Annotated in this window: 22 protein-coding genes (1 of these 22 running past the window's edge); 8 read left to right on the top strand and 14 right to left on the bottom strand. The window is 69.6% G+C overall.

Annotation, left to right across the window (positions count from 1 at the left end; translation table 11 throughout):
* Positions 1-318 carry the 5' portion of a nicotinate phosphoribosyltransferase gene (gene pncB, locus ACF8O7_RS26970; RefSeq protein ID WP_016454370.1) on the bottom strand. The gene continues 903 nt to the left of window position 1, outside the view, so the window shows 318 of its 1,221 coding nt (coding positions 1-318); its start codon is at positions 316-318; its stop codon lies beyond the left edge, outside the window.
* A gap of 115 nt (positions 319-433) precedes the next feature.
* Entirely contained in the window at positions 434-895 is a 462-nt protein-coding gene (locus tag ACF8O7_RS26965) for a thioesterase family protein (RefSeq protein ID WP_017404735.1), read from the bottom strand.
* 323 nt (positions 896-1,218) lie between these two features.
* Here ACF8O7_RS26965 and ACF8O7_RS26960 point away from each other — a divergent pair, with 323 nt between their 5' ends.
* The 3 genes from ACF8O7_RS26960 to ACF8O7_RS26950 all read left to right on the top strand — a co-directional run bounded on the left by ACF8O7_RS26960 (position 1,219) and on the right by ACF8O7_RS26950 (position 3,980).
* The gene (locus tag ACF8O7_RS26960; RefSeq protein ID WP_016450488.1) at positions 1,219-1,767 is read left to right on the top strand and encodes a phasin family protein; all 549 of its coding nucleotides are present in this window, start codon (positions 1,219-1,221) and stop codon (positions 1,765-1,767) included.
* Between the two features lie 276 nt (positions 1,768-2,043).
* Positions 2,044-3,090, top strand: coding sequence for a Fe(3+) ABC transporter substrate-binding protein (locus ACF8O7_RS26955; RefSeq protein WP_012206542.1), 1,047 nt, complete (start codon positions 2,044-2,046; stop codon positions 3,088-3,090).
* Positions 3,091-3,221: 131 nt separating this feature from the next.
* Positions 3,222-3,980 (top strand): 3-hydroxyacyl-CoA dehydrogenase, encoded by a 759-nt coding sequence (locus tag ACF8O7_RS26950; RefSeq protein WP_016450486.1) that lies wholly within the window; start codon positions 3,222-3,224, stop codon positions 3,978-3,980.
* 153 nt (positions 3,981-4,133) lie between these two features.
* On the opposite strand, the gene ACF8O7_RS26945 is transcribed toward ACF8O7_RS26950, so the two are convergent.
* Positions 4,134-4,988, bottom strand: coding sequence for a hypothetical protein (locus tag ACF8O7_RS26945; RefSeq protein ID WP_016454380.1), 855 nt, complete (start codon positions 4,986-4,988; stop codon positions 4,134-4,136).
* 21 nt (positions 4,989-5,009) lie between these two features.
* Positions 5,010-6,725 carry a cyclic peptide export ABC transporter gene (locus ACF8O7_RS26940; protein WP_126312763.1) on the bottom strand — a complete coding sequence of 572 codons (1,716 nt, stop codon included), beginning with the start codon at positions 6,723-6,725 and terminating at the stop codon, positions 5,010-5,012.
* 247 nt (positions 6,726-6,972) lie between these two features.
* Here ACF8O7_RS26940 and ACF8O7_RS26935 point away from each other — a divergent pair, with 247 nt between their 5' ends.
* The 5 genes from ACF8O7_RS26935 to ACF8O7_RS26915 all read left to right on the top strand — a co-directional run bounded on the left by ACF8O7_RS26935 (position 6,973) and on the right by ACF8O7_RS26915 (position 12,374).
* Complete coding sequence (locus ACF8O7_RS26935; RefSeq protein WP_126312762.1) at positions 6,973-7,938, top strand: alpha/beta hydrolase; 966 nt, start codon at positions 6,973-6,975, stop codon at positions 7,936-7,938.
* 152 nt (positions 7,939-8,090) lie between these two features.
* Positions 8,091-9,203, top strand: coding sequence for a GNAT family N-acetyltransferase (locus ACF8O7_RS26930; RefSeq protein WP_126312761.1), 1,113 nt, complete (start codon positions 8,091-8,093; stop codon positions 9,201-9,203).
* Between the two features lie 11 nt (positions 9,204-9,214).
* Positions 9,215-10,513 carry a lysine N(6)-hydroxylase/L-ornithine N(5)-oxygenase family protein gene (locus tag ACF8O7_RS26925; protein ID WP_126312760.1) on the top strand — a complete coding sequence of 433 codons (1,299 nt, stop codon included), beginning with the start codon at positions 9,215-9,217 and terminating at the stop codon, positions 10,511-10,513.
* Positions 10,514-10,727: 214 nt separating this feature from the next.
* Positions 10,728-11,327, top strand: coding sequence for an RNA polymerase sigma factor (locus ACF8O7_RS26920; protein WP_016450480.1), 600 nt, complete (start codon positions 10,728-10,730; stop codon positions 11,325-11,327).
* A 12-nt stretch (positions 11,328-11,339) separates the two neighbouring features.
* Complete coding sequence (locus ACF8O7_RS26915; RefSeq protein WP_126312759.1) at positions 11,340-12,374, top strand: FecR family protein; 1,035 nt, start codon at positions 11,340-11,342, stop codon at positions 12,372-12,374.
* 76 nt (positions 12,375-12,450) lie between these two features.
* On the opposite strand, the gene ACF8O7_RS26910 is transcribed toward ACF8O7_RS26915, so the two are convergent.
* The 10 genes from ACF8O7_RS26910 to ACF8O7_RS26865 form a co-directional block, all read right to left on the bottom strand.
* The gene (locus ACF8O7_RS26910) at positions 12,451-14,850 is read right to left on the bottom strand and encodes a TonB-dependent siderophore receptor (protein WP_126312758.1); all 2,400 of its coding nucleotides are present in this window, start codon (positions 14,848-14,850) and stop codon (positions 12,451-12,453) included.
* 184 nt (positions 14,851-15,034) lie between these two features.
* A complete protein-coding gene (locus ACF8O7_RS26905) occupies positions 15,035-33,562 on the bottom strand; it encodes a non-ribosomal peptide synthase/polyketide synthase (protein WP_392444829.1) in 18,528 nt (6,175 codons plus the stop codon).
* Positions 33,562-43,527 carry a non-ribosomal peptide synthetase gene (locus tag ACF8O7_RS26900; RefSeq protein ID WP_193616006.1) on the bottom strand — a complete coding sequence of 3,322 codons (9,966 nt, stop codon included), beginning with the start codon at positions 43,525-43,527 and terminating at the stop codon, positions 33,562-33,564. The genes ACF8O7_RS26905 and ACF8O7_RS26900 overlap by 1 nt, the downstream gene beginning before the upstream one ends.
* Before the next feature lie 10 nt (positions 43,528-43,537).
* Positions 43,538-48,223, bottom strand: a complete 4,686-nt coding sequence (locus ACF8O7_RS26895) for an SDR family NAD(P)-dependent oxidoreductase (protein ID WP_392444826.1) — start codon at positions 48,221-48,223, stop codon at positions 43,538-43,540.
* On the bottom strand, positions 48,223-53,574 hold the full coding sequence (locus ACF8O7_RS26890; RefSeq protein WP_392444823.1) for an amino acid adenylation domain-containing protein: 5,352 nt from the start codon (positions 53,572-53,574) through the stop codon (positions 48,223-48,225). The genes ACF8O7_RS26895 and ACF8O7_RS26890 overlap by 1 nt, the downstream gene beginning before the upstream one ends.
* A 20-nt stretch (positions 53,575-53,594) precedes the next feature.
* Positions 53,595-54,584: a TauD/TfdA family dioxygenase gene (locus ACF8O7_RS26885; RefSeq protein ID WP_016450666.1), complete on the bottom strand. Its 990-nt coding sequence runs from the start codon at positions 54,582-54,584 to the stop codon at positions 53,595-53,597.
* Positions 54,581-55,270, bottom strand: coding sequence for a 4'-phosphopantetheinyl transferase superfamily protein (locus ACF8O7_RS26880; RefSeq protein WP_126312753.1), 690 nt, complete (start codon positions 55,268-55,270; stop codon positions 54,581-54,583). Before ACF8O7_RS26880 ends, ACF8O7_RS26885 begins: the two co-directional genes overlap by 4 nt.
* Complete coding sequence (locus ACF8O7_RS26875; RefSeq protein WP_034363656.1) at positions 55,248-55,991, bottom strand: thioesterase II family protein; 744 nt, start codon at positions 55,989-55,991, stop codon at positions 55,248-55,250. Before ACF8O7_RS26875 ends, ACF8O7_RS26880 begins: the two co-directional genes overlap by 23 nt.
* A 5-nt stretch (positions 55,992-55,996) precedes the next feature.
* A complete protein-coding gene (locus ACF8O7_RS26870; RefSeq protein ID WP_043790278.1) occupies positions 55,997-56,278 on the bottom strand; it encodes an MbtH family NRPS accessory protein in 282 nt (93 codons plus the stop codon).
* 151 nt (positions 56,279-56,429) lie between these two features.
* Positions 56,430-56,954 carry a sigma-70 family RNA polymerase sigma factor gene (locus tag ACF8O7_RS26865; RefSeq protein WP_043790277.1) on the bottom strand — a complete coding sequence of 175 codons (525 nt, stop codon included), beginning with the start codon at positions 56,952-56,954 and terminating at the stop codon, positions 56,430-56,432.
* Positions 56,955-57,671 lie beyond the last annotated feature (717 nt).

Here is a 57,671-nt window from a genome sequence, read left to right as displayed (position 1 = left end):
GGTGATGTCGATCTCGCCATTGGGCAGCGCCTGCACCGTGATGCATTTCTCGTTGAGGTGGAACAGGCCCAGGAAATCGACGAAGTCGCTCTTGATGAAGCGCAGCGAGCTCAGATAGGCCAGCTCCGCGTCCTGGAAACGCAGGCTGCACAGCGAGCGGATCTCGGAGCGGATCTCGTTCACATAGGGTGCGAGCTGCACGCCGGGGTTGCGGCACTTGAAGCGGTACTCGACCTGTGCTCCGGGAAACTGGTGCAGCACCACCTGCATCATCGTGAATTTGTACAGGTCGGTATCGAGCAGGCTGGTGATGATCATGGACAGAGCCGGGCGGTAAGCGCCCCAGCGGTCAGATGGCAGACAGCTTTCGAGTGTAGGCCATACACACGCTGCCGCGCTGCGAGCGCACGCCTTGCATGCGCCCCGGACGCCATCAGCCGCGCAGCAGCGGCTCCAGCACCTGTCGCAGCGCCTGCGGAATCTGGGCAGGCCGGCGCGTATGCCGGTCCACATAGACATGCACGAAATGCCCGGCCGCCGCCGTCAATGGCTCGCCCTGCGCGAACAGCCCCACCTCGTAGCGCACGCTGGAGCCACCGATGCGGGCCACCCGGATACCGGCCTCCACCTCCTGCGGGAAGGCCAGCGGCGCAAAGTAATTGCATTGCGTCTCTATGACCAGGCCTATCGTCTCGCCCGCGTGGATATCCAGCGCGCCCTGCTCGATCAGATGGGCATTCACCGCCGTATCGAACCAGCTGTAATACACGACGTTGTTGACGTGCCCGTAGACATCGTTGTCCGACCAGCGCGTGCTGATGCGTCGGAATGCCGCATAGGCCGAACGGGGCTGCGGCGCGGGGCGGCTCGGGGGCGATTCATTCATGGCGGCCATTGTGCCGCCGGCCGAATGCGCCCTGTCCCCAGCCACTGTCGCCATCACGACGCGCACTGCTGCCAATCACTCGCCAAGCGAGTAAGCATGCAAACCGAAAAATGTCGTCAAACCGACATAAAACCAATTCAAAATCAAAGACTTACAAAAAACCCACAGCTTTGCCGATTTTTTTGCTGCACCGCAGCATCAGGTACTTGATTCCTTTTTTGCAATCCCTACAATAAGACCCATGCTGCACTGCAACATGACACTCAGTCAGGTCAGCGCAGGCAATTCCCCGTAACCCGAGACCCCTGTGGTCCGTTTTTCTGGAGACTGACATGAGCTTGACCCCTGACCAAATCCTGAGCGCACAAAAGGCCAACCTGGAAACCCTGTTCGGCCTGACGAGCAAGGCCTTCGAAGGCGTTGAAAAGCTGGTGGAACTGAATGTGACCGCCTCGCGCGCCGCACTGAACGAAGCCGCCCAGCACACCCAGGCCGTCCTGAGCGTGAAGGATGCGCAGGAGCTGCTGTCGCTGCAGGCCAACCTGTTCCAGCCCCTGGCTGAAAAGACCGCTGCCTACAGCCGCCACCTGTACGACATCGCCAGCGGCACCGGTGCCGAGCTGGCCAAGGCCTTCGAAAGCCAGGCGTCCGATCTGCAGAAGAACTTCAGCGCCCTGGTGGACACCACCGCCAAGAACGCACCCGCAGGTTCCGAAACCGCCGTGGCCGTGATGAAGAGCGCCGTGTCGGCTGCCAACAATGCCTTCGAGTCGGTGCAAAAGGCCGTCAAGCAGGCTTCGGACCTGGCGGAAGCCAACTTCACGGCCGTGACCAACACCGCCAGCGAAGCCGTCCAGTCGGCCCAGACCCGCAAGCGTTGATCACGCCGTCTTACAACAGGACTGCGTGCAAGAATCAGTGATTACCCTCATAATTGCATGCATCCCGGGTCGCAAGACCTGACCAGTTGTCTCCTTGGATCCTCTCGAAACCCCCGTTTCTGGATCCTTTCAAAACCCAGTCCTTGGACTGGGTTTTTTTTATTCCCGTCCTCGATACCCCGGGCTGCCATAGCCCTCCAGAACCACCCCCTTTATTAAGAACAATTCGCGTTTAGCCTATCATCGCGCTTTGCCAACAAAGAGAGGCCTGTCTTCATGTCGAAATCCCTGAAAGCCCTGTTTGCCGCTTGCGCCCTGGTGGCTGCCGGCACAGCCATTGCCGACTCCCAGGTCGTCAACCTCTACTCCGCGCGCCACTACTCCACGGACGAGGAGCTGTACAACGGCTTCACCAAGGCCACCGGCATCAAGATCAACCGCGTGGACGGCGACGACGCCGGCATCATTGCGCGCCTGAAGGCCGAGGGCCAGGCCTCGCCGGCCGACGTGATCCTGCTGGTCGATGCCGCGCGCCTGTACCGCGGCGAGGTCGATGGGCTGTTCCAGCCCATCCACTCCAAGCTGCTGGAAGACGCCATTCCCTCCAACCTGCGCGCCCAGCCCACGGCCGATGGCATCAGCTGGTTCGGCCTGTCCACACGCGCCCGCGTCATCGTCTACAACAAGGCCAAGGTCCAGCCCGCCGACGTGCAGAACTACGAATCGCTGGCCGACCCCAAGTTCAAGGGCCAGCTGTGCATCCGCTCGGGCTCGCATCCCTACAACCTGAGCCTGTTCGGCACCGTGGTCGAACACATGGGCGACCAGAAGGCCGAAGGCTGGATCCAGGGCATGAAGGCCAACCTGGCCCGCCCGCCCAAGGGTGGCGACACCGACCAGATCAAGGCCGTGGCCTCGGGCGAATGCACCATCGGCGTGACCAACAGCTACTACCTGGCGCGCATGATGCGTTCGGGCAAGCCTGAGGACCAGGCCGTGGTCGGCAAGATCGGCGTGGTCTTCCCCAACCAGTCCAGCTGGGGCACGCACCTGAACATCGCGGGCGGCGCCGTGGCACGCCATGCCAAGAACAAGGACAACGCCGTCAAGTTCCTGGAGTACCTGGCCAGCCCTGCGGCCCAGAACTACTTTGCCAACGGCAACAACGAGTGGCCAGCAGCCAAGGGCGTGGAACTGGACAACCCCGCACTCAAGGAAATGACCGGCGGCAAGCCCTTCAAGAGCGAGACCATCCCGATCACGGCCGTGGGCAAGAACATGACCAAGGTCCAGCAAATGCTGGACCGTGCCGGGTTCCAGTAATCCCCATCGCGCCCATCACCAGCCCGGCACTGCCGGGCTTTTTCTTGGGCGCGACATGGCTGCGGCCGGGGCTGCATGCATAATTTGAGAGTTACGTTTACGTCAACGTCAGATAACCAAGGAGACATTCCATGCAGATCAAGGACCGGGTATTCATCGTCACGGGCGGCGCCTCCGGGCTGGGCGAAGGCACGGCGCGCATGCTGGCGGCCGAGGGCGGCAAGGTGGTGATAGCCGACATGCAGGCGGACAAGGGCGAGGCCGTGGCGCACGAGATCGGCGGCGTCTTCGTCAAATGCGACGTGAGCCAGGAGGCCGATGGCCAGGCCGTGGTGGACAAGGCCGTGAGCCTGGGCAAGCTGGCAGGCCTGGTGAACTGCGCAGGCATTGCGCCAGCCGAGAAGACCGTGGGCAAGAACGGCGCGCACAACCTGGCGCTGTTTTCCAAGACCATCACGGTCAACCTGATCGGCAGCTTCAACATGATCCGCCTGGCCGCCGCCGCCATGTCGGCCAACGAGCCCGAGAGCACGGGCGAGCGCGGCGTGCTGATCTCCACGGCCAGCGTGGCGGCCTACGACGGCCAGATCGGCCAGGCGGCCTATGCGGCGTCCAAGGGCGGCGTGGTCGGCATGACGCTGCCCATTGCGCGCGACTTGGCGCGCAACGGCATCCGCAATATGACGATTGCCCCCGGCATCTTCGGCACGCCCATGCTGTTCGGCATGCCGCAGGAAGTGCAGGATGCGCTGGCCGCCGGCGTGCCCTTCCCCAGCCGCCTGGGCACGCCCCAGGACTATGCCAAGCTGGTGCGCCACATCCTGGACAACGACATGCTCAATGGCGAGGTGATCCGGCTGGATGGGGCCATTCGGCTGGCGCCGAAGTAAGCACCCCCTGAGCGGCTGCGCCGCTTCCCCCTCTCTTTCTCGCTTCGCGAGGGAGGGGGACGACACCCTCGCGGCGGGGCGGCGCGGCCGGCATAGGCCCTTGCTCGGTGTCCCTCGCTTTGGGCCGTGCCGGTTTTTGAGATATGCGCGTTGTCACACCGTGGTGTCTGCAGGCGTGTCTGCAGGCGCTCTGGCCATCATCTCCAGCCCCTTGCGCAATGCAGGGAACAGGCTGTGCTGGAAGTTGTTCCAGCGCAGCTCAAGAATCGTGTCTTGGGGATCGATGTCGGTGCCCAGCACGTCGGCGATGACTTCGCCGGAGTCGATGCCGTTGTCCACGTAGTGAAAGGATGCGCCGGTCTTGAACAGGGGCGGGACCGGGCGCTGTTCCATGGTCTTCCAGTCCACGATCTTGTAGCCTTGTGCGCCATGCAGCGCGTCCAGCGTGGCGCAGGCGCCCCGGCGTTCATAGGGTGACTCCAGGCGCGTGATGCCGGGGTGGATGTTGGCGATCCTGCGGTGGAACAGGGCCCCGGGCCGCACGAGCCGGTCCAGGATGACGAGCAGGCCATCCAGCACCACCCGCTCGGCACCCAGCTGCACCAGCCTGTCCTGCAACTGCGCCTCGAACATCTGCTTGCCCACGGCGCGCTGCGGATCGTTCAGCGGCAGGCGCCGGTAGGAAGACGGCACGGCCATGAGCAGGTCATTGACCCTGCGCCCCTGGATGCGCAGATCCGGCGGATAGAACCAGCGGCCGCCAGGCTGGTAGCTGAAGCCGTAGTCGCCGATTTTTTCGCGGTCGCGCGGCGAGGCCTCGTCGTCGTCGTGGATCACGGCCTCCAGGCTGTAGATATCGCCCAGCGGGCTGGTGTCCAGCAACTCGCCCAGGTATTCGAGCGGCGACTTCATGTAGCGCGTTGCGCCCTTGTAGGCGATGTGCTGGCCGGCCTGGTCGGCGGCGGCGTTTCTCAGGGACCAGATGTAGACGAGTTTTGTCTTTGCCATGTTCGTGGATTCAGCAGGAATTCAGATGTCGGCCAGCACGCCTTGACTGGCGGGACTGGCCGATGCAGCCGCCACCGGCTGCGCCCCGTCTTGCGGCAGGACCATGCGGCCGGCCTCCATGCGCACGATACGGTCGGCCAGGTGGAAGTAGCGATCGTCATGGGAGATCACCACCAGCAGGTGGCCCCTGGCGCGCAGCTCGGGCAGCAGCTCGGTGTAGAACAGGTGGCGGAAGCTCGGGTCCTGGTCGGCCGCCCATTCGTCGAAGACCAGCACGGGCCGGCCCTCCAGATAGGCGTGGACCAGGGCCAGCCGTTTTCGCTGCCCGGTGGACAGGTCGATGGTGCTGAAGCTGCCGTTGCGCACGCTGACCTTGTGGGCGATCTCCAGCCGCTGCAGGTAGGGCAGCGCGGCCTCGGGCAGCGCGGCGGCCTGGCCTTCCTCGCCACCGGCCACCAGGTCCTCGAACAGGTAGAAGTCCGAGAACACCGTGGTGAACAGCTGGCGGTAGTCATCGCGCGTCTGTGCCGTGACGGGCTGGCCGTCATGCAGGATCTCGCCCTGCTGGGGCGCATACAGGCCCAGCAGCAGCTTGATCAGCGTGGTCTTGCCCGAGCCGTTGTCACCCACCACAAAGACCAGTTCGCCCTTGCCCAGCTTCAGGTCGATGGGGCCGATCTCGAAGGCCTTGCCGCCTTCGGGCGCATCGAAGGCATAGCGCACGCCCCGCAGCTCCAGGCCGTGGTCCAGGCGGACCTCGCCGGGCAGGCTGTCCAGGTGCAGGTGCGACTCGGGGCTGGCAAAGCGCGCCGACAGGTCGGCAATGCGCTGCAGCGCCACCTTGGCACGGCCCAGGTTGGGCAGCGCGCCTGCGATCTGGTCCATGGGGCCCTTGAGGAACAGCAGCACCAGCACGAAGCCGCTGAGCACCACGGGCTCGGTGGTGCGCAGCGCGGCCCAGCCCAGGATGAGGGCGATCAACAGAAAGAACAGCGCGGAACCGAAGGCCGTGGCCAGCACATAGGTGTTGATGGCGCGGCTGTTGATGCGGCGGATGGCATCCACGGTGGAGCCGATCTGCCCGTCGAAGATGCGGCCCCGGCGCGCGCGGTGCATGCGCAGCTCCTTGGCGCCTTCGCTGATGGCGCGGTAGGCCTTGTGCAGCACTTCCTCGTGATCGCGCGCCTTCCAGAACCCCGCCACGCCGCGCGACTGGGCCAGCGCCTGCAGGCTCACGCCCAGCACCAGCGCCACCACCAGCATGGCAAACAGCGGCGGCGACAGCAGGGCCAGATAGGCCAGGCAGCCCAGCGCAATGGCCAGGGCGATCACGTTGGAGGCCAGCACGAAGGCCACGTCGCTGATCATGTCCACGTCCTGCGTGAGCACGGGCATGAGGCGGTGCGTGCGGTAGCGCTCCAGCGCGTCGATGGGCGCGGCCAGGATCTTGCTGGCCAGTTCCTTGCGCAGCCGGGCCACCAGGCGCTGCCCCACGAAATTGCCCGACATGTCCGACGCGGCCCGGCACACCAGCACGGTGGCGCACAGGGCGATGAAGGTCAGCAGCAGCCCGCCCGCCAGCCCACCGGGACGATTGAGCACCTGGTTGATGGTCGCCAGCAGCGCCACCGTGGCCCCACCCGCGCAAATGCCCGTGACCACGGACAGGGCCATCCACGGCAGGAAGGGCCTGAGCAGGCGCAGTACCTCGGATGGCGGTCGGCTGGCGTTTTCCATAAGGGATTCCTCTGGCGCCCGTGGGCGCATGGCCTTGCAATACCGGCGCGGCCCGGCGTTTTCCTGGGGATGCGGCGCACGGCGCACGCTGCCCACTCCCTGCAAGACGTGCGAGCGCGGGAAATGTTCATCGTCCCGGCGATGAACAAATTCCGCCGCCCAGCGTCATCACGGGGAAGGGGCAGCGCGGGCGCCATGCCCTGCACCGGCCCGCCCTGCCTTGTCTGCCGCACACCCGAAGGACGCCATGGCTCTCCACCCCGACCTGCAAGCATTTCTTGAACTCGCCAACGCCCAGGCATCCAGCCGCCCGCGCATGAGCCAGATGACGGCAGCGCAGGCGCGCGCCGCCTACGACAACGCCACGCTGGCGCTGGACCTGCCGGGCGACGATCTGCCCACCGAGGACCTGGATCTGCCCACGCGCGACGGCGCGCGTATCCGTGCCCGGCTCTACCGCGCAGCCCCTGAATACACAGCCGCGCCCTGCCTGCTGTTCCTTCACGGCGGCGGCTACGTGCTGGGCGGGCTCGACTCGCATGACAGCCTGTGCCGCAGCCTGGCGCTGGGCACGCCCTGCAATGTGCTGGCCATCGACTACCGGCTGGCGCCAGAGCACCGCTTTCCCACCGCCTTCCTCGACGCACAGGACGCCCTGGCCTGGCTGCTGGAGCACGGCGGCCGCCATGGCCTGGACGCGCAGCGCCTGGCCATTGGCGGCGACAGCGTCGGGGGCACGCTGGCCACGGCCCTGTGCATCGCCGCACGCGACGCGGGCATGCCCCAGCCCTTGCTGCAGTTGCTGCTCTACCCCTGCACGGCAGCGCAGCAGGACAGTGACTCGCATGCGCGACTGGCCACCGGCCATCTGCTGGAAGATGACACCCTGGCCTGGATGTTCGGCCAATACCTGCGCAGCGATGCGGACCGGCAGGACTGGCGCTTTGCCCCGCTGCAGGCATCCGACCTGGGCCGGCTGGCCCCCACGCTGATGGTGCTGGCCGAGTACGACCCGCTGATCGACGAAGGAAAGCGCTATGCCGAGCGGCTGCAGGCCGCCGGCGTGGCCGTGGACCTGCAGATCTACGCCGGCATGGTCCATGACTTTGCGCGGCTGGGCGCCCTCACCGAAGAGACCGAGGTGCTGCGCGGCCGGATCTGCAAGGCACTGGCCCATGCCTTCCAGGCGGCCCGGATCCCGGCCCTGGCATGAACGGCCCTGGCATGAACATTTGCCGCGCCTGCACGTCATCCCGGTCATGAGGCTGCCCTGCGTCCCCTGCGTCCCCTGCGTCCCTTGCGTCCCTTGTGCCCTTGCCCCCATCCGTGTCCCGCACGCGGGGCACTCCACCTGAAAGAGTCCACGTGCGTCCAGCCGAAGCCACCGCTACACCGTCACCGGACGCCTCCGGCGCCAGCTACCTCGCCCATGCAGGCGCCGAGACGATCAGCGTCTTCGGCCATGGACAGCGGCTGCGCCTGGAGCGTTCGGGGTCCGTGGATGCCGGCAGGCCCGGCAAGCACAGTCTCTGGAACCTGTCACCCGCGGCCGCGCCAGGCCTGCTGCGGCTGCAATGGCTGGGCCCCTGCTCGGGCATGCCCGAAGCGGATGAACTGCTGGCCGCACTGCAGGCCGGTTTCGGCCTGCGCCCGGATGCCCGGGAAATCGAGCTGTCCCTGCCCCGCCTGCCACCGGGCCTGCGCGACAGCATCGCCACAGTGCAGCCGGGCCAGGCCCCGTGCGTGGCAAGAAGCGTGCTGTGGCAGCAGCCCCTGTGGCTGCCCCGCCCGCGCCCACCCTATGCCCTGCACTACACGCTCACCGAAGGCCGGCGCCACCCCGTGCGCCTGCACAAGCCGCGCGGCGAGGTCTACCGCCGCTTCATCCCCTGGCTGGGCCGCACGCTGAGCTTTCGCACCGTGGAGCCCGAGGCAGACCTGCCCCTCATCCACCGCTGGATGAACGACCCGGTCGTCGCGCATTTCTGGGAGGAAAGCGGCGACCTTGCCCACCACCGCGCCTATCTGCAGCGCATGGCCGGCGACCCGCATGCGCTCGGCCTCATCGGCTGCTTCGACGGCGAGCCCTTCGGCTACTTCGAGGCCTACTGGGCCAAGGAAGACCGCATCGCCCCCTTCTATGACGCGGGCGACCATGACCGGGGCTGGCATGCGCTGGTGGGGGAGGCGCGGTTCCGCGGCCAGCCCTACCTGACGGCCTGGCTGCCCTCGCTGTCGCACTACCTCTTTCTGGACGACTGCCGCACGCAGCGCATCGTCGTGGAGCCGCGCGCCGACAACCGCAAGATGCGCAAAAGCCTGCCGCGCTGCGGCTATGCGCTGGTCAAGGAATTCGACTTCCCGCACAAGCGCGCCGTGCTGGGAGTGCTGCTCAGGGAACGCTTTTTCGCAGACGCCTTGTGGATACCGCAGACCGACGCAGCCGCGCCGGACGCACTGGACGCATCGACCCAATGAAAGGACCTTCCATGCAAACCCACCCGCTGATCGGCATCGGCTTCGGCCCCTCCAACATTGCCCTGGCCATCGCCCTCAAGGAGCGCGAAACCACCGCGCGGGCCATGCACCCCGTCTTCATCGAAAAGCAGCCGCGCTTCGCCTGGCACAAGGACATGCTGCTGGAGCAGGCCCACATGCAGGTGTCCTTCCTCAAGGACCTGGCCACGCTGCGCAATCCCACCAGCCGCTTCACCTTCATCAACTACCTGCACGAGAAGGGCCGGCTGCAGGACTTCATCAACCTCAAGACCTTCTTTCCCAGCCGCCACGAGTTCAACGACTACCTGGCCTGGGCCGCCTCCAAGTTCGAGGACCGCTGCGTCTACGGCCAGGAAGTCATCGAGGTGCTGCCTGAAAAACGCGACGGCAAGGTGGAGCTGCTGCGCGTGCGCTCGCGCGATGCGGCCGGCAACGTGCATGAGCGCCTGGGCCAGAACCTGGTCATGAGCATCGGCGGCACGCCCAGCATTCCCGAACAGTTCAAGCCCCTGCGCGGCGATGCGCGCGTCTTCCACTCCAGCGCCTACCTGCGCAGCATTGCCGAGCATGCCAGGCCGCTGCGCATCGCCGTCGTGGGCGCGGGCCAGAGCGCCGCCGAAATCTTCATGGACCTGCACGGCCGCTACGCCAAGGCCGAGATCGACCTGGTCATGCGCGCCCGCTCCATCCGCCCCTCGGACGACAGCCCCTTCGTCAACGAAATCTTCAACGCCGACTTCGTGGACCATGTCTACAGCCGCCCGCACGACGAGCGCGGCGCTCTGCTGCGCGAGTTCTGGCACACCAACTACGCCTGTCCCGACCTGGAGCTGATCGAGAGCATCTTCAAGGTGTTCTATGAACAGAAGGTCGTCGGCGACACGCGCCACCGCTTCCTGCGCCGCCACGAGGTGCAGGATGCGCGCGCCGCCAGCGACGGCATCCACCTGGGCCTGCGCGATCTCAACAGCGGCATCGACCATGCATCGCGCTACGACGTGGTGGTGCTGGCCACCGGCTATGCGCGCGAGCACCACAAGACCCTGCTGGACCCGCTGGCCCCCTACCTGGGTGACTTCTCCGTGAGCCGCGACTACCAGGTGCACACCACGCCGGACTTTCGCCCCGCCATCTTCCTGCAGGGCGCCTGCGAGGGCTCCCACGGCCTCAGCGACACCCTGCTGTCGGTCACCTCGGTGCGCACCGGCGAAATCGGCGACGCCCTGCTGGCAGCGCAAGCCCAAAAACCCGATGTTGCGCGCACAGAACAGCTGGCGCTGCAGGACTGAAAGATCGCACCGGGCATGATGGCGCACGAATCTCCCATGCCATAATTTGAATGCAAACCATTTGCATTTGAATTCGAATCACCTGCGCCGCTGAATCCCATACCCGCTGCTGCACCGCCCCGGCCCTGGCCGGGGTTGCGGCATCCGGTAGGCCCATCTCTGTACGGACCCAGGGGTTCCAACCCATCGCCCTTGCGGAAAGGCAGGTATCCGGATGCGTGACCTGATCCAGGAACTCGTGGCTCACTATGGCGATCTGCGCCGCCAGCTCACGCGCGATCTCCGGGATCCGCACTATGCGGCCGACATCGCGCAATCGAGCTTCGAGCGGGTCTATGTGCACGCCCTGGGCCTGCGCAGCGGCAAGAAGGCCGAGGCGCTGCCCGATGCCGACATCGAATCCCCGCGCGCCCTGCTGTTTCGCGTGGCACGCAACCTGTGCATAGACGATGCGCGCAAGCGCAAGACCTCCCAGGACTGGACGCGCCAGCAAATGGCGGTGCAGCACAGCGCGCCCTCCAGCGAAACCCTGGCCGCCCAGCGCCAGATCCTGGACCGCGTCGTCCAGGCGCTGGAAGGCCTGCCGCCGCGCCGGCGCGAAGTCTTCATCCTCTTTCGCGCCCATGGCTACACGCGCGCGGAAATCGCCGATCAGCTCAACATCACCGAAATGGCCGTCGCCAAGCACATGGTGCGCGCCACGCTGGACTGCTCGCGCGTGCTGGCCCAGCTGCGCTCCGAGCTGATCGAGGACCATGCGCTGGGCAGCGCCATGGATTTCGACAACAGTACACTGACCGACGACGCATCCTGACCCCCCCTTTCCATGGCAAGTGCACCTAGCGAGCGCATGGTCGAGCATGCGCTGACGCTGATCGTTCAAAGCGAAATCGCTCCCGACCCGGTGGCCCACCAGGCACGCCTGACCCTGGGCGCATGGCGCGGGAAATCAGCCCGGCACGATGCCGCCGCACGCGAGGCGCACCTGCGCTGGAACATGCTCGGCGGCCTGTCCGGCGGCCTGCGCGAGCAATTCCAGGAAACCGCCCTGCTGGCGGACAGCGCCTCGCGCTCCACCCAGACCGTCCGGCGCCGCAAGCTGCTGCTGTCGATTGCAGGGCTGCTGGGCACCGGCGCGCTGGCCGGCCGGGGCGCCTACTGGTACTGGCAGCAGCCCCTGCACACCTCGGCCTATGCCACGCGCAACTCGCAGATGCTCAAGGTCACGCTGGCCGACGGCAAGGCGCCGCTGCAGGCCAGCCGCATCGAGCTGGCGCCCCAGAGCGCCATTGCCGTGACGCTCTACCGCCAGCGCCGCAGCGTATCCATGTCGCGCGGGGAAGCGCGATTCGAAGTGGCCTCGGACCCCGACCGCCCCTTCGAGGTCATCACGCGGGAGGCGCGCATCGAGGTCGTGGGCACGGTGTTCACCGTGCGCGACCGTGGCGGCACGGTCACGGTGGGCGTGGAGCATGGCCATGTCAGGGTCCGCGTGCTGGGCAGGGATGCGCAGGATCCGACGACCGAGGCGGCGGCCACGCTGGACCTGCTGCCAGGCCAGGTGGTGGACATCCGCAATGGCCAGCCCGAGGCCGTGCGCCAGGCCGATGCCGCCACGCTGTCCGCCTGGCGCGAAGGCTGGCTGGTCTTCGAGAACACCCCGCTGGCCGAGGCCCTGGCCACCGTCAACGCCTACCGCACCCAGCCCATCGAAGCCGCCGATGCGCGCGTGGCCGCGCTGCGCCTGACGGGGCGCTTTCGCGCCAACGACTCGGCCGGCCTGCTGGCCGTGCTGCCCTCCATCCTGCCGCTGAGGGTGCGCGCGCAGGCCGATGGCAGCGTGCAGCTGCAGGCGCTCTGAACGGCGCCTTCGGTTCCCCGACAAAGAAAAGGCCACGGCCGGATCGCTCCAGCCGTGGCCCATGGCCCATGCCCGCTTACCAGCGATAGGTGGCCGTGCCGATCACCTTGCGGGGCTCGCCGTAGAAGCAGCCGTAGGAGCAGCTGGCGATATAGGTCTTGTCGGTCAGGTTGGTGAGGTTCAGGGCGAAGCGCCAGGGTCCGGTGGTATAGCTGACCATGGCATCCACCAGGGTGAACGCCGGCAGCGAGACGGGAACGCCATAGGCCAGGCCGCGTGTCTGGCCCAGGTACCTGGCGCCCATGCCCACCTTGAGGCCGGCAAGCCCGAAGTCGCCAAAGCTGTAGTCGCCCCACAGCGATATCTGGTTGTAGGGCACGCCGATGGAGCGCTTGCCCAGCTCGTCCGGCTGCAGGGGGCTTGCCTGCGTGGTGCGCGCATCCGTGTAGGCATAGGCGGCAATGATGTTCACATTGCGGCCTATGGAGCTTCGCGCCTCCAGCTCGAAGCCGCGTGAGCGGACTTCACCGGCCTGTATGTTGAACGCTCTGCTGGCGTCCTGGGGATCGGGCACGAGCAGGTTCTGGCGGGTGAGCTGGAAGACCGCTGCCGAAACCATGGCCCTGGAGCCGCTGGGCTGGTAGCGGACACCGGCCTCGTACTGCTGTCCCGTCGTCGGCTTGAACCGCGATCCGAGGCGGTCCTGGCCCTGGGTGGGCTCGAAGGACTCGCTGTAGCTGAAGAAGGGGGCAAGGCCATTGGCGGCGAGATAGACCACGCCCAGCCGGCCCGTGAAGGCCGAGCTTTTCTCATTGGCCGCGCTCACGTCCCCGGTGAAGAAGTTCGTCTCGTTGAAGCGGACCTTGTCATAGCGGCCGCCCAGCAGAACCACCCACTTGTCATCGATCTTGATCTGGTCCTGCGCATAGATGCCGAGGCGCTTGTAGTCGTTCTTCCAGGACGAGCGGTAGTAGGGGGAGACAGGGCCCACCGGCTTGCCGTAGACCGGGTTGAAGACATCGAGGTCGGCGGCCTGCTGTTCATAGCGCTCGGTCTCGTGCTTTGGCAGGGCGTAGTCGAAGCCCACCAGCATGGTGTGCTTGATGCGGCCCTGGTCCAGCTGGTACTGCAGCGAGGTATCGGTCACGAAGGCCGACGAGCGGTCCCAGCGCGGCTGGTAGTAGCGCTCCACCACCGAGCGCTGGTCGGCGGACAGGCCCCAGCCGTCCGTGCTGAAGTAGCTGCTCTTTGCGTTGTAGTAGCGCATGCTGTTCCTGAGCTTGAGCTTCTCGGAAAAGGCATGTTCGAAGAGATAGCCGATGGAGTAACGGTCCAGATCGAATTTGTCCCGTCCCGCCTCTCCGATGAAGCGGTTGCGGGGAATCTGTCCATTGATGTTGGGCAGCAGGGTGCCGTAGGCGGGCAGCCCGTAGACGTAGGTGGTGCGGTCCTTCTGGACCTCGGCCAACAGTGTCAGCGAGGTGTTCGCATCGGGCTGCCACTTGAGCGATGGGGCGACATAGGTTCTGTCATCGGGGACTCGGTCGATGAAGCTGTCGCTGTCGCGCTTGAGCGCCACCAGCCGGTAGGACCATTTGCCCTCGTCGTCCAGGGCACCCGCAAAATCACCCGAGACCTGCCTGCGCCCGAAGCTTCCGGCATCGATGTTCAATTCCCGGATTTTTTCCGCGGTGGGCCGCTTGCTCACGGTGTTGACCACGCCGCCCGGGGAGACCGAGCCAAAGATCACCGAAGAGGCACCCTTGAGCAGCTCGATGCGCTCCAGGCCGTAGGGCTCCTGCCGTCCGTCGTAGATGTTGGCCGTGAACAGGCTGCCGTCCCGGTACATGCCCGTGGTGCGGAATCCGCGCAGGTACAGGCTGTCCGAGGTCCGGTCCAGGCCCTCGGCGCGGGTGACGCCGGCCGCGTAGCCCAGCGCATCCTGCAGGCTTTGCGACTTCAGCGTCTCGATCTCCTGGGCACCGATGACCGTGATGGACTGCGGTGTCTCCAGGATGGGCGTATCGGTCTTGGTGCCCGTTGAACTGCGCCGGGCGACATAGCCCTGCACGGGGCCGGCTGCGGTTTCGCTGTCCGTGACGTTGATGGTCGGCAAGGTCGCGCCGGAGACCGCGGGACGGCGGATGGCGAAGCCTCCGTTGTTCATCCTGATGGCTTCCAGGGACGTGCCGGCCAGCAGCTCCCGCAAGGCCTGCTCCGATGTCAGGCGGCCGTTGACGGCGCGGGAACTGAGCCCGGCAACCAGCTCGCCTGCGGCAAACATCTGGGTTCCCGTCTGGCGGGACAGCTCGTTGATGGCCGAAGCCAGGGCCTGGGCCGGCACATGGATATCGAACACTTGGGCAGCCTCCTGCCCTGTGGCCTGGGCCACCGCCTCGGTGCTCCAGAACGAGACGGAACCAAAGGCCGTGGCAAGGGCCAGGCTCAGCAGATGTTGACGGGGCAAGGAAGGCATGGTCGAAGAATTTCCAAAGGCATTGAATGAGACTGGTTACCAACCGGGCACGGACCTCCGCCCGGGTTGTTGTGCATTCCAAAGACGTTCTGCGCGCAAAAATGGAGACAAGGTGTAACCCGGTTTTCACGAAAAAGACCCGGGACGGGGCGGGCCGGGGGGGCACCCCGGCCGCCGTTGCCCCTCAGTCCAGCGCGTACTCCAGCGCCAAGGCGTCGAGGATTTCGGCCGTCAGCCCCTCGTTCCTCATGATGGCGTAGTGGTCGGCGCGGATCACCGCACCCTCTGCCCTTTCGGCCCTTTCGACCTCCTCGGCCCCCTCCTGGCGCAGCTGGTGCGCGAGCCGCAGCCGGTGCCCGGCCGCGGTTTCATCGCTCCACCAAAGGCTTGCCGCCGCTTGCACGGGCGCCAGGGCCTGCGCCTGCAGCGCCAGGTGCTTCAGGTGCAGGGTGGTCAGAAAGGCCTGGGCCAGGTCGGCGCCGTCCATGCAGGCATGGCCGCTGGGCCCCCCCGGTCCCTGCCTTGCAGCTTCGCGGCCCAGCGCGGCAGCCAGCAGATCGGCGCGGGGCGGCACCGATGCATCGATGTCCGCAAGGTCCTCGATGCGTGCCAAGGGCAGCATCTGCGAGACGAAGAGCCGGAAGTCATCCCACCACGACGGGGACCCGGCCGCATCGCCAGCAGGCACGAACGGGTCCACCAGCCCCAGGAAACCCACCGTCTGTCCCTGGCCTTCGAGCCGGGCGGCGATCAGGGCCGCCAGGCTGCCGCCCAGGGACCAGCCGAGCAGGTGGTAGGGGCCGGCGGGCTGTACCTGCCTCACCATCGCGCAGTAGTCGTCGGCCATCTGCTCCAGCGAGCGGTCGCGGTAGCCGGGATCGCCCAGGCTGCGGCAGGGTATGGCGTGGACGGTGCGCCGGTCCTGCAAGGCCCGCGCCAGCGGCTGGTAGTCAAACACCGTGCCGAACCCGGCATGCACGCAAAACAGCGGTGGCGCGGCTTCACACACGGCGTTGAGCGCCACGACGCCCCCAGCTCCACCGGCGCCGGCTGAGCGAAGCTCCAGCAGGCCGGCAATGGTGGGCCGCTGCAGCAGGTCGCGCAGCTTGAAGTCCAGCCGCGGATCGCCCAGCTTGCGCACCTTGGCGTGCATCCTGAGACTGAGCAGGGAGTCCCCGCCCAACTCGAAGAAGTTGTCGGTCTCGCCCACGCGTTCCACGCCAAGCACCTCCTGCCAGATGCGGGCCAGCGCCATGGCCGACGCTGTGGACGGTGGCACGTGTACCCGCGCGGCATCTGCCTGCGGCAGCGGCAGCGCACCACGGTCGAGCTTGCCGCTGACCAATCTTGGCAGGGCGGGCAGGACCAGCGTATGGGCCGGCAGCATGTAGTCGGGCAGGTGCTCGCCTGTCTGCTGGCGGATGCGCTGGACCAGGGACTGCGCGGCCGTGCCCTCCTCGCCCACCACATAGGCCACCAGCTGCTTGCCTGTACCGGCATCCTGGACCAGCACGGCGGCATCGACCACGCCGGGCACGGCCCGGACGGCCTTCTCGACCTCGCCCAGCTCGATGCGGAAGCCCCGGATCTTGACCTGGTGGTCGGCCCGGCCGATGTACTCGATGTTGCCGTCCGGCATCTCGCGCACCAGGTCCCCCGTGCGGTACAGGCGGCCGCCACCGCCGTCGAAGGGGTCGGCGACGAAGCGCTCGGCCGTCAGGCCGTGGCGCGACAGATAGCCGCGCGCCAGGCCGTAGCCGCCGATGTACAGCTCGCCCACGACGCCGTGCGGCACCCGGTGCAGGTCGGCATCCAGGATGTGCACCGTGCGCTCGCCCACGGGCCGGCCGATGGGGGCGTAGGCGCAGTCGAAGGTCTCGCTGGCCTCGGCCTTCCAGATCAGCGGCGTCACCACCGTCTCGGTGGGGCCGTAGCCGTTGATGAGCAGGCGCGGGCGCAGGCTCTGGCGCACCTTGTCGTAGGCGGCCTTGGGCATGGCCTCGCCACCGAAGACATACAACTCCACCGGCGGCGGCTCTTGCGACTGTTCTGCGGCCCAGTCCGCGATCTGCGCCAGATAGGCCGGCGGGAACGCGGCATTGGAGATGCCGTGGTGGCGCAGGGCCTCGCAGGCCTGCTCCGCCGTCCACATCTGCGGCTCGCGCAGCACCAGGCCGGCGCCGATGCTCAGCGCCGTCAGCCAGCGCTCATGCGCGCCGTCGAACGAGAAGGACATGAAATGCAGCTCGCGCGAGTTCGCCCGCATGCCGTAGATCCCGGCCGTGGCCGCGCAGTGCATGGCCAGCGGCCCGTGCTCGACCACGACTCCCTTGGGCTGCCCGGTCGAGCCCGAGGTGTAGATCACATAGGCCAGGTCGCGCTCGTGCACGGCATGGGCCGGCGCCGCGTTGCAGGCCTGGGTGAAGTCCACCTCCTCGGCCACCACCAGATGGGCCACGGCCGGCGTGCCCAGCTTGTGCAGCGCCGCCCTGTGGGCGATCAGGTGGGAGGCACCGCTGTCTGCCAGCATGAACCTCTGGCGTTCGGCCGGCGACGCCGGGTCCAGGGGCAGGTAGGCCGCGCCCGCCTTGAGCACGGACAGCAGGCAGATCACCATTTCCAGCGAACGCTCCATGGCGATGCCGACGATGGCGCCGCGCCCCACGCCGGCCTGCACCAGGCGGTTGGCGAAATGGTTGCTGCGCGCCTGCAGCTCGCCATGGCTGATGGTCTGCTCGCCCATGACCAGCGCCACCGCGCCCGGGTCCCGGTGCGCCTGCAGCGCCATGCCGGCATGCACGGGCAGGAATGGCGTGCGGCAGGCATCCGTGCCCGTGCCCGTGCCTGTGCCCGCCGGCCCATCGCGTCCGGGCTCGGGCAGCAAGGCGATGTCCCGCAGGCAGTGCACGCCCTCGCCCGCCATGGACGCCAGCACCTGCCCCAGTTGCCGCAGCAGGGCCTGCACGGTGTCATCGCCGAAGCTGCTCCGCTGGTAGATCATCTTGAGCGACAGCACATCGCCCAGCCGCACCTCCAGGTCCATGGGATAGGAGGTCACGTCGATGGCATGCGTCACCGCAAACCGCAGATGCGGGTCGTCGTGCGCGGACAGCACGGCATCCATGGGGTAGTTCTCGAACACCAGGATGCTGTCGAACAGGCCGCGCTGGCCCTTGCCCGCCCAGCGCTGGATGTCCGAAAGCGACGTCTGCTCATGCTCGCGCGAGGCCAGGTTCTGTGCCTGCAGCGTGCGCAGCCAGGGGCCCAGCTCCAGCGCGCCGTCGCAGGCCACGACCACCGGCAAGGTGTTGATGAACAGCCCCTGCATTCTTTCCACGCCGGCCAGCTCGGGCGGGCGGCCAGCCACCGTGGCCCCGAAGGCCACCGTGGCCTGGCCCGTGTACCGCGCCAGCACCAGCGACCATGCGGCCTGCACCAGGGTGTTGGCCGTCACGCGCTCGCGCTGGGCAAACTCCACCAGCTGCTGCGTGGCACCGGCATCCAGCGCGGCGCCGGCCTCGTGGTGCCCCTGACGGGCTGCAGGCAAGGCACCAGGCCGGACAGCAGGCCGGGCAAGCGCATCCACCAGCAAGGTGGGCTCGTGCAGCGGCTGCACCAGGCGCCTCCAGTAGGCCTCGCTGGCCCCGTGGTCCAGGCCTTGCAGCCATGCGATGTAGTCGCGGTAGCTGGTGTCCATGGGCTCCACGGCAATGCCCTTGTAGTCGCGCAGCACCTCGCCCAGCAGGCTCGATGAACTCCATCCGTCCGTGAGCAGGTGGTGGGCGGTCCAGATGCAGTGGTGGCTGCCATCGGACACCCGGACCAGGGCCAGCCGCATCAGCGGCGGCTTGCTGAGGTCGAAGGCCGCGAACTGCCCGGCGGCCAGGGCATCCAGGGCCCCCGCCACATCCTCGCTGTGCCGGCAGTCATGCTCGGTGATGTCCAGCAGGACCTGCCGGGCCACCCATTGCAGCGGCAGGGACGCATCGGCCAGGAAGCCGCTGCGCAGCACGGCATGGCGGTCCAGCACCGCCTGCCAGGCCTTTCGGAAGCGCGCGGCATCCAGGCCATGCGCGTCGATGCGCAGCTGGGTGACATAGGACAGCCCCGAGGGATCGGACAGGCTGTGGAACAGCATGCCCGACTGCATGGGAGACAGCGGATAGAGGTCCGCCAGATTGCCCGCAGGCAGGTCCAGGCCGTCCAGTTGCGCCTGCGTGACCCGGGCCAGCGGGAAGTCCGAGGGCGTCACCCCCTGCGCGCCGCTCAGGCAGTGGTCGATCAGGCCTTCCAGCTCCTGCCGGTAGCGCCCCATCCAGGCCTGCACATCGGCGGTGTCGTGGCGGGCCGTACTGAAGGCGGCCGTCATCACCAGCTCGCCGTCGTAGACGCGGCCATTGATGGTGAACTCGTGCGACAGCGGCGCCGAGGCGTCGGCCGGCATGCCGCTGCCCTCGGCAGCCGGCAGCCATTGGGCCGCGCTGTCAAAGCTTGCATCGAACTGCCCCAGGTAGTTGAAGACCAGGCTGGCCTGGGGCAAGGCCCGCATGGCCTGCCTTTGCTGCTCCGTGCCCAGGTACTTGAGCACGCCATGGCCCAGGCCGTGCAGCGGCACCTCGCGCAGGCTTTGCTTGACGCGCTTGATCGCGTCGCCCGGGCCTGTGCCCGCATCGAGCGCCACCGGGAAGACGCTGGTGAACCAGCCCACGGTGCGCGAGACGTCCACGCCGGCCGACAGCTCCTCGCGGCCATGGCCCTCCAGGTCCACGAGGATGCGCTGCTGCCCGCTCCACGCGCACAGGGCGCGCCCCAGGGCGGCCAGCAGGATGTCGTTGATCTGCGTCCTGTAGGCGGCCGGCACGCGACTGATCAGGGCCTCGGTGCGCTCGCGGTCCAGCCGCAGCTCGACGCTGGACTGCCATGCCAGGGTGTTGGCCCCCCCGGGGCGGGCACAGGGCAGGCTGGCCGGCACCTGGGCCAGCGCCTGCCAGAAGGCCGGCTCGCCGCCGCATTGCGCGGCATGGGCCTGCAGCGCCTGCGACCAGCGCTGGTAGCTGGCGGTCTTGTGGACCCTGGCGGGCTCCAGGCCCTGCAGCCGGCTGGCATAGGCCGAACGCAGGTCTTCGAGCAGGATGCGCCAGGAGACCCCATCGACGACCAGGTGGTGGGCCACCAGCAGCAGGCGCCAGCTGCCGTCGCCCACCTCGATGCACAGCCCGCGCAGCAGCGGCCCGTGGACGATGTCCAGGCTGCGCTGCGCCTGTTCGCACAAGGCCTCGATCGCGCCGGCATCCCGTGCCTGGCGCACCCACAGCAGTGCCTGCAGATCGGCCTCGGACGGGCTTGCGTAGGCCTGCTCCCAGGTGCCCTGCGCCGTGGGGCGAAAGCGCAGGCGCAGGCTGTCGTGCCGGGCCAGCAGATCGGCCAGGGCCTGGCGCAGCGGCGCAGGCTGCAGCGGCTGCGTGCTGCGCAGCAGCAGGGCCTGGTTCCAGTGGGATCGCTGCGGCACGTCCGTTTCGAAGAACTCCGCCTGAATGGGCAGCAGGGGAACGCTCCCCTGGACCGGGGTCTCCTGCTCCACGGCCTCGTCCTGCACGGGCTCGGCCACACGCGCCAGCTCGGCAATGCTTTGCCGCTCGAACAGCTGCCGTGGCGACAGCTTCCAGCCGAAGCGGCGCAGGCGCGAGACGATCTGCAGGCTGAGGATGGAATCGCCGCCCAGCGCGAAGAAGTTGTCGCTGCGCCCCACCCGCTCCAGGCCCAGCACCTCGGCCCAGACACGGGCCAGCAGCGTCTCCAGTTCGCCCTCGGGCGCCTGGCTGGCGGCTGGCATGCCGAACGCGGGCAGGGCCTGCCGGTCCAGCTTGCCGTTGGCGTTCTGCGGCAACTGGTCCAGCACCATGATGGCGCCCGGCACCATGTAGTCGGGCAGTACCGTGGCCAGGCGCTCGCGCATCTCCTGCCCGTCCAGGGTCCGCCCGCTGCGGGCAGACACATAGGCCAGCAGCCGCGTGCCCGCCGGTCCCTCGCCGGCCACGACCACGGCCTCGCGCACATCGTCCAGCGCCAGCAGTTGCGACTGCACCTCGCCCAGCTCGATGCGCAGGCCGCGGATCTTGACCTGGTGGTCCACCCGCCCCAGGTACTCCAGCTGGCCCTGCGCATTCCAGCGCACCAGGTCGCCCGTGCGATAGAGTCTTGCGCCATCGCGGCCGAAGGGGTCGGCGACAAAGCGCTCCGCGCTGAGCCCTGCCCGGTTCAGGTAGCCGCGCGACAGCAGGGGGCCGCCTATGCACAGCTCACCGGCCACGCCCAGGGGCACGGGGCGCATCCGGTCGTCCACCACCCACATGTGCCGGCCCGCCAGGGGCCGGCCTATGGGAAGGTCCTGGGGCGCCGCGCCGGCGCCTTCCACCAGGCCGGTGCAGTCGAAGAGGGAGGCCGTGACGGTGGCCTCGGTCGGGCCATAGGCATTGAGCAGCCTCACATGGCCCAGCCCGGCATCGCGCCAGGCCTTCAGGCCGGCGCCCGGCATGGCCTCGCCGCCCACATGCACCTGCCTGAGCCGCCCGTACCCGCGCAGGCCCTGGCGCGCGAAATCCTGGACCAGCAGCAGCCAGTAGGCGGTGGTCAGATCGGCCACGCTGATCTGCCTGGCCATGAGTTCCCTGTGGAAGGTGGCGCTGTCCCAGAGTTCGGGCCCGCGCAGCACCATGGCCGCGCCGGCCACCAGCGGCGCGAACAGCTGCTCGATGCAGCCATCGAAATTCAGCGTGGCGAACTGCAGCACGCGGTCCTGCGGCGACAGCGCGGCAAAGCCGACGGCCAGCTGCGCCTGCTCGGCCAGGCAGCGGTGGGAGATGCCCACGCCCTTGGGCCGTCCGGTGGAGCCCGAGGTGTAGATCACATAGGCCAGGCATTCGCCATGCACGGCGGCACCGGGGTTGTGGTCGGGCCCCGGCATCGCGCCGATGGCATCCAGGTCCAGCGCCTTCACGCGACCGGTCACCTCCAGCCCCAGGCGGGACTGCGTGAGCAGGCAGGCCATGCCGCTGTCCTCGACCATGTGGGCCAGGCGCTCGGCCGGATAGCCGGGGTCCAGGGGCACATAGGCCGCGCCCGACTTGAGCACGGCCAGCACGGCCACCACCATCTCCACCGAGCGTTCCACCGCAATGCCCACGCGCACCTCCGCGCCCACGCCCTCGGCGATCAGGCGGTGCGCAAGGCGGTTGGCACGCCGGTTGAGCTGCGCATAGCTGATGCATTCGTCGCCAAAGACCAGGGCCGTGGCCTGGGGCTGCCCGTCCACCTGCTGCTCGAACAGCCTGTGCACCAGGGGCTGGGCGTCGCGGCGCGGCGGGTTGCATCCAGACTGCACCGATTGCGCCCATTGCGTCAGCAGCGCCCATTCGTCCCGGTCCAGCAGCTCGATATCGCAGGCCGGCAACGCAGGCGTTTCGGCCAGGGCCGCAACAATGCCTTCCACGGCGGCCAGCATGTAGGCGCACAGGCGCTGCGCGCCCACGGCCTTGCTGGCCTGCCCGACCAGGCGAAAGCCCTGGCCCAGGTCATCGATGGACATGTCCACCGGGTAGTTGGTGCGCTCCTGCCCGCCCAGGGCCGTCATGCCCTCCCACGCGCCCGAGGCTGCGTCCGCTGCGGCGCCCTCTTGCGGGGCCACGCTGTAGCGGTAGTTGAGCAGGGCCGAGAACAGCGGCGTTCCCCCCGCCAGAGCGCTGCAGCGCTGCGCCAGCGACAGCGTGGCGTGCTCGTGGTGCATCAACCCCGTCAGCCCCGCATGCGTCTCTTGCAGGCACTCCTGCACGCTGCGCCCGCCCAGCCGTATGCGCAGCGGCAGCGTGTTGATGAACATGCCCAGCGCACTGTGCGCGCCCTCCCCGCCCTGCATGCGGCCAAAGAGCACGGTGCCAAACACCACATCATCCTTGCCCGTGGTCCTGCCCAGCACCAGCGCCCAGGCCAGGTGGAACAGGCTGGCCGCACTCACCCCATGGCGCTGCGCCTGCCGGCGCAGCTCGCGCGACAGCGGTGCATCCAGCGCAAGCCTGGCCTCCTCCACCGCGCTGCCGTCGCCCTGCACATCCAGCAGGCCAAACGGCGCCGTGGGCTCATCCACATCGCCGAGCATGGCGCGGAAGAAGTCCTCATGCTCGCTGGTGCTCACGCCCAGCCGGGCCTGGGCCACGAAGCGCCTGAACGGCAGGGGCCTGGGCAACTCCGCCTCGCGGCCCTGGGCCATCAGCGCGATCTCCTCGACGATGCGCTCCAGCGTCGTGTGGTCCAGCACCAGGTGGTGGGTCAGCAGCTGCAGCAGCCAGCGGCCGTTGCGCGCATCCTGCGCCGCCACGGCGCGGATCATGGGCGCGCGGCGCACATCGATGCGCTGCACGCGCGGGTCCAGGCGCTGCTGCAGTGCGGCGGCCACATCGCCTTCGCCCTCGCTTTCACCAGGCTCCAGCCAGTCGAGCAGCACCTGCGCCTGCCGGCAGACCACCTGCACGGGCTCGGCCAGCCCTTCCCACAGCATGGCCGTGCGCAGGATGTCGTGGCGTGCGATGACCTGATTGAGCCGTTGCACAAAACCCAGCAGCCGCTCGCGCGTGTCGAAGCCCAGCAGCGTCGGCGTGGCATAGGCATCGCCCTGCTGGTGCAGGGTGTGGTGGAACAGAATGCCTTCCTGCAGCGGCGCCAGCGGATAGATGTCCTGGATGTTGGCCGCGCCACCGGGCACGGCGGCCTCGACCCGCGCGATCTCCTGCACGTCCAGTGCCACCAGTGTCAGCATGTCGGGCATGATGGCCGTGCAGCCTTCGGGAATGCCATTGGGCGGCACCTGCACCTGGGCGGCGTCGTCCGCCTGCATCAGCTGCGCCGCAAAATCCGCCAGCTGCGGATGCTGGAACAGGCTGCGCACCGAGGCCGACAGGCCATGCGCGCGCATGCGTTCCAGCATGCCCATGGCCAGCAGCGAGTGCCCGCCCAGCTCGAAGAAGTTGTCGCGCCGCCCCACGCGGTCCTGCCCCAGAAGCTCAGCCCATATCGCCGACAGCTGCTGCTCGACCCCGTTGTGCGGCGGCTCGTATCCACGCTGCGCCCATTCGGGCTGCGGCAGGGCCTTGCGGTCCACCTTGCCGTTGGCATTGAGCGCAAGCGCAGGCAGCACGACGATGGCCGAAGGCTGCATATAGTCCGGCAGCCGCCCGGCCAGCGCCTGGCGCAAGGTTTCGGCCAGCCCCGCATCGGCGTCCGGGCCGGCCACATAGGCGACAAGGCGTGCGCCCGCCGCGCCCGACGTGGCTTGTGCCGCGACCACCACGGCCTCGCGCACGCCGGGCTGAGCCAGCAGATGGGCCTCGATCTCGCCCAGCTCGATGCGCAGGCCGCGGATCTTCACCTGGTGGTCCAGGCGCCCCAGGTACTCGATCTGGCCCTCGCCGTTCCAGCGCACCAGGTCGCCCGTGCGGTACAGCAGGCCGCCCTGCGTGTCCAGCGGGTCGGCCACAAAGCGCTCGGCCGTCAGTGCGGGGCGGTTCAGATAGCCGCGCGCCAGGCCCGTGCCGCCCAGGTACAGCTCGCCGGCCACGCCCTGTGGCGCCGGCCGCATGGCGCAGTCCAGCACATAGGTGCGGATGCCGCTGATGGGCTGGCCGATGGGAACCTGGCGCCGCCCGTCGTCGCGGCAGCGCCAGTGGGTGACGTCGATGGCCGCCTCGGTAGGGCCATAGAGGTTGTAGAGACCGGCTCCGGGCAGGAGCCTGAAGACGGCGTTCTGCGCCTCGGCCGGCAGGGCCTCGCCGCTGCACAGGATGCGCCTGAGGCCCGTGCATGCTGCAACGCCCGCGTGCGCCACAAAGGCCTGCAGCATGGAAGGCACGAAGTGCACGGTGGTGACGCCATGGCCCGTGATCAGCGCCACCAGCCTTGCGGGGTCACGGTGATCGCCAGGCGCGGCCATCACCAGCCGGGCGCCGGCCATCAGGGGCCAGAAGAACTCCCAGACCGACACATCGAAGCTGAACGGTGTCTTTTGCAGCACGGCGTCCGAGGCATCGAGCGCATGGGCCTGCTGCATCCAGGCCAGCCGGTTGTGCAGGGCCGCATGCCGGTTGGCCGCGCCCTTGGGGCGGCCCGTGGAGCCCGAGGTGAAGATCACATAGGCCAGATGCTCCCCATGCACGGCAACCACGGGGTTGCGCTGAGATTCACCGGCCAGATCGATGCGGTCGATGTCCAGCCACTGCAGATCCTCGCCTGCGGGCAGGCGCTCGCGCAGCGCGCTGTGGGTGAGCAGGCGCCGCACGGCGCCGTCTTCGATCATCTGCGCCAGCCGTTCGGGCGGGTGATCGGGGTCCAGGGGCACATAGGCGCCACCGGCCTTCATGATGGCCAGCAGGCCCACCACCATCTCGATGGACCGCTCCATGGCGATGCCGACCCGGGTCTCCGGCCTCACGCCCAGGGCCATCAGCCGGTGTGCCAGCTGGTTGGCGCGGCGGTTGAGCTGGTCGTAGCTCAGCACCTGATCGCCAAAGACCAGCGCCACGGCGTCCGGCCGTGCCTGGGCCTGGCGCTCGATCAACCGGTGCACAGGCTGCATCCCTGGTTCGGTTCGGGCGCCCAGGCTCCAGGCCTGCAGCTGCGCCCATTCCTTGCCGTCCAGCATGTCCAGCGCCGCAGCCTCCAGGCCGGGCTCGCTTTCCAGCGCGTGGACCAGGGAGGCCACGGCCGCCGCCATGTATCCACACAGCCGTTCAGCCCCCAAAGCAGCATCGGCCTGGGCCACGATGCCAAAGCCTTCGCCCAGGTCATCGATGGACACGGTCACGGGGTAGTTGGTGCGCTCCTGCCCGCCCAGCGCCGTCATGCCTTCCCATGCGCCCGAGGCTGCGCCCCCCTCCTGCGGCGCCGCGCTGTAGCGGTAGTTGAGCAGGGCCGAGAACAGCGGCGTTCCCCCCGCCAGAGCGCTGCAGCGCTGCGCCAGCGACAGCGTGGCGTGCTCGTGGTGCATCAGCCCCGTCAGCAGTTCATGCGTCTGGCGCAGGCATTCCTGCACGCTGCGGCCGCCCAACCGTATGCGCAGCGGCAGCGTGTTGATGAACATGCCCAGCGCACTGTGCGCGCCCTCCCCGCCCTGCATGCGGCCAAAGAGCACGGTGCCGAACACCACGTCGTCCTTGCCCGTGGTCCTGCCCAGCACCAGCGCCCAGGCCAGGTGGAACAGGCTGGCCGCACTCACCCCATGGCGCTGCGCCTGCCGGCGCACGCTGCGCGCCAGGGGCTCATCCAAGGCCAGCCTGGCCTCTTGCACCGCACTGCCGTCGCCCTGCACATCCAGCAGGCCAAACGGCGCTGTGGGCTCATCCACATCGCCGAGCATGGCGCGGAAGAAGTCCTCATGCTCACTGGTGCTCACGCCCAGCCGGGCCTGGGCCACGAAGCGCCTGAACGGCAGGGGCCTGGGCAGCTCCGCCTCGCGGCCCTGGGCCATCAGCGCGATCTCCTCGACGATGCGCTCCAGCGTCGTGTGGTCCAGCACCAGGTGGTGGGTCAGCAGCTGCAGCAGCCAGCGCCCGTGGGGCGCATCCTGCGCCGCCACGGCGCGGATCATGGGCGCGCGGCGCACATCGATGCGCTGCACGCGCGGGTCCAGGCGCTGCTGAAGCGCGGCGGCTACATCGCCTTCGCCCTCGCCCTCGCCCTCGCTTTCACCAGGCTCCAGCCAATCGACAAGCACCTGCGCCTGCCGGCAGACCACCTGCACAGGCTCGGCCAGCCCCTCCCACAGCACGGCCGTGCGCAGGATGTCGTGGCGTGCGATGACCTGGTTGAGCCGTTGCACAAAGCCCAGCAAACGCTCCCGCGTGTCGAAGCCCAGCAGCGTGGGCGTGGCATAGGCGTCGCCCTGCTGGTGCAGGGTGTGGTGGAACAGAATGCCTTCCTGCAGCGGCGCCAGCGGATAGATGTCCTGGATGTTGGCCGCGCCACCGGGCACGGCGGCCTCGACCCGCGCGATCTCCTGTGCGTCCATCGCCACCAGCGTCAGCATGTCGGGCGTGATGGCCGTGCAGCCTTCGGGGATGCCGTTGGGCGGCACCTGCACCTCATGCCGGGGCAGGCCCTGCTCGCGGCGCAGCGCCAGCGCCAGATCCGCCAGCCGGGGGTGCTGGAACAGCGTGCGCACCTGCGTCACCCAGCCCTGGGCGCGCATGCGCTCCAGCAGCTTCAGGGCCAGCAGCGAGTGCCCGCCCAGCTCAAAGAAATGGTCGTGGCGCCCCACGCGCTCCACGCCCAGCACCTCGCTCCAGAGTGCGGCCAGACGCTGCTCGCCGTCGCCCACGGGCGCCTCGTAGTGCAGGCTGGCCAGCAGTTCAGGCTCGGGCAAGGCGGCCCTGTCCACCTTGCCATTGGCATTCAGGGGAAGGCGGTCCAGCACCATGATGGCGGCCGGCACCATGTAGTCCGGCAGTTCAAGGGCCAGGCGCTCGCGCAGTTCGGTCGCCGTGACCTGATGCCCCTCATGCGCCGAGACATAGGCCGCCAGGTGCATGCCCGCCGGGCCCTTGCGGGCCACAACCACGGACTCCCGCACCTGGGGCTGGGCCAGCAGCCGGGCCTCGATCTCGCCCAGCTCGATGCGAAAGCCCCGGATCTTCACCTGGTGGTCCAGGCGCCCCAGGTACTCCAGCTGGCCTTCGTCGTTCCAGCGCACCAGGTCGCCCGTGCGGTACAGGCGGCCGCCGCCCTGGTCGAACGGGTCGGCGACGAAGCGCTCGGCGCTCAGGCCGGGCCGGCCCAGGTAGCCCTGCGCCAGCGCCTGCCCGCCCAGATAGAGTTCGCCGGCCACGCCTGCGGGAACCAGTCCCAGATCCTGGCCCAGCACCAGGGCCTTGGTCGCGCTGACGGGGCGGCCGATGGGGACCGGGCTGCGGCCATCGTCGCGGCAGGTCCAGTGCGTCACGTGGATGGCGGCCTCGGTGGGGCCATAGAGGTTTTGCAGGCTGACGCCGTGCAGGCGGCGCAGGGCTTCGCGCTGTGTCTCGGCCGGCATGGCCTCGCCGCCGCAGATCACATAGCGCAGGCGGGTCTCCTCCTCGATGCCCTCATGGGCCAGAAACGCCTGCAGCATGGCCGGCACGAAGTTCAGCGTGGTGATCTGGTGGCGGCGGATCAGCGCGACGATGCGCTCGGGATCGCGGTGGTCGCCGGGCCGGGCCACCACCAGGCGCACGCCCGCCGTCAGCGGCCAGAAGATTTCCCAGGCCGAGACATCGAAGCCGAAGGCCGCCTTGTGCAGCACCGCGTCGGCCCGCGTGAGCCGGTAGTGGTCCTGCATCCAGGCCATGCAATTGGACAGCGCGGCATGCCGGTTGGCCGCCCCCTTGGGCCGGCCGGTGGAGCCCGAGGTGTAGATCACATAGGCCAGATGGTCGCCATGGACCGCCACTCCGGGATTGTGGTCAGGCCCTGCGTCCAGGTCCAGATCGTCGAGCTCGACCACGTTCAGCGCCTGCGCGAACGGCAGGCGCTCGCGTGCCTTGCGCTCGGTCAGCAGCAGGGCAATGCCGCTGTCCTGGGCAATGTAGGCCAGGCGGTCCACCGGGTACTCCATGTCCAGCGGCACGTAGGCGCCGCCGGCCTTGAGCACCGCCAGCAGCCCGGCCACCATGTCCACCGAGCGCTCCAGCGCAACGCCCACGCGCACGTCCGGCCCCACGCCCAGGGCCATCAACCGGTGGGCCAGCCGGTTGGCACGGGCGTTGAGCCGGGCCGAGGTCAGCGCCTCGTCGCCATGGACCAGGCAGACGGCATCGGGCTGCTCCCGCACGCGGGCCTCGAATTCCCGGTGCACGGGCAGGGCCTCGGGATGGGCCTTTCCATTGAGGCTCCACTGCAGCAGCCTGTCCCGTTCATGCGCGGGCAGCACCGCAATCGCGGTCACGGGCTGGCCGGGGTCGCGCGCCAGGGCATCGGCCAGGCCGTCCAGCGCCTGGTGCATGTAGCCGCACATGCTGTGGGCATTCACCGCATCGATCACATGCGCGATCAGCGTGAAGCCCTCGCCCGTGTCGTTGACCGACAGGCCGAACGGGAAGTTGGTGCGCTCGTGGCTTTGCAGTATCTGCACGCCGCTCCAGGCATCACCGGCGTCCGCGTCCTGCAGCGCCGTGTGCCGGTAGTTGAGCAGGGCCGTGAACAGCGGCGCCCCGCCGGCCAGGCCGCTGCAGGACTGGGCCATCGACAGGCTGGCATGCTCGTGCTGCAGCAGGTCCGTCAGCGCGGACTGGGTCTGGCGCAGGGCCTGGGCCACGCCACATCCGGCCAGGCGAACGCGCAGCGGCAGCGTATTGATGAACATGCCCAGCGCGCGGGCCGCGCCCTGCTGCGCCTGCATGCGGCCAAACAGCACGGTGCCGAACACCACGTCGTCCCTGCCGCTGGTCCTGGCCAGCACCAGGGCCCAGGCCAGGTGGAACAGCGCGGCGGCGCTGACGCCGTGGCGCCGGGACTGCTGCCGCAACCGGGCGGCAAGGCCGCCGTCAAGCACCTGCCGCACCTCGTTCGTGCGCGCTCCGTCGCCCTGGACATCCAGCAGCCCGAAGGGCGCCGTGGGCTCCTGCACATCGCCCAGCATGGTGCGGAAAAACGCCTCATGCCCGGCCATGCCCTCGCCCGAGCGCGCCTGGGCCACGAACTGGCGGAACGGCAGCGGCCGGGGCAGCGCGCTGGAGCGGCCCTGCTGGATCAGCGCGATCTCACCGATCACCTGCTTGAGCGTGGTGTTGTCGTCCACCATGTGGTGGGCCAGGATCTGCAGCAGCCAGCGCTGGCCCGGCGCGTCGTGCGCGGCCACCAGGTGGATCAGCGGCGCCTTGCGCAGGTCGATGCGGTAGCCGTGGGCGCAGGCGGCCAGCCGGGCCAGCGCGTCCTGCGATGGTGCCGCTGTTCCGCCCTCCTCCAGCCAGGACAGCGGCAGGCGGGCCTGCCGGCAGACGACCTGCACGGGCGTCGCCAGGCCCTCCCAGAACACGGCCGTGCGCAGGATGTCATGCCGCGCGACCACCTGGTCAAAGCTCTCGGCAAACCGCTGCAGCCGCTCGCGCGAGTCGAAGCTCAGCGTGTGCGAGGTGACATAGGCATCGCCCTCGGACTGCAGCAGGTGGTGGAACAGAATTCCCTCCTGCAGCGGCGCCAGCGGGTAGATGTCCTGGATATTGGCCGCGCCTCCCGGCACCGCCGCGGCAATGCGAGCAATCTCATCTTCATCCAGCGCCACCAGGGTCAGCATGTCCGGCGTGATCGCCGTGCAGCCTTCGGGGATGCCGTTGGGTGGCACGTCGATCTCGCCGGCCACCTCCTCCCCTTGCTCACCCTGCTGCTCCTGCTGTTCCTCCAGTACCGCCTGCGCAAACTCCGCCAGCCTCGGGTGCTGGAACAGCGTGCGCACCTGCACGCGCAGGCCCTGGGCGCGCACGCGCTCCAGCAGGCCCAGGGCCAGCAGCGAATGCCCGCCCAGCTCGAAGAAGCCGTCCTGTCGGCCCACGCGCTCCACGCCCAGCACCTCGGCCCAGATCTTCGCCAGCGTTTCTTCGAGTTCACCTTGCGGTGCCTCGTATTGCTGCGCACTCGCCATCTCCGGCTCGGGCAGCGCCTTGCGGTCCACCTTGCCGTTGGCCGTCAAAGGCAGGGCATCGAGCACGACGATGGCCGAGGGCACCATGTAGTCGGGCAGCGCCTGGCCCAGGCGCTGCTTGAGCTGGCTTTCCTCCACCGCGTCACGCAGGGAGACATAGGCGATCAGCCTTGCACCATCCTTGGCCAGCACCACCGCCTCGCGCACCTCGGGCTGGGCCAGCAGCTGCGACTGCACCTCGCCCAGCTCGATGCGGAAGCCCCGGATCTTGACCTGCTGGTCGGCACGGCCCAGGTATTCGAGTTCGCCCTGCGCACTCCAGCGCACCAGGTCGCCCGTGCGGTACAGGCGTTCGCCCGTCTCGCTGAACGGGTTGGCAATGAAGCGCTCTGCCGTCAGCCCTTGCCTGTTGAGATAGCCGCGTGCCAAGCCCTCGCCCGCCACATACAACTCTCCCGCCACACCCTGCGGCAGCAGGTTCAGGCTGCCGTCGAGCACGTACAGGCCCAGGTCCGGAATCGCCACGCCCACGGGGCTGCGTCCGCCGTCCAGATCCTTCTGGATGATCTCCCGGTACGTCACATGCACCGTGGTCTCGGTGATGCCGTACATGTTGATGAGCTGCGGGGCCTGCTCGCCAAAGCGCTCGAACCAGGGCCGCAGGCTCTCGGGCTCCAGCGCCTCGCCGCCGAAGATCACCTGGCGCAGCGCCAGGCCAGCGCCGCCCTGCTCGTTCCCATCTTCCTGCTCCACCGCATGCACCAGCTGCCCGAAGGCCGAGGGTGTTTGATTGAGAACCGTTACGCGCTCCGCACGCAGCAAAGCCAGGAAGTCCTGGGGCGAACGGCTGACCCAGTACGGCACCACCACCAGCCTGCCCCCAGTGCACAGCGCACCAAAGATCTCCCAGACCGAGAAGTCGAAGGCGTAGGAGTGGAACAGGGTCCAGACATCGTCAGGCCCGAAGCCGAACCAGGCATCGGTGGCATCCAGCAGCCGCGCCACGTTGCGGTGGCTCAGTTGTGCGCCCTTGGGGCGGCCCGTGGAGCCCGAGGTGTAGATCACATAGGCCAGGCTGTCTGCCGAGACTTCAACCTGCGGATCGGTATCGGGTTCGCCCGACAGGTCCAGCATGTCGATCTCCAGCACCTGCAGCGCAGCAGCGCCCGGGAGGCGCTCACGCACCGCAGCCTGCGTCAGCACCAGAGAGATCCCGCTGTCGGCCACCATGTGCGCCAGCCGGTCGGCAGGGTAATCCGGGTCCAGCGGCACATAGGCGCCACCGGCCTTGAGGATGGCCAGCAGGCCGACCACCATCTCCACCGAGCGCTGCATGGCAATGCCCACGCGCGTCTCCGGGCGCACGCCCAGGGCGATCAGACGGCGGGCCAGGCGGTTGGCCTGGGCGTCGAGTTCGGCGTAGGTCAGTCGTGCGGACTCGCAGGTCAACGCCACCGCATCCGGCCGTTGCTGCGCGCTTGTGGCAAAGCGCTGGTGCAGGCAGGCGGGCTGCGCAGGGTTGAGCGCAGGTCCATTGCGTGTACTGCGGCGCGCACTGCGGTCCAGAAGCTGCGCCTGCTCATCGCCGGGCAGCAGTTGCACCTGGTCCAGCGCGCACTGCGGCGCATGCGCCAGCGCCTGCAGCAGCAGCGACAGATGCGCGCCCATGCGCTGCACCGTGGCCGGCTCGAAGCGCTCGCGCGCATAGGCAAAGCCCAGCTGCAGGCTGCCGTCGGCGCGGCGGCTGGCGTGCAGGGTCAGCTCGAACTGGGCGGCCAGGCCGTCCAGCTCCAGCTTCTGGATCTCCAGGCCCGCCAGGCCGGCCGCCTCTTCGTGCTGGTAGTTCAGCATCACCTGGAACAGCGAGCTGCCGTCCAGGCTGCGGCGCGGCTGCAGTGCCTCGACCAGTTGCTCGTAGGGCAGGTCCTGGTGGGCCAGGCCCAGGCGGACCCGCTCGGCCAGTTGGGCCAGCAGCTCCTGCAGGCGCATGCGGGGATCGAGCCGGCCACGCATCACCAGCGTGTTGACGAAGAAGCCGACCAGCGGCTGGGCCTCGGGCTGGTTGCGGTTGGCCACGGGCACGCCCACGCGGATATCGGTCTCGGCGGTATAGCGGTGCAGCAGGGCCTGGAAACCGGCCAGCAGCGCCACGAAGAGGGAGGTGCCCTGCTCGCGGGCGCGCTGCTCCAGTCCGGCCACCAGGCTGGTGGGCAGCTCCAGCCGGTGCCAGGCGGCATGCCAGCGGGTCTCGGCGCCCGGCGCGCGGGCATGGTCGGCGGGCAGCTCCAGATGCAGGTCCTGACCACCGGCCAGCTCGGGCAGCCAGTAGTCCAGCAGGCGCTGCCTTTCCCCGGCCTCCAGCCAGTCGCGCTGCCAGGCGGCGTAGTCGGTGTAGGCAATGGGCAGCGGCGGCAGGCGGGTCGGGCGCTGCTGCACCAGTGCCGCGTACAGGCCGGCGAATTCCTCCAGCAGGATCTGCATGGAGCGGCCGTCGGAGATGATGTGGTGCATCACCACCACCAGCAGGTGCTGGCGGCTGTCCAGGCGGACGGCGGCCACGCGCAGCAGCGGGCCGCGCGTCAGGTCAAAGGGCGTGAGGCACAGGCGCTCGGCTTCGGCCAGGGCCCGTTCGCGCCGCTGTGCTGCAGGCAGGGAGCTGAGGTCGATCAGCGGCAGCTCCAGGGCCAGCTGCGGCACGATGCGCTGCCGCGCCAGGCCGTCGGGGCTTTCCTCGAACACCGTGCGCAGTCCGCCGTGGCGCTCCAGCAGCACGCCGAACGCCTGCCGCAAGGCCGCCAGATCCAGCTCGCCATGCATCCACGAGGCCTGGGCGATGTGGTAGGCCGAGCTTTGCGGGTCCAGCTTCCACAGGAACCACTGGCGCAGCTGCGCATGGGACAGGGCTTCGGTCTGGTCGGGCGATGGTGCGCGCACCGGGATGGGGAAATGCGAGAGATCCAGTCCCTCGGCCCGGATCTTTTGCAATGCCAGCGTGCGCTGGGCAGGGCTCAGGCTTGCAAAGCGCTCGGCGATTTGGCGCAGGCGGCCACGGTCCATCAGATATCTCCCAGAGTTTCGAGAAAGGAATCCAGCGCATCGAGCGCCTGCGCATCCGCGCCTGTCGTGCCTGTTGCACCCGCAGCACCCGCGCTGCCATGGGCCGGCAGGCGCACCAGGCCTGCCATGTCCTGCAGCACCGGGGTGCGGAAAACGTCCTGGGCGGTCAGCCCCGCAGCGCCTGCCCCCTGCAGCCGCGCCAGCAGTTGCACCACCTTGAGCGAGTGCCCGCCGCGCTCGAAGAAGCTGTCGCGGCGGTCCACGCGGCCACCGCCCAGCAGCTCGGACCAGAGCCCGGCCAGCATTTCCTCGGCCTGCCCCGAAGGCGCCTCGTAGGACTGCCCGGCCGGCGCCTGCGCCGCAGGCAGCGCGGCACGGTCCACCTTGCCGCTGTTGTTCAGCGGCAGCGTGTCCAGCACCACGATGGCGGACGGCAGCATGTAGTCGGGCAGGCCGCTGGCCAGTCTTGCGCGCAGTGCCGCAGCGTCCAGGGGAGGGCCTGCATGCAGTGATGCATGCAGCGGTGCATATAGCGACGCATGCAGCGATGCATGTAGAGATACATGCGCCACAAGGCGCGTATCACCGCCGGACCCCGCTGCCGTGACCACGGCCTCGCGCACCTCGGGCTGGGCCAGCAGTGCGGCCTCCACCTCGCCCAACTCGATGCGGTGGCCGCGGATCTTGACCTGGTGGTCCAGCCGGCCCAGGTATTCGAGCGCGCCATCGGCATTGCGGCGCACCAGATCGCCCGTGCGGTACAGGCGTTCGCCAGCCGCGCCCGGTCCCGCGAAAGGGTCGGCCACAAAACGCTCTGCGCTCAGGCCCGGCCGCTGCCAGTAGCCGCGCGCCAGGCCCTGGCCGCCAATGAACAGCTCCCCGGCCACGCCTTGCGGTACGCAGCGCAGCCCTTCGTCAAGCACCAGCAGCCGGGTGGCCGCGATGGCCTGGCCCAGCGTGGCGGCATCGCCCTGCACCTGCTGCAGGCTGGACCAGATCGTGGTCTCGGTCGGGCCGTAGAGGTTCCAGAGGTCCACGCCCGCCGCGCGCAGCAGGGCGATCAGGTCCGGCGCAAGCGCCTCGCCGCCGCACAGCGCCTTCAGCGGCCGTGCCGCCTTCCAGCCACCGGCCAGCAGCAGGCGCCAGCCCGAGGGCGTGGCCTGCATCACGCTGGCGCGGCTGCGCTCCAGCAGCGCCGCCAGCGCGGCCGCGTCGCGCACCTGTTCGCGCCCGGCCACCACCAGCTGCGCGCCCACGGCCAGGGGCAGGAAGATCTCCAGGCCCGCAATGTCGAAGGACACGGAGGTCGTGGCCAGCACCACGTCCTGCGCCTGCAGGCCCGGCTGTGCCGCCATGGACTGCAGGAAGTTGGAGAAGGCCGCATGCCGCACCACCACGCCCTTGGGCCGGCCGGTGGAGCCCGAGGTGTAGATCACATAGGCGGCCTGGTCGCCATGCACCTCGACGCGGGGCGCGCGTTCCGTGCCTGCCTGCGGCCCTGGCTCCCTTGCCTCCACTGCCTCCGGTACCTCCAGCGCCTCCAGCTCCAGCACCTTCGGCACGCTGGCGGCGAGCACGGCCAGCCGGCCCGGCGCCAGGCCCGAGGCCAGCACCAGGCAGGCCCCGCTGTCCTGCAGCATGTACTGCATGCGCTCATCGGGCAGCGCCGGATCGACGGGCACGTAGGCAGCGCCCGCCTTGAGGATGGCCAGCAGGCCGGCCACCATGGCGGCCCCGCGCTCGGCCACCAGGCCCACGCGCTGCCCGGGCCGCAGCCCCTGGGCGATCAGGGCCTGCGCCAGGCGGCTGGCCCGCCGGTCCAGATCGCCGTAGCTGAACACCTGCCCGTCCGCGGCCAGGGCCGGGGCCTGGGGCCGCTGCCTTGCCTGCGCCTCGAACATGCGGTGCACCGGCAAGGCCTGCGGCCAGGACCGGGGGTTGCCGGCCTGCGCCAGCAGCGCCTGGCGCTCGGCCGGGGGCACCACGTCCAGCGTGCGCAGGTCACGGCCGGGCTGCTGCTGCAGCGCCTGCACCAGCGCCTGCAGGGCCTGCTGCATGTAGGCGCAGACGCGCCCGGCCCCTACGCTGCGCACCACCTGGGCGACGAGCACAAAGCCCTGGCCGTCGTCATCCACGGCCATGCTCACGGGATAGTTGCTGCGCTCGGGGCGGCCCAGCACCTGCACGCCGGCCCGGGCCAGCTCTTGCGCAGCACCCTCTGCCGCGCCATGCCGGTAGTTCAGCAATGCGCTGAACAGCGGCGTTCCCGCAGGCAGGCCGCTGCAGCGCTGGGCCAGCGACAGGCTGGCATGCTCGTGCTGCAGCAGCGCCGCAAGCGCCGCCGCCGTGCTGCGCAGGCCCTGGAGCACGCTGCCTTCGCCCAGCGGCAGGCGCAGCGGCAAGGTGTTGATGAACATGCCCAGCGCCTGCTGCGCACCGGCGCCGCCGTCCATGCGGCCCATCAGCACGGTGCCGAAGACCGGCTCCTGCCTGCCGCTGGTGCGGGCCAGCACCAGCGCCCAGGCCAGGTGGCAGAGCGCGGCGGGGCTGACCCCGTGCGCACGCGCCTGGCCGCGCATGCCCTGGGCCAGTGGGGCGTCCAACCGCAGGCGGGCCTCCTCCATGCCACGGCCATCGCCTTGCACGTCCAGCAGGCCGAAGGCGGCCGTGGGCTCCTGCACATCGGCCAGCATGCGGCGGAAGAACCGCTCGTGCGCCTCGGCCGCCACACCCTGGCGCGCCTGCGCCACAAAGCGCCGGAAGGGCACGGGCACCGGCAGCTCGGCCACGCGGCCCTGCTGAAGCCGCAGCACTTCCTGCAGCAGCAGGTCCAGCGTGATGCGGTCCATCACGAGGTGGTGACTCAGCAGTTGCAGCAGCCAGCGGCCTTGCCCGGCATCGTGCGCGGCCCGCGCCCCTATCATCGGCGCCTGCCGCACGTCCAGGCGCAGGTCGTGGCTGCGCAGTTGCTCCAGCATCTGCGGCACCAGTGCCTCATGTGCCTCATCCGCATCAGGCCACTGCAGCTGCAGCGGTGCCTGGCGCAGCACCACCTGCACGGGCTCGGACAGCCCCTCCCAGAGCACGGCCGTGCGCAGGATGTCATGGCGCGCAATCACCTGGTTGAGGCTGTGCACGAAGGATTGCAGCTGCTCGCGCGCCCCGAAGCTCAGCAGGTTGGGCGAGACGAACACATCGCCCCCGGACTGCAGCAGGTGGTGGAACAGAATCCCCTCCTGCAGCGGCGCCAGCGGGTAGATGTCCTGGATATTGGCTGCGCCACCGGGCACCGCAGCGGCAATGCGTGCAATCTCATCTTCATCCAGCGCCACCAGGGTCAGCATGTCCGGCGTGATCGCCGTGCAGCCTTCGGGGATGCCGTTGGGTGGCACATCGATCTCGCCGGCCACCTGCTCACCCTGCTGCTCCTGCTGTTCCTCCAGTACCGCCTGCGCAAACTCCGCCAGCCTCGGATGCTGGAACAGCGTGCGCACCTGCACGCGCAGGCCCTGGGCGCGCACGCGCTCCAGCAGGCCCAGGGCCAGCAGCGAATGCCCGCCCAGCTCGAAGAAGCCGTCCTGCCGGCCCACGCGCTCCAGGCCCAGCACCTCGGCCCAGATCTTCGCCAGCGTTTCTTCGAGTTCACCTTGCGGTGCCTCGTATTCCTGCGCACTCGCCATCTCCAGCTCGGGCAAGGCCTTGCGGTCCACCTTGCCGTTGGCTGTCAAAGGCAGGGCATCGAGCACGACGATGGCCGAGGGCACCATGTAGTCGGGCAGTACCTCGCCCAGCCGGTCCTTGAGCAGACCCTCTGTGATTTCTGCATTCAGCGACACATAGGCGATCAGTCTGGCGCCGCCCGCCCCCTCCTTGGCCAGCACCACCGCCTCACGCACCTCGGGCTGGGCCAGCAGTTGCGACTGCACCTCGCCCAGCTCGATGCGGAAGCCCCGGATCTTGACCTGCTGGTCGGCACGGCCCAGGTATTCGAGTTCGCCCTGAGCGTTCCAGCGCACCAGATCGCCCGTGCGGTACAGGCGCTCGCCCGTCTCGCTGAACGGGTTGGCAACGAAGCGCTCTGCCGTCAGTCCTTGCCTGTTGAGATAGCCGCGTGCCAAGCCCTCGCCCGCCACGTACAGCTCCCCGGCCACGCCCTGCGGCAGCAGGTTCAGGCTGCCATCGAGCACATACAGGCCCAGGTCTGGAATCGCCACGCCAACAGGGCTGCGACCACCCTCCAGATCCGCCTTGGTGATCTGCCGGTACGTCACATGCACCGTGGTCTCGGTGATGCCGTACATGTTGATGAGCTGCGGGGCCTGCTCGCCAAAGCGCTCGAACCAGGGCCGCAGGCTCTCGGGCTCCAGCGCCTCGCCGCCGAAGATCACCTGGCGCAGCGCCAGGCCAGCGCCGCCCTGCTCGTTCCCATCTTCCTGCTCCACCGCATGCACCAGCTGCCCGAAGGCCGAAGGCGTTTGATTGAGAACCGTTACGCGCTCCGCACGCAGCAAAGCCAGGAAGTCCTGGGGCGAGCGGCTGACCCAGTACGGCACCACCACCAGCCTGCCCCCCGTGCACAGCGCGCCGAAGATCTCCCAGACCGAGAAGTCGAAGGCGTAGGAGTGGAACAGGGTCCAGACATCGTCCGGGCCGAAGCCGAACCAGGCATCGGTGGCATCCAGCAGCCGTGCCACATTGCGGTGGCTCAGTTGCGCGCCCTTGGGTTTGCCTGTCGAGCCCGAGGTGTAGATCACATAGGCCAGGCTGTCCGGGTTCACATCGACCTGCGGATCGGTATCGGGTTCGCCCGACAGGTCCAGCATGTCGATCTCCAGTACCTGCAGCGCAGCAGCGCCGGGAATGCGCTTGCGCACCGCAGCCTGCGTCAGCACCAGAGAGATCCCGCTGTCGGCCACCATGTGCGCCAGCCGGTCGGCAGGATAGTCCGGGTCCAGCGGCACATAGGCGCCACCAGCCTTGAGGGTAGCCAGCAGTCCCACCACCATCTCCACCGAGCGCTGCATGGCAATGCCCACGCGCGTCTCCGGACGCACGCCCAGGGCGATCAGGCGGTGGGCCAGGCGGTTGGCCCGGGCGTCGAGTTCGGCGTAGCCGAGAACGTGGTGCTCGAAGGACAGCGCCTGCGCCCCGGCCCGCGCCAATGCCTGGCTGGCGAAGCGGCCGTGCAGCGTCTGCGCTGCGGCCGGCCGGCAGGCAGGAAGGGCAGCGGCGCGGCCCCATGCCTGCTGCCTGTGCAGTTCGGCCGCGCCCAGCAAGGCGACCTCGCCCACCTTGCGGGCCGGATCATCGGCCAGCGCCTGCAGCATGGCCACATAGTGGCCGGCCAGTGCGCCGATGGTGGTGGCCTCGAACAATTCGCGGGCATAGGTCAGGCGCAGGTGCAGGCGGCCCTGCGCATCCTCGGTGGTGTCCACGGTCAGCTCGAACTGGGCGCCCTGGCCCTGCAGCGCATATTCCTGCAGCTCCAGCCCAGGCAGTTGCTGCAGCGCGCTGCGGTCCTGGCGCTGGTGGTTGAACAGCACCTGGAACAGCGGCTGGGTGCCGGCGTTGCGTTCGGGCTGCAGCGCCTCGACCAGTTGCTCGAAGGGCAGGTCCTGGTGGGCCTGCGCGCCCTGGGCGGCCTGCCGGGCCTGGTCCAGCAGTTGCGCCAGGCCCATGCGCCCGTCCAGCGTGGCGCGCAGAACCTGGGTGTTCACGAAAAAGCCCACCGTGCCCTGCGTTTCCACCCGGTGGCGGTTGGCAATGGGCACGCCCACGCGAATGTCTTCCTGGCCCGTGTAGCGGTGCAGCACGGCCTGCAGGCCCGCCAGCAGCAGCACGAACAGCGTTGCGTCCTGCGCCTGGGCGCGGCGGCGCAGGCTGCCGACCAGTTCGGCCGGCAGCTGCAGGCCATGGCTGGCGGCCACATGGTCCGCGCCGGGCCGGCGCGGGTAGTCGGTGGGCAGTTGCAGCACGGGGTGCGTGTCGCCCAGCTGGGCGCGCCAGTAGGCCAGTTGCCGCTGCCGCTCGCCGGCCTCCAGCCACTGGCGCTGCCAGGCCGCGTAGTCGGCGTACTGCAGCGGCAGGGGTGCGGCCTGCGGCACCTGTCCCTGGCACCGTGCGCGGTACTGCTGCACGAATTCATCCACGATGATCTGCATGGACCAGCCGTCGGAGACGATGTGGTGCATGGCCACGACCAGCAGATGCGCCTCGGCCGACTCCCGGATCAGGCCCACGCGCAGCAGCGGCCCGGCCTGCAGGTCGAAGGGCTGGCGGTGCACGGCAGCCGCCGCCTGGTGCAGTTGTTCCTGGCGCTGCGCAGCGGGGAGTTCGGACAGATCCTTTTGCTCGACCCGCACACCACCCTGTGCGGCGATCACCTGCACCACCTGCCCGTCCCCGCCCATGCGGAACACCGTGCGCAGCGACTCGTGGCGCGCCACCAGCGCGTCGAAGCTTTGCTGCAGCGCCAGCACATCGAGCGTGCCCAGCAGACGCAGCGCGCCGCTGATGTGATAGGCCGTACCGGCCGGCTCCAGCTGCCACAGGAACCACTGGCGCATTTGCGCAAAGGACAACGGCAGCGGGCCACTGCGGTCGGCCCTGGGCAGGGGCGCCGCGCCTTCGGTCTGCTCGGCGCCAGCGACCGGCCCCTCCACCAGCCGTGCCACACCCGCCGGCGTCTTGCCCGTGAACAGCTGCTTGGGCGTGAGCTTGACGCCGCGCTTGCGGGCGCGCGCCACCAGCTTGAGCGCGAGGATGGAGTCCCCGCCCAGCGCGAAGAAGTCGTCATGCCGGCCCGCGCGCTCCAGGCCGAAGAGGTCGGCCCAGACGGCGGCCAGCGCCTGCTCGGCCTCGCCTTGGGGCGCCTCGAACAGATCGGCGGCCGCCTGCTCCGGCACGGGCAGGGCCTTGCGGTCGATCTTGCCGTTGGCCGTCAGGGGCATGCCTTCCAGCACGGTGATGCTGGCGGGCACCATGTATTCGGGCAGCGCCTGCGCCAGCGCGGCGGCCCACCCCTGCCTGTCGGCGGGCACGCCGGCCTGGGGCACGGCATAGGCATGCAGCTGCATGCGCCCGTCCCCACCGCCCTCCCCGTCCAGCCGCGCCACGACTTCGGCCTGGGCCACGCCGGGCACGGCCTGCAGCGCCAGCGCCACCTCGCGCAGCTCCACGCGGTAGCCGCGCACCTTCACCTGGTCGTCCATGCGGCCCAGGAACTGCAGGCCGCCATCGGCCAGCATGGTCACGCGGTCGCCCGTGCGGTACAGGCGCTCGCCCGGCTGGAACGGGCTGGCCACGAAGCGCTCTGCCGTCTGCCCGGGCCGGGCCTGGTAGCCGCGCGCCAGGCCCGGCCCGCCCAGGTACAGCTCGCCGCTGGCGCCCCGAGGCACGGGCTGCAGGTCGGCATCCAGCACCAGGGCGCGGCTATTGGCCAGCGGCCTGCCCACGGGCAGGCTTTCGCCGCCGCGCAGCGCCTCGTCCGCCTCCTGGGTGAGGATGCCCACCGTGGTTTCGGTGGGGCCGTAATGGTTGAGCACGCGGCAGCCGGGCCTGAGCGCGGCAATGCGGTCGATCAGCGGCCAGCGCGTGGCCTCGCCGCCCAGCACCAGGCGGCTGGCAGGCAGCACGTCAGCGGGCATGCCGGCATTCAGCAGCCCCTGCAGATGGCTGGGCACGATCTTGAGCACGTCCACGCGGTGCTCTGCCATGTAGCGCGCGAAGCCGTCGGGGTCGAAGGCCAGTTCGGGCGCCATCAGATGCAGCGCGCGCCCCGAGCACAGCGCGCCGAACAGCACGGTGTGCCCCAGGTCCGCAGCCACGGTCGAGACCATGGCCATGCTGCGCGCCGCATCGGGCAGGTCCAGCCGCTGCAGCACGGCCTGCACATAGTGGGCCAGCGCCCCGTGGCTGACGACCACGCCCTTGGGCTGCCCGGTCGAGCCCGAGGTGTAGATCACATAGGCGCCCTGTGCGGAATGCGGCGGCGCAGCCGGCGGCGCCTGCCCCGCAATGCACGGGTCCTGGCAGGCATTCGGGTCCAGGCTCAACACGGGAACGCCCGCGTCCCAGGCGGGCGCCTGCTGGCAGAGCATCAGCACCGCGCCGCTGTCGCGCAGCTGCCAGGCCAGCCGCTGCGCCGGCAGGCCGGGGTCCAGGGGCACATAGGTGCCACCGGCCTTGAGCACGGCGAGCAGGCCCAGCACAAAGGCGCAGCTGCGCTCGGCATGCAGGGCCACGCGCACATCGGCCCCCACGCCGCGCGCCACCAGGGCCCGGGCCAGCTGGTCGGACTGCCGGTCCAGCTGTGAATAGTCCAGGGCCGAGCCCGCGTCCCTGACCGCCGTGCCATCGGGCTGGGCCTGCACGGCGCGCGACCACAGCTGCAGCACGCTGTCGGCGCCAAAGGCCTGCACCGGGCCTGCAGACTCCGACACGCGGCCTGGCAGTGACAGTTCGCCCAGCCTGGGCTGCCTGTCGCTGATTGCGCCGCTGACCTGCCGCGCAAGGTCCTGGAACGCGGCGGCCATGTCGCGCACCACGGCTTGGTCGAACAGTTCATCGGCGTAGATCAGCACGCAGTCGATGCCGTCCTGCCGGTCGGTGAAGTCCAGGCTGAGGTCGAAATGCGCCTGGCCGCTGGAGACGGCCTGCATGGCGATCTCCAGGCCGGCGATGTGGCGCGCGGCCGAGGCATCCTCCTGCTGGGTGCACTTGACCTGGAACAGCGGGTGAACGCCCGGCTGGCGGGCCGGCTGCAGCGCCTCGACCAGCAGGTGGAACGGCAGGTCCTGGTGGGCCTGCGCGCCCAGCACCGCCTCGCGCACCTGCGCCAGCAGCGCGCCGAAGTCCTGCGCGGGATCGATGTGCGTGCGCAGCACCAGCAGGTTCAGGAAGTAGCCGATCAGCCCATGCGTCTCGGCCTTCTGGCGGTTGGCCACGGGCGTACCCACGCGCAGCTCGCGCGTTCCGCTGAAGCGGTACAGCACCAGCTTGAGCAGGGCCAGCATCACCATGAACAGCGAGGCGCCATGCGCGCGGCCCAGGGCGCGCACGCGGGTGGCCAGCGCGGCGGGCAGCGTGAACTCCAGGCGCTGCTCCTGTGCCTCCTGCACGGCCGCCCTGGCCTGCTTCATCGGCAGGGCCAAGGCCTCGTGCTCGGTGCCCAGCCGGGCGCGCCAGTAGACCAGCTGCCGCTCGCGCTCACCGGCATCGAACCAGCGGCGCTGCCAGACGGCGTAGTCGGCGAACTGCAGGGCCATGGCCGGCAGGCGCGATGGCTGCTGCGTGCGCAGGGCCTCGTACAGGTGGAACAGTTCCTCGACCACGATGCCGTTGGACCAGCCATCGCCAGCAATGTGGTGCAGCGACAGGCCCAGCACATGCTCCTGCGCGCCCAGCCGGCACAGGACGGCGCGCAATGGCGTTTCCGTATCCAGCGCAAAGGGCTGGCGGGCCAGCAGCAGTACCTGGCGCTGGGCCTCGGCCTGCGGATCGCCGTCCGTCCATGCGCCCAGATCGACGTGGCGCAGGGGCACGGGCGCGGCGGGCTGGATGGACTGCCGGGGCTCGCCGTCCTCGCCGGCCGGATAGCAGGTGCGCAGGATCTCGTGGCGCTCGGCCAGGGCCTGCAGCGCCTGCTCCAGCGCCAGCGCATCCAGCGGCCCCTTGAGCGACAGCGATCCCACCATGTTGTAGGCGGGGCTGGCGGGCTCCAGCCGCCAGGTGAGCCAGAGGCTGCGCTGCGCGGGGGACAGGGCAATGGCCAGCGTGCGGTCGCAGCGGGTGATGGTGTGGGCCGTGTTGCGGGTGTCGCCGTCCGGCAGGCCACCTGCGCCACCTGCGCCACCTGCGTCGGATGCAGCGGGTGCGCCGGATGCACCCCGAAGCCTCAGGGCCAGTGCGGCGCGCTGCGCATCGGACAGGCGGGACTTGCGGGAATCGAGATCGTTCAGGGACATGGTGGTCTTCTCACGCAGATGCGAAGGCGGCAAGGGCATCGCCTTCATCGGTAACGGTGGCCTCGATCTCCTCGATCAGCCGGGTCTCCACCAGCACGGCCAGCTCGCCGACGGTGGGGGCCTTGAAGAAGGCCGCAGGGTGCAGTTCGACACCAAAGCGCTTTTTCACGCGGCCCAGGATCTGCAGGGCCAGCAGCGAGTCGCCGCCCAGCTCGAACAGGTTGTCGTCCACGCCCACCGGGGCAATGCCCAGCATGTCGGTCCACAGCGCGGCCAGGGCCTGCTGCAGCTCGCCTTCGGCCGCGACGTAGGCGGTCTGCAGCGCCGGGCGCGGATGGCCGCCACGGGCCTGCGATCCGTTGGCAGGTTCGGCGACGGCTTCGGCGGCAGGTTCTGCCAGCGCATCCACCAGCCCGGCATCGATCTCGCCCAGGCGCTGCCGCAGGTCGGTGGTGGAGATGACCACCTGGTGCGGCACATCGCCGTTGACGATGCGCTCGAACACCGCTGCCGCTTCTGCGCCGCTCCAGCCTATGCCCTCGGGAATGCGCATGCCGGCGGCCATGCCCAGGTCACGCCAGGCGTCCCAGTCCACGGAGATGACGGGCCAGGCGCGCTGGCGGCTGGCCAGTGCCGCCAGTGCATCCATGCAGGCATTGGCGGCGGCGTAGTCGCTCTTGCCCAGGCCTGCGGTGAGGCTGGAGATGGACGAGCACAGCAGCACGAAGTCCGGCGCCTGCACGTCCTGCGTGCCCTGCGTGCCCTGCGTGCCCAGCAGGTCCAGCAGCAGCCGGGTGCCGCGCAGCTTGGGGGCGAACGTGCGCTCCACGCCGTCCCGCGTGCGGGTGGCCAGCATGCCGCTGTCGGCATGGCCTGCGGCATGGACCACGCCATGCAGCGCGCCAAAGCGCTGGTGCGCCTGCGCCAGCGCCGCCTGCATCTGCGCGGCGTCGGCCACATCGGCGGCCAGGGTCAGCACCTGGGCGCCCTCGGCCTCCAGGGCAAGCAATTGCAGCAGTTGCTGGCGCAGGGTGCTCGGCTGCCCGTCATCGGCGGCCAGCGCCTCCCATTGGCTGCGCGCAGGCAGCGCCGTGCGACCCAGCAGCACCAGGCGGGCCTGCCAGTGCGCGGCCAGATGCCGGGCCAGCGCCAGGCCCACGCCGCCCAGGCCGCCCGTGATCAGGTACACGCCCTGCCTGCGCAGGCGCGGCGCCGCGGCGTCCTGCCATTGCAGGGGCTCATAGGTCTTGCGCCAGCGGTGGGCACCGCGCAGGGCGATGGCCGTGTCGGCCGCGCGCAGCCCATGCGGCGCACGGGCTTCGTCCAGCAGCTGGCGCGCCAGCCGGGCCTGCATTGCGGGCGAACCCGCCTGCACCACATCGACGAAACGGCAGTCGATGGACGGGCATTCCTGCCCTATCGCCTTGCACAGCGGAAAGACGGCGGCCATCTCGGGGTTCAGCGCTTCCGCTCCGGTCACATCTTCCGAACCGCCTGCGGCCACCAGCAGCAGCCGCCGTGTGCGCGGGCCTCCAGCGCCGTGCGCACGGGCCTCCAGCGCCTGCGCCAGGGCCAGCACGCTGTGAAAGCCGCGCTCCAGCGGCGCAGGGGCGGCCGCATCCATGGCCCACAGGTGGTAGATGGCGCCCACGGGGCCGAACTGCGCCTGCACCGCATCGAGCAAGTCCTCGCAATCGCGGTGCTCGCCGGGGCGCACGGCATGCCGGCCCGGGGCCAGGCAGGCGGGGGCGGCGCCCGTTTCCACGCAGACCACATCGGTGCCCTGCGCGCGCAATGCGTGCACCAGGGCCTCGGCCGTGGCACTGCCGTCGCCAAACACCAGGGCCACCTGGGCTGCGCCGGTGGTGCCTGCCTCCCACTGCAAGGGACTGCGCTGCCAGGCGGCTGCGTAGAACGGACCCGCGGTCGCCGAGGGGCCTGCTGTGCCTGCCGCTTTCGGTGCATCGCCACCCTGCCCCGCAGCCTGCACCCAGAAGGAGCGGCGCTGGAAGGCATAGGTCGGCAGCGGCACGCGCCGCCCTGGCCGCCCGCCCCGGCAGGCAGTCCAGTCGATGTCCACGCCCGCGCACCACAGTCCGGCAACGGCCTGCGCCAGCAGCTGCGCGCTGCGTGCGGTCTGCTGGGGATGGGCCTGGCTGGACCAGATGCCGGCCGCCGTGGCAGCGCGCGCATGCTGGCGGGCCAGGGCGGCAAGGGCCTGGCCGGGGCCCACCTCCAGCAGCACGCGGCCCGGCTCTCGCACAAGCTCGTCCAGCCCGTCCGCAAAGCGCACGGTATGGCGCAGGTGGCGGGCCCAGTAGGCGGGGCTCATGGCCTGCTCGGCCGTGATGGGCTTGCCGGTCACGCTGGAGATGAAGGCCAGGCGCGGCGCATGCCGGGGCACGCTGGCTACCACCTGCTCCAGCTGCGCCAGCAGGGGCTCGGTCATGGCCGAGTGCGAGGCCACGGCAATGTGCAGCCGGCGGGCGGTGATGTCGCGCGCGCGCAGCGCCTCTTCGGCCGCCTCGATGGCGGCCAGCGGGCCGGACAGCACGCACAGGCGTTCGCCGTTGACGGCACCCAGGTCGCAGCCCGCATCCAGCAGCGATTGCAGCTCGGCCTCGGCCAGGGGCACCGAGGTCATGGCGCCCTGCGGCAGCGACTGCAGCAGGCGGCCGCGCGCCGCCACGATGCGCAGGGCATGCGGCAGCTCGAACACGCCGGCCAGGCAGGCCGCCACATACTCGCCCAGGCTGTGGCCCAGCATGGACACGGGCTGCACGCCGCGCGCCATCCACATCCGGGCCAGCGCATAGCCGATCACGAACAGTGCCGGCTGGGCCTTGTCCATGGCGGACAGCGCCGCGTCGGCCTCCACCTCTTCACCCGGGGCGGGGAACAGCCACTGGCGCAGGTCCCAGCCTGTTTCGGCCTGCAGCAGCTCGCAGCAGCGGTCCACCTCCTGCCGGAACACACCGCCGTCGCGGTACAGGTCCAGGCCCATGTTGGCGTGCTGCACGCCCCCGCCCGGGAAAAGAAAGGCCACGCCGGGCGGCTGTGGCGGCACCTCGGTGGCCTGGCCTGCCGGCGCAGCAGCAGAAGCAGCAGCAGCGAGGTGCAGGCCCTCCACCGCCATGCCCATGCCGTCTGCCACCACGGCACGGCGATGGCCGAAGGCGCGGCGGCCCTGCTGCAGGGTGTGGGCCACATCGTCCAGCGACAGGCCGCTGCCGGCCTGCTGCAGATGGGCAGCCAGGCGGCGCGCCGACTCATCCAGCGCACGGGGGCTGCGAGCGGACAGCGACAGCACCTGCCAGCCCCGGGCTGCATCCGCCGGTGCGCCGGAAGGGGTGGCAGAGGTGGCAGGGGCTGCAGCAGCCTCCTGCAGCACCACATGGACATTGGTGCCGCCAATGCCGAAGGCGCTCACGCCCGCGCGGCGCGGCGTGGCCGCCTGGGGCCAGGGCCTGGCCACGGTGTTGACATGGAAGGGACTGCGCTCGAAGTCGATCTGCGGATGCGGCCGCTCGAAATGCAGGCTCGGCGGCAAGGTGGCATGCCGCAGCGAGAGCACCGCCTTGATCAGGCCCGTGACACCGGCGGCCGCATCGAGATGGCCAATATTGGTCTTCACCGAGCCGATGGCGCAGTAGCCCCTGCGCTGCGTGCTGGCGCGAAAGGCCTGGGTCAGCGCCGCGATCTCGATGGGGTCGCCCAGCGCCGTGCCCGTGCCATGGGCTTCCACATAGCCGATGGTGTCGGCCGGCACGCCCGCCAGGGCCTGCGCCGCGCGCACCACGGCGGCCTGGCCGTTGACGCCGGGCGCCGTGAAGCCCACCTTGTCTGCGCCATCGTTGTTGGCGGCGCTGGCCAGGATGACGGCGTGGATGGTGTCGCCGTCGCGCAGCGCATCGTCCAGGCGCTTGAGCACCACAATGCCCGCGCCGCTGCCCTGCAGCGTGCCTGCGGCCTGGGCATCGAAGGCGCGGCAATGCCCGTCCGGCGAGAAGATGGCGCCGGCCTGGTAGCGGTAGCCGCCGTTTTGCAGCAGGTTGAGCGAGACGCCCCCGGCCAGCGCCATGGCGCATTCATGGCCCAGCAGCGCCTGGCAGGCGGTGTGCACGGCCATCAGCGAGGTCGAGCAGGCCGTCTGCACGGTGACGGCCGGGCCGCGCAGGTCCAGCTTGTAGGCCACGCGCGTGGCCAGGGCATCGGCCATGTTGCCGCTCATCAGGCCCAGCAGGTCGGCGACCTGGGCGCCAGGGCCCGGCGCATGGCGGGGCAGCAGATGGCGCATCAGGTAGACGCTGGCGCCCGTGCCCGCATACACGCCGATGGCGCCGGGGTAGCGCCGGCCCTCGTAGCCCGCATGCTCCATCGCCTGCCACGCGCATTCCAGGAAAAGGCGGTGCTGCGGGTCCAGTTGCTCGGCATCGCGCGGGGTGTAGCCGAAGAAGTCGGCATCGAAGAGGTCCATGCCGGCCAGCGGCACGCCGGCCTTCACGTAGCCGGCATCGTCCAGCAGGGCCTGGGGCACGCCCAGGGCGCGCAGCTCATCGTCGCTGTAGCGCTTCACGGACTCGACGCCGTCACGGATGTTGGCCCAGAAGCGGTCGATGTCGTCGGCGCCCGGAAAGCGCCCGGCCATGCCGATGACGGCGATCTCCAGGCCGGTGGTTTCGGAGGCAGAAGACATCAGAGGGTCCTTTCGATGTGGCGCTTGCGCTGCAGCAGCGCCTCGCGGCGGCGCTGGGCCGCGTCCATGCCGTCCCGGGCGGCGGCCGCCTGCGCGGCGCCGTCACCGTCGCCCCCGCCCTCGCTATCTGCGCCCTGCTCGATGCGCCGCGCCAGGGCCGACACCGTGGGGTGCTTGAAGAGATCGACCAGGGACAGCTCCCGGCCCAGCCGCGACTCCAGCAGGCCATGCACGCGGATGAGCTGCAGCGAATGCCCGCCCAGGTCGAAGAAGTTGTCGCTGGCGCCTATGCGCTCCACGCCCAGCACCTGGGCCCAGAGGGCGGCAATGGTCGCGGCCACACCGTCCTCGGGCGGCTCGTAGGCCTGGCGCTCCAGGGACGGCAGGGCGGGCGCCTCGGGCAGCGCCTTGCGGTCCACCTTGCCGTTGGCGTTCAGGGGCAAGGCATCCAGCACGGTGATGGACGAGGGCAGCATGTAGTCGGGCAGGGCCGCGGCCAGCGCGCTGCGCAGCGCGGCCATGTCCAGGCACTGCCCCTGCTGCACCGAGACAAAGGCGGCCAGCCGCGCGCCGTCGGCCGCCTGGCGGGCGACCACCACAGCCTCGCGCACGGCGGGGTGGGCCAGCAGTTGCGCCTCCACCTCGGCCAGCTCGATGCGAAAGCCGCGGATCTTCACCTGGTGGTCCACGCGGCCCAGGTAGTCGATCTGGCCGTCGCCGCGCCAGCGCACCAGGTCGCCCGTGCGGTACAGGCGCTCGCCCGTGCGGCTGGCGGGATCGGCGACAAAGCGCTCGGCGCTCAGGCCCGGCCGCCGCCAGTAGCCGCGCGCCAGGCCCACACCGCCCAGATACAGCTCGCCGGCCACGCCGCGCGGCACCTCGTTGAGCGCGGCATCCAGCACATGGGTACGCAGCCCGGCCACGGGGCGGCCTATGGGCACGGACAACGCGCCCTCGTCCCGGCAGTCCCACCAGGTGACCTCGATGGCCGCCTCCGTGGGGCCGTAGAGATTGAGCAGGCGGGTGCCGGGGAAGGCCTGCAGCACGGCCGCCTGCAATTCGGCGGACAGGGCTTCGCCGCTGCAGATGATGCGCTGCAGCCCCTGGCAGGTGGCGGCCGCCGGGTGCGCCATGAAGGCCTGCAGCATGGACGGCACGAAGTGGATGGTGTTGACCTGGTGGCGCGCTATCAGCTCGGCCAGGCGCCGGGGATCGCGGTGGTCGCCGGGGGCGGCCAGCGCCAGGCGTGCGCCGGTGGTCAGCGGCCAGAAGAACTCCCAGAAGGAGATGTCGAAGCCGAAGGGCGTTTTCTGCAGCACCGTGTCGCCCGGGCCCAGCGGCTGGTGCATCTGCCCCCACGCCAGGCGGTTGCACAGCGAACGGTGGCGGTTGGCCGCGCCCTTGGGCCGGCCCGTGGAGCCCGAGGTGTAGATGACATAGACCAGGCTGTCGCCATGCAGGGCAACGGCCGGGTTGTGGGCCGGCATGTCCTGCAGCCGGGACGCCAGGCCCGGCACATCGACCAGTCGGGCCCTGCAGATGGCCGGCAGGCGGTCCCGCACCTGCGGCTGCACCAGCACCAGGGACACGCCGCTGTCCTCCAGCATGTAGGCGATGCGGTCGGCCGGGTGCTCGGGGTCGATGGGCACATAGGCCGCGCCGGCTTTCATGATGGCCAGCAGCCCCACGACCATCTCGATGGAGCGCTCCATGGCAATGCCCACCGGCACGCCGGGCCGCACGCCCGATGCGATCAGGTGATGCGCCAGTTGGTTGGCGCGCGCATTGAGCTCGGCGTAGCCCAGCGTGGCCTCGCCCAGGCACAGGGCCGGGGCATCGGGGCTGCGCGCCACCTGCTGCTCGAAGCGGCGGTGCACGATGTCGCCGCCGTGCAGGACCTGGTCATTGCAGCTCCAGGCCGCCAGTTGCTGGCGTTCGTCGGGACCCAGCAGCGGCACCTCGTCCACGGCACATTGGGGCTGCCGGGCGAGGGCCTCCAGCATGGCCGCATAGTGGGCGGCCAGGCGCTGCATGCTGCCCGGCTCGAACAGCTCGCGGGCATAGACCAGGCTGATGCCCAGGCTGCCATCGGAGCGCTCGCGGACTTCCACGGTCAGCTCGAACTGCGCATCTGCGGCAGCCAGCGGCTGGCCGGCCACGGTCCAGCCCGGCACCTGCTGCAGCGCGTGCCAGTCCTCCACCAGATGATTGAACAGCACCTGGAACAAGGGGCTGTGCGCCAGGCTGCGCTGCGGCTGCAGCGCCTCCACCAGTTGCTCGAACGGCAGATCGTGGTGGGCCTGCGCGCCCTGCGCCGCCTCGCGGGCCTGCTGCAGCACGTCGGCCAGGCGCATGCGCCCGTCGATGCGGTTGCGCAGCACCAGGGTGTTGACGAAAAAGCCGACCACGCCCTGCAGGTCGGCATGCGCGCGGTTGGCCACGGGCACGCCGACGCGGATGTCCTCCTGCCCCGTGTAGCGGTACAGCAGCGCCTGCCATCCTGCCAGCAGCAGCGTGAAGAGCGTGTCTGCCTGCTGGCGGGCCTGCGCGCGCAGCGCCTGCAAGGTCGCGCCGGACAGCTCGAAGCCGTGCCGTCCCGCCCGATAGCGTGCCAGCGCCTGGCGCGGATGGTCGGTGGGCAGGGCCAGCACAGGCTGGGCCTCGCCTGGGGGCACCTGCAACCGTTCCAGCCAGTAGGCCAGCGAGGCCTGCTGGCCTTGCTGGGCCGGCTGGCCCTGCTCCCGCTGCCAGACGGCGTAGTCCACGTACTGCAGCGCCGGGCCGCTGTTCGGGGCGCCGGCATACAGCGCCGCCAGATCGTCCAGCAGGATCTGCATGGAGGCGCCGTCGGAGACGATGTGGTGCATCACCAGCGCCAGGATGTGCTCATGGGCCTGCAGCCGCACCAGGGCAGCCCTGGCCAGCGGCCCCTGCTGCAGATCAAAGGGCTGGGCGCACAGCGCCTGCAGCCATTGGGCGGCGTGCTCCTGGCGCTGCGCGGAGTCGCCCTGCGCGGCATCCAGCCACTGCAGCTCCAGCCTGCCCTGGGGGTCCAGGCGCTGCTCGACCTCCCCATCGGGCCGGGCGTTGAATACCGTGCGCAGCGAACCATGCCGTTCGGCCAGGCCCTGCACGGCTGCACGCAGGGCGCCTGCATCCAGCGGCCCGGTGATGCGCAGGGCGCCCTGCACGTGGTAGGCCGTGCTGCGCGTATCCATCTTCCAGAGAAACCATTGGCGCTGCTGGGCCGGCGTCAGCGGCAGGGGCATGGCGCGGCGGGCCTCGGCCAGCGGGGCAATGCGCTGCAGCGCCATGCCCGGCTGGCGCTGTTGGCGCAGCCGGTCGATGTCCTGCGCCTGGTCGCGCAGCCGCGGGTGCTCGAAGACCCGCCCGGCCGGATACTCCAGGGACCATTGCCGGCAGATGCGCGCAGCCAGCCGCACGGCGGCCAGGGAGTTGCCGCCTTGCGCGAAGAAGTTGGCCTCGCCGGCCGGCCCGGGCTGCGCATCGCCACCGAGCACCTCGCGCCACAGGCCGGCCAGCGTGCCTGTGGTGGGATCTGCCGCGCCCGCCTCCTGCGGTGCCTGGCTGCCGCCGCCCGCGAAGCGGCCCGACTCGAACACCGCCCAGGCATCCAGCGTGCGCGCGGACCAGCCTTGGCGGCAGGCTGCGCGCTGCAGCTTGCCGCTGGAGGTGCGGGGCAAGGCGCCGGGGTTGAGCAGCACGATCACCGTGGGCGCCTCGCCGCACTGCGCGCCCACGGCGGTGCTCAGTGCATCGACCAGGGCCTGGGCCGGCACCAGTTTTTGCATGCCGAACGAGACTTCGGCAGCAATGCCTATGCCTTCCCGGCCATCGATGTCCACCGCAAACGCGGCCACGCGTCCCTTGCGCACGGCTTCGACCTCGGCCTCGACCACGCGCTCGATGTCCTGCGGGTAGAGGTTGTGCCCGCGCACGATGATCAGGTCCTTGATGCGGCCCGCCACATGGACCTGCCCAGCATGCACGAAGCCCAGGTCGCCCGTGCGCAGCCAGCGCCGGCCTGCATGCTCGACAAAGGCCTGCTGCGTTTGCTGCGGCTTGCCCCAGTAGCCCTGGCTGATGCTGGGTCCGTGCGCCCAGATCTCGCCCACGCGGCCGGGCTCCAGCACCTGCAGGCTGTGCGGATCGACGATGGCCACGGCATGGCCGGGAACGGCGGGGCCGCAGCCCACCAGCGCGGTGGTCTGCGAGGCGCCGGGGCTTTCCTCGGCCCGGCCCTGGCCCAGGGCCTCGGTATCGAAGGACGTGATCGCGGCGCCTGCGCCGCAACTGCCGCCGGTGATGAACAGGGTGGCTTCCGCCAGGCCGTAGCAGGCATAGGCCGCGTCGGGCCGCAGGCCGCAGGCGGCAAAGCGCTGCGCGAAGGCCGTGACGGTGTCGGCACGCACGGGCTCGGCACCGGTATAGGCCAGCCGCCAGCTCGACAGGTTCAGCTGCGCCAGCTGCGACGGCTTGATGCGCTCCAGGCACATGCGGTAGGCGAAGTCGGGGCCGCCGCTGATGGTGGCGCGGTGGCGCGAGATCAGCTCCAGCCAGCGCACGGGGCTTTCCAGAAAGAGGCGCGGCGAGGTCAGCACCAGCGGCAGCCCGCTGTACAGCGGCTGCAGCAGTCCGCCGATCAGGCCCATGTCGTGGTACAGCGGTGCCCAGGACATGAAGCGGTCGCCCACGCCGATGTCCATGCGCTGCTGGATGGCGGCCTCGTTGGCGATGAGGTTGCCGTGGCTGACCATCACGCCCTTGGGCGCCGAGGTGGAGCCCGAGGTGTATTGCAGGAAGGCGATGTCGTCGGCAGCCGGCGCATGGGGCCGCCAGGCGTCGGCATCGGCCAGGTCCACCTGGTCGGCGGCCACGGCGGCAATGCCGGCAAAGCGCGCATCGGCGCCGGGCAGGGCCTGCATCACTTCGGCCGTGCTGATCACGCAGGCCGCGTCCGCGTCGCCCACGATGCCCAGCAGCCGCTCCAGGTGCTGCACGCGCAGCGATTCCAGCGGCGGCACCGGCACGGCGATCACGCCCGCGTAGAAGCAGGCCAGCATGCTGGCGGCGTAGTGCTCGTCGTTGTCCATCATCACCAGGGCGCGCGCGCCCACGGGGCACAGCTGCTGCAGCCGGGCGGCCAGCGCGCGCACGCGGCGGTCGAACTCGCCGTAGCTGTGGCTGCGCTCGACCACGCGGCCGTCCTGCACGGCGGCCACGGTGAGCCAGATGTCGTCGGGCCGCTGCTGCGCCAGTCCCCTCAGATGCTCGACCAGGCTGGCCGACGCCTGGCCTGCTGCCGCGATTGCACTTTGTCCACTCAGCATGTCAGCTGCCTCCCGGGTTCTCAGAAACGGTCCAGATTGCTGCGCGGCTCGGCCATGGCGACGATGACCTTGCGCGGCCCCTTGAAGGGCGAGCGGGCATGGGCCACGAGCATGTTGTCCAGCATCAGCACGTCGCCCTGCTCCCAGGGGAAGCTGACGGTCTCGGCATCCAGCGCGGCGCGCACCTCGGCGAAGATGTCGTCGCCGATGGTGGAGCCGTCGGCAAAGAAGGTGTTGCGCGGCAGGTTCTCGATGCCGTAGACCTCCTCCAGCACCTCGCGCTCCTCGGGCTCGCGCGCCGAGATGTGGAACAGGTGGGCCTGGTTGAACCAGACCATCTCGCCCGTGACGGGGTGGCTTTCCATGGCCTGGCACAGCTGGCGCGTGCGCAGGCCGTCGTCTTCCTTCCACTCCCAGTCCATGCGCGCATGGCGGCAGAAGGCCTCGACCTCGGCGCGGCTTTCGGTGTTGAAGACCTTCTGCCAGGGCACGTCCATCTCGCCGAAGTTGCGCACGTAGAGGATGCCGGGCTCGAACAGCTCGCGGATGCGCGCCGGAATGCGGCGGTAGACCGCACGGCTGTCGGCAATCGGCGTCTCGCCGCCCTCGGGCGATGCGGTGACGCAGTGGAACCAGATCTTCATGGGCCACTCGCGCGTGTAGGCCTGCTCGTTGTGCAGCGGAATGCTCTGGTGGGCCGGGTATTCGGTGGAGGTGTAGACGCCCGCGCCGCTGGAGGCCTCGACCGCGCTGCGCGGCGTGGAGGCGAATTCGTACTTGAGCAGCGGATGGCCGAAGGCCGAGGCGAAGCGCTGGAAGGTCTCCACATCGGGCACGCCAAAGCCGCGCAGCAGCACGCCGCCCGTGGTCAGCAGCGCCTCGTCGATGTCGCGGCGCAGCGGCGGCAGCGCAGCCAGCAGGTCCTGGCCCGGCTGGGCGGGCGTGATGAGCTGGGGAAGCAGCGAGCCCGCGGGGGCCTTGCGCTCGAAGCGCTGGAGGGTTTCGTTCATGTCGATTCCTTGGTGCGCCACGCAAGAGCTGCCGCGTAGCCCGGCGGCGCTGGCAGCGCCATCGCTTGAAAACCATTCCAGTCGGGGACCGCGCAGGCGATGGCCAGCCGTCCGTCCCCTCCCGGGCTGATGCCTATGGAGCGCAGGTGCTCGGCCACGCCAATGCCGATGGCCTTGAGCACGGCTTCCTTGCCCACCCAGCGCTGGTAGAAGGCCGCCAGCCGATCAGGCGCACGGTGCACGCTGGCGCGTTCCTGGTCGGTGCAGACGGCGTCGAGCATGACCTCGGCATCGAGGTCGGGCTTGTGCTGCTCGATGTCCACGCCCAGGTGCAGCACGCCACCGGGGTCGGCCAGCGCGATCAGCGCATGGCCGCCCGAATGCGAGACGTTGAACACAGGTGCCCTGTGCGGCTCGTCATCCACGAAAGGCTTGCCGTGCGTGCCGATGGCCAGGGGCACATCGGCCGGGCAGCAGCCCAGCCTGCGCCCCAGCAGCCGCCGCGTGGCAGCGCGCGTCTGTGCGAAGCGCAGCCGGTCGGCGGCCCGCACGAAGCGCGCGGCGCGACCGCGCTCCTCGGGGGTCAGGTGCGGCAGGCTGTCGCTCAGTTCGGCCGACAGGTCCAGGTCCAGCCTGAAGACCTCGATGCCCTGGCTCATGGCCTCACGCACGGACACGAGCTGCATGGATTTCCCCCTGGAGTGACTGGGACCCGGCCAGGCGCTGCGCCAGCACGGCCAGCACATCGCCTTCGCGCTGCCTGATGAAGAAATGCCCGCCCTCGAACCAGTCCAGCGTGAAGGCCCCGGCGGCCTCCTGCGACCAGGCCTGGACGCGGGGCGCCTCGATGTCGTCCTGCCGCCCCGCAAAGACGTGCACCGGCAGCGGCAGGCCCGCAGCGGGCACATGGCCGAAGCTCTCGCAGACGCGGTAGTCGGACCCCAGCACATCCAGCGTGATGCGCATGAGCTCGGGGCTGGCAAACACCTCTTCGGGCGTGCCGCCCTGCCTGCGCAGATCGGCAATCAGCGCCGCATCGTCGCCCTTGCCCGCAAAGCGCTCGGGATCGCGGCAGGCCGGTGCCGGGCTGCCCGAGGCAACCAGGGCCAGCGGCAGCTCCCTGCCCTGCTCGCGCAACTGCCGCGCCATGCCGAAGGCCAGCAGCGCGCCCATGCTGTGGCCCAGCAGCGCAAAGCGGCCGCGCATGGCCTGGCGCTGCTCGGCGCACAGCAGCGAGACCAGTTGCCCGAAGTCCTCGACCGCAGGCTCCCCCAGCCGGCTGCCCCGCCCCGGCAGCTCCACCGGAGCAATGCGGATCCAGTGGGGCAGCAGCCTGCGCCAGCGCAGGTACATGGTGGCGCTGGCGCCTGCGCACGGCAGGCACAGCAGGGTCAGCGGCGCGTGCATGCGCGTCAGCCCGCTGCGGTTTCGGTATCGGTATCGGCCTTGTGCAGCGCGGCGCCGGAGCCCGCCTGCTCCTGCTGCTGCATCCACACGCGCAGCGACTTGGGCCGCATGTCGGTCCAGGTGGCGTCCACGTAGTCGAGCACGGTTTTCTTGTCGCCCTTCACGCCCTCCACGGCGGTCCAGCCGCCGGGCACAGCCTTCCAGTGCGGCCAGATGGAATACTGTTCCTCGTGGTTGACCAGAACGATGAAGGTTTCGTCTTCGCGGTCGAAGCAGCTTGTAGACATGCAGGCGTCCTTAATGCGGTTGAACATCGGTGAGGCCAGTACGGGATCGCGGCGATCCGGTACTGCGCCTCTGTTGAACATGACGTTCCGAACCCGAAACTGTTCACGCCGCGTGCGCGCCGGTTCCGGGTCCTGCGCCGGGCTGCACCGTTCAATGGTGGTCCAGCAGCGAGCGGTGGACATGGATGGCCTTGCAGGCATCGGCAATCCTGGCATTCACCAGGCCCAGCGCGCACTCCATGTGCTCGGCGATCTGGCGCTGGGTGAGGCCTTTGATGCGGTACAGCTCGAAGGTCTCGCGGGTCTTGGGCGGCACCTCATCAAGAGCCTGGTCGATCAGCCGTATGGCCTGGGACTCGAACAGGCTGCGCTCGGGCGAGCGGCCGTCCGGTATCTCCAGCGTCTCCACATCCACGCCGTGGGTGCGGTAGGTGTTCTCGCGCTCCTGGCGGCGCAGGTAGTCCAGCGCCATGTTGCAGACGGCGCGCGTCCAGTAGGCGGCGGGCCTGGCGATCTCGGCATCGCTGCGCATCTCGGCAACGCGCAGATAGGTGTCCTGCACGGCCTCGTCGGCCAGTTCGGGATTCCTGAGAATTCTTCGCGCGACCCTCACCAACTGTCCACGCGAAGCAATGAAGACCTCTTCCAGCGAAGAATGTGTGTGATTCAAGGACACGATGCAGTTCCTCTCGCAAGCTAGGCAAGAACATCAAGTGGAAATGTCGACCGCAGGTCGATGGACGGCCGGCGTGCCGCCCGTGCAATAGGGCGGAGCGGGACTCGGCACAGGCGGTAAGCGGCGGCACAACCGCTGACCGCAGGGCATCAGTGCGCGCCGATGCGCATCGGCGTGACTTGGGAGGCAGGCCTAGATCGGCCTCATGACGGCCTCAGGGCGGCGGCCGCCCTCGCCGGATCCATGCGTCCTGCAACAGGATCGGCAAGGGCTGTGCAGCCTTGCAGACGTGCTGAAACTTGAACCGGGACCATGGCATGCAGTGGCGCTCCTTTGACGTTTTCCAACATTGAAATGAGAAGCATTACCAGTTCCGGCGACAGGACCGGGCCTGGAATGGCTGCTCACACCTGCCTGGAAGACGTCCCGCCAGTGCAAACGGAGACACGGCTATCGGCTGTGGAAAATCGGCAGGCATCGCCTATGGCGCATCGCATCACCATGGCTTTCCCTCGCCGTGGATGATGGGCCTGGATCATGACGGACTGGTGATGCCCGATACATCGGGATGGAAGCAGGAACTGCCTGCAGCGCAGGCCCCTGCCATCGCACTGGGCAGGCCCCATCGAGACGCGGCCCGCAGCGAAACTGCAGACGAAAAAAAGCCACCTTGCGGTGGCTTCTTGTCTGCGCAAACGCTGCGGTTTGCACAAGGAA

The sequence above is a fragment of the Delftia sp. WSY_16 genome (assembly GCF_043104415.1).
Classification (GTDB): domain Bacteria; phylum Pseudomonadota; class Gammaproteobacteria; order Burkholderiales; family Burkholderiaceae_C; genus Comamonas; species Comamonas tsuruhatensis.
This window is presented reverse-complemented; position numbering and strand designations above follow the sequence as displayed.

What these genes read in the sequence shown, in the direction of transcription:
- ACF8O7_RS26965 (WP_017404735.1), bottom strand. Translation starts at nt 895, where the DNA reads ATGGCCGCCATGAATGAATCGCCCCCGAGCCGCCCCGCGCCGCAGCCC.
- ACF8O7_RS26960 (WP_016450488.1), top strand. Translation starts at nt 1,219, where the DNA reads ATGAGCTTGACCCCTGACCAAATCCTGAGCGCACAAAAGGCCAACCTG.
- ACF8O7_RS26955 (WP_012206542.1), top strand. Translation starts at nt 2,044, where the DNA reads ATGTCGAAATCCCTGAAAGCCCTGTTTGCCGCTTGCGCCCTGGTGGCT.
- ACF8O7_RS26950 (WP_016450486.1), top strand. Translation starts at nt 3,222, where the DNA reads ATGCAGATCAAGGACCGGGTATTCATCGTCACGGGCGGCGCCTCCGGG.
- ACF8O7_RS26945 (WP_016454380.1), bottom strand. Translation starts at nt 4,988, where the DNA reads ATGGCAAAGACAAAACTCGTCTACATCTGGTCCCTGAGAAACGCCGCC.
- ACF8O7_RS26940 (WP_126312763.1), bottom strand. Translation starts at nt 6,725, where the DNA reads ATGGAAAACGCCAGCCGACCGCCATCCGAGGTACTGCGCCTGCTCAGG.
- ACF8O7_RS26935 (WP_126312762.1), top strand. Translation starts at nt 6,973, where the DNA reads ATGGCTCTCCACCCCGACCTGCAAGCATTTCTTGAACTCGCCAACGCC.
- ACF8O7_RS26925 (WP_126312760.1), top strand. Translation starts at nt 9,215, where the DNA reads ATGCAAACCCACCCGCTGATCGGCATCGGCTTCGGCCCCTCCAACATT.
- ACF8O7_RS26920 (WP_016450480.1), top strand. Translation starts at nt 10,728, where the DNA reads ATGCGTGACCTGATCCAGGAACTCGTGGCTCACTATGGCGATCTGCGC.
- ACF8O7_RS26915 (WP_126312759.1), top strand. Translation starts at nt 11,340, where the DNA reads ATGGCAAGTGCACCTAGCGAGCGCATGGTCGAGCATGCGCTGACGCTG.
- ACF8O7_RS26910 (WP_126312758.1), bottom strand. Translation starts at nt 14,850, where the DNA reads ATGCCTTCCTTGCCCCGTCAACATCTGCTGAGCCTGGCCCTTGCCACG.
- ACF8O7_RS26905 (WP_392444829.1), bottom strand. Translation starts at nt 33,562, where the DNA reads ATGGACCGTGGCCGCCTGCGCCAAATCGCCGAGCGCTTTGCAAGCCTG.
- ACF8O7_RS26900 (WP_193616006.1), bottom strand. Translation starts at nt 43,527, where the DNA reads ATGTCCCTGAACGATCTCGATTCCCGCAAGTCCCGCCTGTCCGATGCG.
- ACF8O7_RS26895 (WP_392444826.1), bottom strand. Translation starts at nt 48,223, where the DNA reads ATGTCTTCTGCCTCCGAAACCACCGGCCTGGAGATCGCCGTCATCGGC.
- ACF8O7_RS26890 (WP_392444823.1), bottom strand. Translation starts at nt 53,574, where the DNA reads ATGCTGAGTGGACAAAGTGCAATCGCGGCAGCAGGCCAGGCGTCGGCC.
- ACF8O7_RS26885 (WP_016450666.1), bottom strand. Translation starts at nt 54,584, where the DNA reads ATGAACGAAACCCTCCAGCGCTTCGAGCGCAAGGCCCCCGCGGGCTCG.
- ACF8O7_RS26880 (WP_126312753.1), bottom strand. Translation starts at nt 55,270, where the DNA reads ATGCAGCTCGTGTCCGTGCGTGAGGCCATGAGCCAGGGCATCGAGGTC.
- ACF8O7_RS26875 (WP_034363656.1), bottom strand. Translation starts at nt 55,991, where the DNA reads ATGCACGCGCCGCTGACCCTGCTGTGCCTGCCGTGCGCAGGCGCCAGC.
- ACF8O7_RS26870 (WP_043790278.1), bottom strand. Translation starts at nt 56,278, where the DNA reads ATGTCTACAAGCTGCTTCGACCGCGAAGACGAAACCTTCATCGTTCTG.